The organism is Rhizobium sp. NFR07 (assembly GCF_900111905.1).
Lineage (GTDB): Bacteria > Pseudomonadota > Alphaproteobacteria > Rhizobiales > Rhizobiaceae > Neorhizobium.
Genome location: NZ_FOKM01000007.1, coordinates 1 through 55,777 on the forward strand (window position 1 = coordinate 1; position 55,777 = coordinate 55,777).

General features: G+C 62.1%; 57 protein-coding genes and 1 tRNA gene (1 of these 58 cut by a window edge). 28 read left to right on the top strand and 30 right to left on the bottom strand.

The window, feature by feature from the left end:
- Window positions 1-152: 152 nt before the first annotated feature.
- The 8 genes from BM216_RS15610 to BM216_RS15645 form a co-directional block, all read right to left on the bottom strand.
- Window positions 153-611 carry a DUF4437 domain-containing protein gene (locus BM216_RS15610; RefSeq protein ID WP_093000135.1) on the bottom strand — a complete coding sequence of 153 codons (459 nt, stop codon included), beginning with the start codon at window positions 609-611 and terminating at the stop codon, window positions 153-155.
- A 268-nt stretch (window positions 612-879) separates the two neighbouring features.
- Complete coding sequence (locus BM216_RS15615; protein WP_093000136.1) at window positions 880-1,710, bottom strand: MBL fold metallo-hydrolase; 831 nt, start codon at window positions 1,708-1,710, stop codon at window positions 880-882.
- A gap of 2 nt (window positions 1,711-1,712) precedes the next feature.
- A complete protein-coding gene (locus BM216_RS15620; RefSeq protein WP_093000137.1) occupies window positions 1,713-2,495 on the bottom strand; it encodes a TatD family hydrolase in 783 nt (260 codons plus the stop codon).
- Between the two features lie 85 nt (window positions 2,496-2,580).
- Window positions 2,581-4,140: a methionine--tRNA ligase gene (metG, locus tag BM216_RS15625; RefSeq protein ID WP_093000138.1), complete on the bottom strand. Its 1,560-nt coding sequence runs from the start codon at window positions 4,138-4,140 to the stop codon at window positions 2,581-2,583.
- Window positions 4,141-4,245: 105 nt separating this feature from the next.
- Window positions 4,246-5,277, bottom strand: coding sequence for a DNA polymerase III subunit delta' (locus BM216_RS15630; RefSeq protein ID WP_093000139.1), 1,032 nt, complete (start codon window positions 5,275-5,277; stop codon window positions 4,246-4,248).
- Window positions 5,274-5,939 carry a dTMP kinase gene (gene tmk / locus BM216_RS15635; protein WP_093000140.1) on the bottom strand — a complete coding sequence of 222 codons (666 nt, stop codon included), beginning with the start codon at window positions 5,937-5,939 and terminating at the stop codon, window positions 5,274-5,276. Before tmk ends, BM216_RS15630 begins: the two co-directional genes overlap by 4 nt.
- Before the next feature lie 67 nt (window positions 5,940-6,006).
- Window positions 6,007-7,173, bottom strand: coding sequence for a D-alanyl-D-alanine carboxypeptidase family protein (locus tag BM216_RS15640; protein WP_093000449.1), 1,167 nt, complete (start codon window positions 7,171-7,173; stop codon window positions 6,007-6,009).
- A 170-nt stretch (window positions 7,174-7,343) separates the two neighbouring features.
- Window positions 7,344-8,357, bottom strand: a complete 1,014-nt coding sequence (locus tag BM216_RS15645; protein ID WP_093000141.1) for a septal ring lytic transglycosylase RlpA family protein — start codon at window positions 8,355-8,357, stop codon at window positions 7,344-7,346.
- A 490-nt stretch (window positions 8,358-8,847) separates the two neighbouring features.
- On the opposite strand from BM216_RS15645, the gene BM216_RS15650 reads away from it, so the two are divergent.
- Window positions 8,848-8,937, top strand: a tRNA-Ser gene (locus BM216_RS15650).
- 84 nt (window positions 8,938-9,021) lie between these two features.
- On the opposite strand, the gene BM216_RS15655 is transcribed toward BM216_RS15650, so the two are convergent.
- Window positions 9,022-9,546 (bottom strand): hypothetical protein, encoded by a 525-nt coding sequence (locus BM216_RS15655; RefSeq protein ID WP_143102777.1) that lies wholly within the window; start codon window positions 9,544-9,546, stop codon window positions 9,022-9,024.
- 57 nt (window positions 9,547-9,603) lie between these two features.
- Between BM216_RS15655 and BM216_RS15660 the strand changes: the two genes are divergently transcribed.
- Window positions 9,604-9,984 carry a hypothetical protein gene (locus BM216_RS15660; RefSeq protein ID WP_093000143.1) on the top strand — a complete coding sequence of 127 codons (381 nt, stop codon included), beginning with the start codon at window positions 9,604-9,606 and terminating at the stop codon, window positions 9,982-9,984.
- Window positions 9,985-10,273: 289 nt separating this feature from the next.
- Here BM216_RS15660 and BM216_RS15665 read toward each other — a convergent pair whose 3' ends face one another.
- A complete protein-coding gene (locus BM216_RS15665) occupies window positions 10,274-10,522 on the bottom strand; it encodes a DUF6074 family protein (protein ID WP_093000144.1) in 249 nt (82 codons plus the stop codon).
- Window positions 10,523-10,826: 304 nt separating this feature from the next.
- On the opposite strand from BM216_RS15665, the gene BM216_RS34040 reads away from it, so the two are divergent.
- The 9 genes from BM216_RS34040 to BM216_RS15710 all read left to right on the top strand — a co-directional run bounded on the left by BM216_RS34040 (window position 10,827) and on the right by BM216_RS15710 (window position 20,050).
- Window positions 10,827-10,988: a hypothetical protein gene (locus tag BM216_RS34040; protein ID WP_093000145.1), complete on the top strand. Its 162-nt coding sequence runs from the start codon at window positions 10,827-10,829 to the stop codon at window positions 10,986-10,988.
- A 155-nt stretch (window positions 10,989-11,143) separates the two neighbouring features.
- Window positions 11,144-11,491 (top strand): DMT family protein, encoded by a 348-nt coding sequence (locus BM216_RS15675; RefSeq protein WP_093000146.1) that lies wholly within the window; start codon window positions 11,144-11,146, stop codon window positions 11,489-11,491.
- Window positions 11,492-12,034: 543 nt separating this feature from the next.
- Complete coding sequence (locus tag BM216_RS15680) at window positions 12,035-13,924, top strand: peptidylprolyl isomerase (RefSeq protein ID WP_093000147.1); 1,890 nt, start codon at window positions 12,035-12,037, stop codon at window positions 13,922-13,924.
- Between the two features lie 18 nt (window positions 13,925-13,942).
- Complete coding sequence (trpD, locus tag BM216_RS15685; protein WP_093000148.1) at window positions 13,943-14,959, top strand: anthranilate phosphoribosyltransferase; 1,017 nt, start codon at window positions 13,943-13,945, stop codon at window positions 14,957-14,959.
- Between the two features lie 3 nt (window positions 14,960-14,962).
- Complete coding sequence (trpC, locus tag BM216_RS15690; RefSeq protein ID WP_093000149.1) at window positions 14,963-15,778, top strand: indole-3-glycerol phosphate synthase TrpC; 816 nt, start codon at window positions 14,963-14,965, stop codon at window positions 15,776-15,778.
- Window positions 15,779-16,258: a cyclic pyranopterin monophosphate synthase MoaC gene (gene moaC / locus BM216_RS15695; RefSeq protein WP_093000150.1), complete on the top strand. Its 480-nt coding sequence runs from the start codon at window positions 15,779-15,781 to the stop codon at window positions 16,256-16,258.
- Window positions 16,259-16,269: 11 nt separating this feature from the next.
- Window positions 16,270-17,502, top strand: coding sequence for a molybdopterin molybdotransferase MoeA (gene glp / locus BM216_RS15700; RefSeq protein WP_093000151.1), 1,233 nt, complete (start codon window positions 16,270-16,272; stop codon window positions 17,500-17,502).
- 61 nt (window positions 17,503-17,563) lie between these two features.
- Window positions 17,564-19,027, top strand: a complete 1,464-nt coding sequence (locus BM216_RS15705; protein WP_244530199.1) for a cryptochrome/photolyase family protein — start codon at window positions 17,564-17,566, stop codon at window positions 19,025-19,027.
- A gap of 99 nt (window positions 19,028-19,126) precedes the next feature.
- Window positions 19,127-20,050, top strand: coding sequence for a 2-dehydropantoate 2-reductase (locus tag BM216_RS15710; RefSeq protein ID WP_244530200.1), 924 nt, complete (start codon window positions 19,127-19,129; stop codon window positions 20,048-20,050).
- A gap of 15 nt (window positions 20,051-20,065) precedes the next feature.
- Here BM216_RS15710 and BM216_RS15715 read toward each other — a convergent pair whose 3' ends face one another.
- Window positions 20,066-21,202: a citrate synthase gene (locus BM216_RS15715; RefSeq protein ID WP_093000154.1), complete on the bottom strand. Its 1,137-nt coding sequence runs from the start codon at window positions 21,200-21,202 to the stop codon at window positions 20,066-20,068.
- 73 nt (window positions 21,203-21,275) lie between these two features.
- Between BM216_RS15715 and BM216_RS15720 the strand changes: the two genes are divergently transcribed.
- Window positions 21,276-22,364: a citrate synthase/methylcitrate synthase gene (locus BM216_RS15720; RefSeq protein ID WP_093000155.1), complete on the top strand. Its 1,089-nt coding sequence runs from the start codon at window positions 21,276-21,278 to the stop codon at window positions 22,362-22,364.
- Between the two features lie 65 nt (window positions 22,365-22,429).
- Here the strand turns inward: BM216_RS15720 and BM216_RS15725 are convergent, their stop codons facing one another.
- From BM216_RS15725 to BM216_RS15740, 4 genes are all read right to left on the bottom strand, one after another.
- Window positions 22,430-24,058 (bottom strand): CTP synthase, encoded by a 1,629-nt coding sequence (locus BM216_RS15725; RefSeq protein WP_177230806.1) that lies wholly within the window; start codon window positions 24,056-24,058, stop codon window positions 22,430-22,432.
- Between the two features lie 136 nt (window positions 24,059-24,194).
- Entirely contained in the window at window positions 24,195-24,704 is a 510-nt protein-coding gene (secG, locus tag BM216_RS15730; RefSeq protein ID WP_093000156.1) for a preprotein translocase subunit SecG, read from the bottom strand.
- 84 nt (window positions 24,705-24,788) lie between these two features.
- Window positions 24,789-25,568 carry a triose-phosphate isomerase gene (gene tpiA / locus BM216_RS15735; protein ID WP_093000157.1) on the bottom strand — a complete coding sequence of 260 codons (780 nt, stop codon included), beginning with the start codon at window positions 25,566-25,568 and terminating at the stop codon, window positions 24,789-24,791.
- Window positions 25,569-25,815: 247 nt separating this feature from the next.
- Entirely contained in the window at window positions 25,816-26,703 is an 888-nt protein-coding gene (locus BM216_RS15740) for an alpha/beta hydrolase (protein ID WP_093000158.1), read from the bottom strand.
- A 196-nt stretch (window positions 26,704-26,899) separates the two neighbouring features.
- Here BM216_RS15740 and parE point away from each other — a divergent pair, with 196 nt between their 5' ends.
- A complete protein-coding gene (gene parE / locus BM216_RS15745) occupies window positions 26,900-28,975 on the top strand; it encodes a DNA topoisomerase IV subunit B (protein ID WP_093000159.1) in 2,076 nt (691 codons plus the stop codon).
- Between the two features lie 81 nt (window positions 28,976-29,056).
- Window positions 29,057-29,905, top strand: a complete 849-nt coding sequence (pdxY, locus tag BM216_RS15750) for a pyridoxal kinase PdxY (protein WP_093000160.1) — start codon at window positions 29,057-29,059, stop codon at window positions 29,903-29,905.
- Here the strand turns inward: pdxY and BM216_RS15755 are convergent.
- Window positions 29,902-32,451 (bottom strand): HWE histidine kinase domain-containing protein, encoded by a 2,550-nt coding sequence (locus tag BM216_RS15755; RefSeq protein WP_093000161.1) that lies wholly within the window; start codon window positions 32,449-32,451, stop codon window positions 29,902-29,904. The two genes, pdxY and BM216_RS15755, sit on opposite strands and share 4 nt — an antisense overlap.
- Before the next feature lie 252 nt (window positions 32,452-32,703).
- Here BM216_RS15755 and BM216_RS15760 point away from each other — a divergent pair, with 252 nt between their 5' ends.
- Entirely contained in the window at window positions 32,704-33,921 is a 1,218-nt protein-coding gene (locus BM216_RS15760; RefSeq protein ID WP_093000162.1) for an AI-2E family transporter, read from the top strand.
- 98 nt (window positions 33,922-34,019) lie between these two features.
- Window positions 34,020-34,484: a hypothetical protein gene (locus BM216_RS15765; protein ID WP_093000163.1), complete on the top strand. Its 465-nt coding sequence runs from the start codon at window positions 34,020-34,022 to the stop codon at window positions 34,482-34,484.
- An 18-nt stretch (window positions 34,485-34,502) separates the two neighbouring features.
- Here the strand turns inward: BM216_RS15765 and BM216_RS15770 are convergent, their stop codons facing one another.
- The 3 genes from BM216_RS15770 to BM216_RS15780 form a co-directional block, all read right to left on the bottom strand.
- On the bottom strand, window positions 34,503-35,627 hold the full coding sequence (locus tag BM216_RS15770) for a DUF2336 domain-containing protein (RefSeq protein ID WP_093000164.1): 1,125 nt from the start codon (window positions 35,625-35,627) through the stop codon (window positions 34,503-34,505).
- A gap of 112 nt (window positions 35,628-35,739) precedes the next feature.
- A complete protein-coding gene (locus BM216_RS15775; protein ID WP_093000165.1) occupies window positions 35,740-36,354 on the bottom strand; it encodes a flavin reductase family protein in 615 nt (204 codons plus the stop codon).
- A gap of 12 nt (window positions 36,355-36,366) precedes the next feature.
- On the bottom strand, window positions 36,367-36,939 hold the full coding sequence (locus tag BM216_RS15780) for a nitroreductase family protein (RefSeq protein WP_093000166.1): 573 nt from the start codon (window positions 36,937-36,939) through the stop codon (window positions 36,367-36,369).
- Window positions 36,940-37,046: 107 nt separating this feature from the next.
- Between BM216_RS15780 and BM216_RS15785 the strand changes: the two genes are divergently transcribed.
- Window positions 37,047-38,039, top strand: a complete 993-nt coding sequence (locus BM216_RS15785; protein ID WP_093000167.1) for a hypothetical protein — start codon at window positions 37,047-37,049, stop codon at window positions 38,037-38,039.
- A 438-nt stretch (window positions 38,040-38,477) separates the two neighbouring features.
- Window positions 38,478-38,867 (top strand): cupin domain-containing protein, encoded by a 390-nt coding sequence (locus BM216_RS15790; RefSeq protein ID WP_093000168.1) that lies wholly within the window; start codon window positions 38,478-38,480, stop codon window positions 38,865-38,867.
- A 3-nt stretch (window positions 38,868-38,870) separates the two neighbouring features.
- Here BM216_RS15790 and BM216_RS15795 read toward each other — a convergent pair whose 3' ends face one another.
- The 6 genes from BM216_RS15795 to BM216_RS15820 all read right to left on the bottom strand — a co-directional run bounded on the left by BM216_RS15795 (window position 38,871) and on the right by BM216_RS15820 (window position 44,687).
- Window positions 38,871-39,755, bottom strand: a complete 885-nt coding sequence (locus BM216_RS15795; RefSeq protein ID WP_093000169.1) for a lysophospholipid acyltransferase family protein — start codon at window positions 39,753-39,755, stop codon at window positions 38,871-38,873.
- Between the two features lie 111 nt (window positions 39,756-39,866).
- On the bottom strand, window positions 39,867-41,891 hold the full coding sequence (gene thrS / locus BM216_RS15800) for a threonine--tRNA ligase (protein WP_093000170.1): 2,025 nt from the start codon (window positions 41,889-41,891) through the stop codon (window positions 39,867-39,869).
- A gap of 130 nt (window positions 41,892-42,021) precedes the next feature.
- On the bottom strand, window positions 42,022-43,227 hold the full coding sequence (arsK, locus tag BM216_RS15805) for an arsenite efflux MFS transporter ArsK (RefSeq protein ID WP_093000171.1): 1,206 nt from the start codon (window positions 43,225-43,227) through the stop codon (window positions 42,022-42,024).
- Complete coding sequence (gene arsC, locus BM216_RS15810) at window positions 43,202-43,630, bottom strand: arsenate reductase (glutaredoxin) (RefSeq protein ID WP_093000172.1); 429 nt, start codon at window positions 43,628-43,630, stop codon at window positions 43,202-43,204. The genes arsK and arsC overlap by 26 nt, the downstream gene beginning before the upstream one ends.
- Window positions 43,627-44,337, bottom strand: a complete 711-nt coding sequence (locus BM216_RS15815; RefSeq protein WP_093000173.1) for an aquaporin — start codon at window positions 44,335-44,337, stop codon at window positions 43,627-43,629. The genes arsC and BM216_RS15815 overlap by 4 nt, the downstream gene beginning before the upstream one ends.
- Window positions 44,334-44,687: an ArsR/SmtB family transcription factor gene (locus BM216_RS15820; RefSeq protein WP_093000174.1), complete on the bottom strand. Its 354-nt coding sequence runs from the start codon at window positions 44,685-44,687 to the stop codon at window positions 44,334-44,336. Before BM216_RS15820 ends, BM216_RS15815 begins: the two co-directional genes overlap by 4 nt.
- 42 nt (window positions 44,688-44,729) lie before the next feature.
- On the opposite strand from BM216_RS15820, the gene BM216_RS15825 reads away from it, so the two are divergent.
- Window positions 44,730-45,248, top strand: coding sequence for a DUF6428 family protein (locus tag BM216_RS15825; protein WP_093000175.1), 519 nt, complete (start codon window positions 44,730-44,732; stop codon window positions 45,246-45,248).
- A gap of 2 nt (window positions 45,249-45,250) precedes the next feature.
- Here BM216_RS15825 and yidD read toward each other — a convergent pair whose 3' ends face one another.
- Together yidD and BM216_RS15835 are read right to left on the bottom strand one after the other, a co-directional pair.
- A complete protein-coding gene (gene yidD / locus BM216_RS15830) occupies window positions 45,251-45,622 on the bottom strand; it encodes a membrane protein insertion efficiency factor YidD (protein WP_093000176.1) in 372 nt (123 codons plus the stop codon).
- 3 nt (window positions 45,623-45,625) lie between these two features.
- Complete coding sequence (locus BM216_RS15835) at window positions 45,626-46,075, bottom strand: iron-sulfur cluster assembly scaffold protein (protein ID WP_093000177.1); 450 nt, start codon at window positions 46,073-46,075, stop codon at window positions 45,626-45,628.
- A 298-nt stretch (window positions 46,076-46,373) separates the two neighbouring features.
- Here BM216_RS15835 and folE point away from each other — a divergent pair, with 298 nt between their 5' ends.
- The 3 genes from folE (at window position 46,374) to BM216_RS15850 (ending at window position 48,542) form a co-directional block, all read left to right on the top strand.
- Window positions 46,374-46,988, top strand: coding sequence for a GTP cyclohydrolase I FolE (gene folE / locus BM216_RS15840; RefSeq protein WP_093000178.1), 615 nt, complete (start codon window positions 46,374-46,376; stop codon window positions 46,986-46,988).
- Window positions 46,989-46,997: 9 nt separating this feature from the next.
- Window positions 46,998-47,462, top strand: a complete 465-nt coding sequence (hisI, locus tag BM216_RS15845) for a phosphoribosyl-AMP cyclohydrolase (protein WP_093000179.1) — start codon at window positions 46,998-47,000, stop codon at window positions 47,460-47,462.
- Between the two features lie 120 nt (window positions 47,463-47,582).
- Window positions 47,583-48,542, top strand: coding sequence for a patatin-like phospholipase family protein (locus tag BM216_RS15850; protein ID WP_093000180.1), 960 nt, complete (start codon window positions 47,583-47,585; stop codon window positions 48,540-48,542).
- Window positions 48,543-48,589: 47 nt separating this feature from the next.
- Here the strand turns inward: BM216_RS15850 and BM216_RS15855 are convergent, their stop codons facing one another.
- Together BM216_RS15855 and BM216_RS15860 are read right to left on the bottom strand one after the other, a co-directional pair.
- Window positions 48,590-49,024 carry a CBS domain-containing protein gene (locus BM216_RS15855; RefSeq protein ID WP_093000181.1) on the bottom strand — a complete coding sequence of 145 codons (435 nt, stop codon included), beginning with the start codon at window positions 49,022-49,024 and terminating at the stop codon, window positions 48,590-48,592.
- Window positions 49,025-49,141: 117 nt separating this feature from the next.
- Window positions 49,142-49,867: a rhomboid family intramembrane serine protease gene (locus tag BM216_RS15860; protein WP_244530217.1), complete on the bottom strand. Its 726-nt coding sequence runs from the start codon at window positions 49,865-49,867 to the stop codon at window positions 49,142-49,144.
- Between the two features lie 228 nt (window positions 49,868-50,095).
- Between BM216_RS15860 and BM216_RS15865 the strand changes: the two genes are divergently transcribed.
- From BM216_RS15865 to BM216_RS15890, 6 genes are all read left to right on the top strand, one after another.
- Window positions 50,096-50,689: a PAS domain-containing protein gene (locus BM216_RS15865; protein ID WP_093000182.1), complete on the top strand. Its 594-nt coding sequence runs from the start codon at window positions 50,096-50,098 to the stop codon at window positions 50,687-50,689.
- Between the two features lie 97 nt (window positions 50,690-50,786).
- Window positions 50,787-51,401, top strand: coding sequence for a PilZ domain-containing protein (locus tag BM216_RS15870; RefSeq protein WP_093000183.1), 615 nt, complete (start codon window positions 50,787-50,789; stop codon window positions 51,399-51,401).
- Window positions 51,402-51,905: 504 nt separating this feature from the next.
- Window positions 51,906-52,514 (top strand): transglutaminase-like cysteine peptidase, encoded by a 609-nt coding sequence (locus tag BM216_RS15875; RefSeq protein WP_093000184.1) that lies wholly within the window; start codon window positions 51,906-51,908, stop codon window positions 52,512-52,514.
- A gap of 208 nt (window positions 52,515-52,722) precedes the next feature.
- On the top strand, window positions 52,723-53,487 hold the full coding sequence (locus tag BM216_RS15880) for a hypothetical protein (protein WP_093000185.1): 765 nt from the start codon (window positions 52,723-52,725) through the stop codon (window positions 53,485-53,487).
- Window positions 53,488-53,612: 125 nt separating this feature from the next.
- Window positions 53,613-55,136, top strand: coding sequence for a D-alanyl-D-alanine carboxypeptidase (locus BM216_RS15885; RefSeq protein ID WP_244530218.1), 1,524 nt, complete (start codon window positions 53,613-53,615; stop codon window positions 55,134-55,136).
- Between the two features lie 90 nt (window positions 55,137-55,226).
- Window positions 55,227-55,502, top strand: coding sequence for a hypothetical protein (locus BM216_RS15890; RefSeq protein ID WP_093000187.1), 276 nt, complete (start codon window positions 55,227-55,229; stop codon window positions 55,500-55,502).
- On the opposite strand, the gene BM216_RS15895 is transcribed toward BM216_RS15890, so the two are convergent.
- Window positions 55,503-55,777 carry the 3' portion of a DUF1489 family protein gene (locus tag BM216_RS15895; RefSeq protein ID WP_093000188.1) on the bottom strand. 163 nt of this gene lie beyond the right edge of the window, so only the last 275 of its 438 coding nucleotides appear in the window; the start codon falls outside the window, past its right edge; it ends in the stop codon at window positions 55,503-55,505.

A 55,777-nucleotide genomic window follows, 5' to 3' on the forward strand; every position in this document is an offset into this window, starting at 1 on the left:
TCAATCCCATCTGCAATCTCCCACACGTCATTCAGACCCGGGGAGTGTGACATTCCAACTTTGCAGAAACAGGACATTCTAACTTTGCGGCTACATACAAAGATCGCATAAGATAGATTATGGAACTATCGCGCAATTGGGTGAATGTCGGTTTATTGTGCCGGCAGATAGTCGAATGGTCCCTTCGCAGTCACGAAGAACAGGCATTCGGTCTGCGAAATGCATTTGGTGACATGTCGCTCGTCTGCTTTCTGGTACCAGTAAGAACCTGCTGGCAATGGATGATCCTGTGTCGAGCCCGGAGGTTCATTGGCGACGACGCCGGCAACGACAACGCCATAATAGGAAAACGAGTGAGTATGGATCGTGCTTGCCGTTCCGCCGGCCATCTTGATGTAATTGCTATGGGCGCCGTTGGCCGGGTCTCCCCAGCCGTTGGCTACCGTAAGACCTTGCTTGTTCTGGTAGAACTTGAGTTCGGTCACAGGCCGGATCGTCGATTTGTCGGCATAAGGATCGGAGGTTTCTTCGGCGATTGCCGTAAGCGACACTGTGGTGACAAGCATCGCGACCGTCAGCGCAACGCGTGGGATTGATCTCAAAATATACATAATATCTTTCCGTGGTGCTCATGGCGACCTGCAATAGGCGTCGCCCGCATTCAAAGCCCAAGAGTGATCGATTTTCGGCGCAGCGTGAATATCGATTGGGTGAAACACACCATTGCGCCTACCGGAATGATTGGACCCAGCGGATGCGACGGCATTGTCGACGACGGTATGCGACCGCGCGCTCGTCGCCAAATGCAAGCATGAGATACTGATAATTACATATATTTATCAGTGTAATGCGGGACGTTTCTCACCTGAATTTTGGAAATTACACCGCGTCCTGCGCGAGGTCGATCTCGAAGCTCATCCCGTCATAGGCCGGCTCAATGTGATCCGGCGTCTCTGCCAGGACCGTCTCGTAGTCCAGCGGAATGTGCATATGCGTGAGAATGGCGCGCTTGGCGCCGAGCCGCGCAATCCAGTCCAGCGCCTGTTCGATCGACAGATGGCTTGGATGGTATGTGTATTGCAGCGCGTCGATGATCAGCATGTCGAGGCCTGCAAGCCTGCCGATGCTGTCGGCCGGAAAGTCGCTGACATCGGTGCAGTAAGCTACGTCGCCGATCCTGAAGCCCAGCGAATGGATGTCGCCATGGGCCTGCCTGTGCGGCTTGAAGCGGATCGGCCCGCCGGGCCCGTCGATGACGATGTCTTCATCGAGATCCTCGATCAGCACCGGCTTGACGATCGGCGGATAATTTCCGCCCGGCGGCGTTTCCATGCAGTAGCCGAAACCCTGACGGATGCGATCCATGGTGAACGGGTCGGCATGGATCGGAATGCGATGCCGCTGCAGGATGAAATAGCCGCGCAGGTCGTCTATGCCGTGCAGGTGGTCGGCATGGGCATGGGTATAGAGCACGGCGTCCATGCGCTGCACTTTTGCAGCAATCATCTGCTCGCGGAAGTCAGGCCCGGTATCGATTGCCACGACGGTGCGGCCACCGTCCGGCGCGATCTGCTCGACTAGAAAGGCCGCGCGCGTGCGTCGGTTCTTCGGGTTTGCCGGATCGCAGGCGCCCCAGTCACCGTTCAGCCGCGGCACGCCGGGAGACGACGAGCAGCCGAGAATGGTGAAGCGACGCCTGTAGCCCTGCACCGTCAGAGCCTCGGCATTTTCGTAAAGCAGCGGAAGGCATTGTCCGTCGTGATCCTGGCGATCTCGGCATAGCTCACGTCATGCACCTCGGCCAGAACCTCGGCCGTGTTGACCACATAGGACGGCTCGTTGCGCTTGCCGCGCCAGCGCTTCGGCGCGAGAAACGGCGCGTCGGTCTCGACCAGCAGCCGGTCCATCGGCACGGTTTTGGCGAGGTCGCGGATATCCTGCGACTTCGGGAAGGTCAGGATGCCGGAAAACGAGATATAGCCGCCGAGTTCCACGCCGACGCGGGCGAGGTCGGGGCCTGCCGAAAAGCAATGGAGAATGAAGGGGAAGGCCCCCTTCCCGCTTTCCGTCGTCAGGATCTCGATCATGTCCTCGTCGGCGCTGCGGCTGTGAATGACGAGCGGCAGCTTCGTCGCGCGCGCCGCCTCGATATGGCGGATGAAGCCGGTTTTCTGGTCGGCCGGCGTCTGCGTATCGTAGAAATAGTCGAGCCCGGCCTCGCCGATCGCCACCACCTTTTCATGCGCGTTGGCGAGCCTGATCAGGTCTTCCGCCTGTATGTCGAGCTCTTCGCCGGCATGGTTGGGATGGGTGCCGACGGAGCAGAAGACCGACGGGTATTTCTCGGTGATCGCCAGAAGCCGGTCGAGCTTGCGGACCTCGGTGGAGATCGTCACCAGTTGCTTGACGCCCGCCTGATGCGCACGCGTGACGATCTCGTCGCGCTCCGCATCGAAATCGGCATAGTCCAGATGGCAATGGGTATCGATCAGCATGGCTTGGGTCATTCAAAAGGCTTGAGGCGGAATTGGCATGGCCCGGGTCAAGGATACCGGGCCATGCCTTAAAGGTCTTGTCAGATCAGGCCGTTGCTTCCGGTGCCACATAGCGTGGGAAGACCGGCTTCGGCGCTTCCAGCACCATGCCGGGCTTCAGGCGGCCCGCCTCGCCGAGTGCGGCAAAGTCGCGGGCATCCGGGCCGGCGGCCACGAGATCGAGCAGCTTGGCGGCGGAATCCGGTATGAACGGCTGCAGCAGGATGGCGATCTGACGCACCACTTCGGCGGTCACGTAAAGCACCGTGCCCATGCGCTCGACATCCGTCTTCTTCAGCGCCCACGGCTCCTGGCTTGCGAAATAGCGGTCGGTCTCGGAAACGACGGCAATGATCGCGGCCAGCGCCTTGTGAATCAGCAGCTTGTCCATCTCCTCGCGGCAGGTGGCGATCAGCGCGTCGGCGGATGCCAGCATTTCGCGGTCGGCATCGGTGAGTTCGCCCGGCGTCGGGATCTGGCCGTCGCAATTCTTGACGATCATCGACAGCGAGCGGCTGGCAAGGTTGCCGATGCCGTTGGCGAGGTCCGCATTGATGCGGATGCCGATCCCTTCCTCGCTGCAATAGCCGTCCTGGCCGAAGGAGATTTCGCGCATCAGGTAGTAGCGGATCTGGTCGAGGCCGAAATGCTCGATCAGCTCGAACGGGTCGAGCACGTTGCCGAGCGACTTCGACATCTTCTCGCCGCCCTTGGCCAGAACGAAGCCATGGGCATAGACGCGCTTCGGCAGCGGCAGCTTGGCCGACATCAGGAAAGCCGGCCAGTAGACCGCATGGAAGCGAATGATGTCCTTGCCGATGATATGCGCATCCGCCGGCCAATATTTTGCGCGCGGGCCGTTCTCGTCGGTCAGATAGCCGGTGGCCGTCAGGTAGTTGGTCAGCGCGTCGACCCAGACATACATCACATGTTCCGGATCGTTCGGAACCTCGACGCCCCAGTCGAAGGTTGTGCGCGAGATCGACAGGTCGCGCAGGCCCGACTTGACGAAGGAGATGATCTCGTTGCGGCGCTCGGCCGGGCCAATAAAGTCCGGCTGCTCCTCATAGAGTGCCAGAAGCCTGTCCTGGTACTCGGACAGCTTGAAGAAGTAGCTGGACTCCTCCACCCACTCGACCGGCGTGCCCTGCGGCCCGTAGCGAACGCCGTCGGCGCGCTCCTCGGTCTCGTCCTCGGCGTAATAGGCCTCGTCGCGCACCGAATACCAGCCGGCATAGCTGTCCTTGTAGATATCGCCGGCATCGGCCATCCGGTTCCAGATCACCTGGCAGGCCTCGTGGTGGCGCGGCTCGGTGGTGCGGATGAAATCGTCGTTGGAGGCGTTGAGCAGCTTGCCCATCTGGCGGAACTCGGCGGAATTGCGCTCGGCCAGCTCTTCCGGCGAAATGCCTTCCTTGCGCGCCGTCTGCTGCATCTTCTGGCCGTGCTCGTCCGTGCCCGTCAGGAAGAACACGTCGCGACCGTCGAGGCGCTGGAAGCGCGCCATCGCATCGGTCGCGATCAGTTCGTAGGCATGGCCGATATGCGGCTTGCCGTTCGGATAGGAAATCGCGGTCGTGATGTAGAAAGGCGTCTTGTCGGACATCGAAACACTCGGGAACTTTGGTTTTCGCGCGCAATCGCGCTGGTCATGCCGCTCTTAGCGCATGTTTCGCATCTGCGAAACCCAAAGTTCAACGGCGCAATGGGGTTAAGCCGCCCTCGCCGCCTCGAGGATCGAGAGCAGCGTCTGCTTCTTGTCGAGATTATAGGCAGTGGAGATGGTGATCTTCTCGCCGATCTCGCTCACCATCCGCGCGCGCTTTTCGGCCAGCGGCAACTGTCCGTCCAGCGCCGCCGTACGCGCCTGTTCGGCCAGATATTCGGTCAGGTGCTCAAGGAAGAAGGTGAAGATGACTTCGCTGTCCTTGCCGGAAAGCACATCGGCCAGCCGGTGCATGGCGCGCCGCGCCGAAGGGCCTTCAGAGCGCACAACCTCGTCGAAGGCGGCCATGATGTCGAGCCCGCCATAATTCATCAGCTTCAGCGCCCTGGCGACGCTGCCCTTGGCGAGCGAAAGCACAGTCTCTTCCGTCTGGCCGCCGTCAAGACGCTGCCCTAGCATGGAAAGCGCCTGCTTGAGTTCCGCGTCGCCGAGCGGTGACAGTTTCAGCGTCTGGCAGCGTGAGCGGATCGTCGGCAGCAGTTTGCCGGGCGCATGCGAAAGAACGAGGAACATCGCCCCGCGCGGCGGTTCCTCCAAAATCTTCAGGATCGCATTGGCCGCATTGCGGTTCAGGTCGTCGGCGGGATCGATGACGACGATGCGCCGGTTGCCGGTACCGGATGTCTGCGAGAAGAAATGCCCTGCCCGCCTCACCTCGTCCACCGTGATCGCGCTCTTCACCTTGCCGGTCTTGTCGTCGACAGGCCGTGTCAGGTGCAGCAGGTTATGGGAGGCGCCGGAGAGGATCTGTCGGCTGATCGGCGTCGTCGGGTCCGGATCGGGGATCTCCACCGGTGCGAGCCCGGGCTCTGGATTGGACAGAACGTAATTGGCAAAGCGGAATGCCAGCGTCGCCTTGCCGATGCCTTCCGGCCCCTCGATCAGGATCGCGTGATGCGACTTGCCGGTCCGGTAGCTGCGCGCGAGAAATTCTTGCGCCTGCTCGTGCCCGAGAAGCCGCGTGTTGGCGGCTGGCGCAATGGCGCCGTCCAGGAGCTGCGGGTCCTGCTCGCTCATGCGACCGGCTCGGCCGGCACGCGCGCGCCGATTGCGGCTTCCACCAGGGTGAAGATCTGTTCGGCGATATCGTCTTCCGGCTGCTCCGCCTCGATCACCCGGCAGCGATCAGGTTCTGCCGCGGCGATATCGAGATAGGCCTGTCGGCGCTTCTCGTGGGTGTCGATCTCTTCGCGCTCGAACCGGTCGGGCGCCGCGTTGCCGCCCCGCTTGCGGGCACGGCCGAGGCCGATCTCGGCGGGCAGGTCGAGGATGAAGGTCAGGTCCGGCATCACGCCGTTCGTCGCGATCCGCTGGAGTGCCTCGATATAGTCGGGCTCCAGATTGCCGGTGACGCCCTGGTAGACGCGCGAGGAATCGACGAACCGGTCGCAGAGCACGATGGCGCCGCTTTCGAGCGCCGGGCGTATCACTTCTTCGACATGGTCGTTGCGGGCGGCGGCAAACAGGATCGCCTCCATGCGCACGCCGAAACTCTCCGCCATGCCGCTCAGAAGCACGTAGCGCACTGCTTCGGCGCCGGGCGAGCCGCCGGGCTCGCGGGTCACGAGCACGTCATGGCCGCGGCGGCGCAGGCGATCGGCAAGCCGGCGGATCTGGGTCGATTTGCCGGCCCCCTCCCCGCCTTCGAAAGTGATGAATATGCCTGAACGGTCTGCCACGCGTATCTTGGTACCTGTTGTCGTCAGAGCGGCATATAGTGCATCCGCTGCCTGCGCGAAACAATCGTCACAGCCAGAAGAACATTAATTCCATCAGCGCATCGCTGGCCTGCGCCCGCAATCCACCCACCTCGACGGCGCTGGCGGCGACCAGCGGCACTTCCTGGATGACCTTGTCACCGGAGGATATTTTCAACGTGGCAATCTGGCTGCCTTCCGCGACGGGCGCGCGCAGCGGCCACTGATAGACGATTCTCCCCGACAACCGCTCGGCATCGCTCTTTGGCACATAGACCTCGACCGATTCACGGGCGACGAGATCGACGCGACCATCGGTCCCGCCATAGACGCTCGCCTGGCCGATCACTTCGCCCGGCTTGAACAGCATCTTGGTCTGGAAGGAGGAAAGCGCCCAGTCGAGGATGCGTTTCGCCTCCTCGGTGCGCTCCTTGTCGGTGGCAAGGCCGCCGAGCGCCAGGAACAACCGCGTCCCGTCGCGCTCGATCGAGGCCGCCAGCGCATAACCGCTGCCCTCGGCAAAGCCGGCGCCGAGCCCGTCGACGCCCATGTTGAGGCCGAGCAGCGGGTTCTTGTTGCGCTGAAAGATCTTATTCCACTGGAAATCCGGCTGCGCGTAGAGCGGATAGTATTCCGGATAGTCGCGGTAGAGGTGCCGGGAAAGCTCGACGAGATCGTGCGCCGTCGTCCAGCTCTCGGCATAGGGAAGTCCGGTCGCATTGCCGAATCTCGATCGCGTCAGCCCGAGGTCCCTCGCCCGCGCCGTCATCCGTGCGGCGAACTCCGCTTCCGTCCGGCTGATGCCTTCGGCGAGGATGATGCAGGCATCGTTGGCATTCTGCACGACCACGCCGCGCATCAGGTCACCGACCGGCACCTGCGATTTCAGGGCCGCGAACATGGTCGTGGTGCCGGATGGCGCCCCACCGGTGCGCCAGGCATATTCGCTGACCGGATAAAGCGTCTCGGGCGTGATCGCGCCGGTCTTCAGCGCGTTGAACACGACATCCATCGTCATCAGCTTTGCGAGCGACGCGGCCGGGAAGGACTGGTTCTCGTTGACGGCGAGCAGGACGGTGCCGCTCTCCTCCTCGACCAGATAGGCCTGTTTCGCCTTGGTGGTGAAGGATGGCGCCGGTTCCTGGGCGAAAGCGGATCCGGCAGGCTGCTGGGCGACGAAGGCCAGCAGGATCCCCACAAGCATGAAACGTCGCATCATTCCCCCGCAGTCCCGTCAGTCACTCTTGTCTAGCGCATCGATACGCAAAATCGGAATCGATTTTCCGAGAGTATGATACGCAGATCCTAAAATAGTTTAGCGCCGTGCATCGCAGGACGCACGGCGCTTCAAAAAATATGCCGCCGGAGCGGCAATATTCCTGCTAATCAGTATTTCTGGCCAGGCTTCGGCGGCTCGAGCAGCATGTTGCCGAACATGACGCGTGGTGCGGACGGCTCGGCGGCATAGGCCGTCTGCGTGGTCTGCACCTGAACAGGCTGTGCCTGGAACTGCTGCTTGGCCGGCTGTACGCGCTGCGGCTGGACAGGGCGGGCCTGAACCGGCTGGATGGTCGCGACTTCAACCCGCTGCTTGGCAGGCTGCACTTTTGCTGCCTGAACCCGCGGTTCGGCCGGGGCCGAAGGATAGGCAGCAGCGACAGTCCGCTGCTTTGCCGGACGGGCCGATGATGCGCCCCAGCGCTCGCCGGGAATCGGAGCGGTCTGCGGCAGCGACGAGCCGTAGCTCTGCAACTGGTCGCCGAGCGGCTGGTTGGAGGCCACCATGACGCCGGTTGCGATCTGGCCGCCCGGGTTGATCGACGGAATGCGGTCGCCCTTGCGGATATAGGATGCCATCAGGAACGGCATGTCCTCGCCGTCCATGCGGGCGCGACCGACATACTGCACGTTCACCTTGGCAGTGCCGGTGCGCTTCATGTCGAGCATTTCCGCGGTCTTGTCGGAAACGTCGATGATGCGGCCCGGGTGATAAGGCCCGCGGTCGTTGACGCGAACGATGACGGACGTGCCGGTCTCGGTATTGGTGACGCGGGCATAGCTCGGCAGCGGGAATGTCGGATGGGCCGCGGAAAGATGCGAGCTGTCATAGACTTCGCCATTGGCGGTCAGCCGGCCGTGGAAGGCCGAGCCGTACCAGGATGCGAGGCCCGACTTGTTGTAGTCGGGGTCTTCCTTCGGGACGTAGGTCTTGCCCTTTACCTCGTAAGGCTGGCCGACCATGAAGCGTCCGCCGCCCTTCGGCACGGGCTTGCCGTCCGCCACGACGCGCGGGCTTGCCTTCACGCCGTATTCTTTCTCGGAAAAATATTCCTTGCTGCGGCTCTTGGCCGTCTTCGGTGTGTCGTTCGTCGTGGCACAGGATGCCATCGTCGCGCACATTACGCTGATCCCAAGCCACTTAGACCAGAGGAAAAGTCTGCCGCCATTCAAACTCAAAACTCGCCCGTCCCATGCCGCATTCGCGAGGTGGATCGGGGTTCTCGTTCTCCCGGTCGGCTCGCCGCCAATGATTTGCCCGCGTGAAATGACGCGGTCATGTGCTGTGTCACTTTTGCTTCGTTCGTGGCAAAAATGCGAATGAAAACTGTGGAATGGTTAAAATTCGACCTTTTATGGTTAATGGATCGTAAATATTGATGAGAGATTAACTGTATAAATTCAGCGCGAAGGCCTGTCTATTCTTGCGCTCGACTGTGCAGAAATGGAGTATACGCACGGATATGGCACAGCGGCTGAAAATGTGGCGAAAATGCGCTCTGGCCTGCTCCGGAAAACGTGTCCAAAACAAGAATGCACCCCTCCCCGCCACGCAACGGCGCGTGTGCGCCCGTTGACGGAATGAGCGATGGGCGATAAAGCCCAACTGTCCGGATGGGTGGCCGAGTGGTTTAAGGCAACGGTCTTGAAAACCGTCGTGCGGGGAACCGTACCGTGGGTTCGAATCCCACCCCATCCGCCAGCCGCCTTCGAGATGGCCTGAAATTCAGGGAAATTGGAGGGTGATTGCAAGCCGGTCCTACTTTCGGTCCCACTTGCAGCCTCTCTAAGAGACGGTAGGCGTCGCGGGCTTCACACGGTATTGAAACTGGCGGAAACTTTTCCCAAAATGGCCATGAGCGTGATCAACGAAGTTTTGAACCGTTCGTTCGGGCAGGTCTGAAAGACGGTCCAATAAAAACCGAATCTGGGCCAAAAGATCTCGCATCTGAATTTCCAGAATGTGAGTTTCACCCGGCATACGCTCTACCAAGATCGATTTTCCTTCGACCGTCGGTTTGCCGTCAGACATCTTTACCAGGATTTCGCCAAACTGCATGTTTCGAACAGTGAACTCGCTGACAGCGTCCGTCAGTGTAATAGCTGACTCCTCCAAGTCATTCATGTCGTTTATCAGATCCTCGTTGCCCGGTAGAAATAGAAATGCATAGTCGGCGACACTCAACTTATCCGGGGCGCTGGGTGTGCCTGAAAGGCCACCCATCATCCTCATGTATTGGTCTTCCGACAAACCGTGTTCTTTTGCTCGCGCAACGCCACTAGTCACGTACGCACGAATATAGGCAACCATTTGAGCGTAACGTCTAAGCTTGGTGAATACTACCAACGCTTTCGCGGCATCTAATAAGTGCGTTTTAAGTTTCTGCCAGTTGTTTTGCTTTTATCGAGCTGTGTGACTCAAGAACAAGTCAACAAGATCATGGCGTCCCAGACGCCGCCGACGGCCGCGGAAAAGGCCGCTATCGTCAAATACATCAAGGAAACCTTCTACGACCCGTATTCAATTCGAGACGCAAGCATCTCGAATGCTTTGACCCTTCTCGACACCGGTTACCGAGCAATCTGCGTTCGTTTCAATGCGAAGAACCGGATGGGTGGATACGTTGGGATGACGCCGACGTCTGTCCGGTTCAAAGGTGGCAAGGTAGAGAGTGCGCTTCAGGATGCACCTGGTTGCAACCGGCCAGGCTTAAGATACGCCCCTTTCCCCGCGCTCGAAAATCTTTGATAACGCGAAAAGGGCGGTCGGCGGCCGCCCTTCTCTTCGTTTACCAGAAAAAAACATCCATTTCGAAAATAGGCGATCTTTCAATGCTATATCTCGGTGGTCCGCGGACCACGAAAGTTAGTTCTGATTGCTGCGATTGCTCCCCGCCAGTGTAAGGTGGGTGGCCTACCTGGCGCGGAATGGCTCGTAAGTGCTTTCGATGCACTCGTCGTTGTTGCTGCTAGGCAGCGCGTTGACTGGCCCGTCGATGATCCACTTGCCGCCAGATAATGACGGAAGTCGATGCACCTCAAGCCGAGGCGTCGATGCTCTCAAAGAAGCTTGCCTGCAGTTCCATCTGGACGGCATGCATGAACAGCGCCGCCTGGTAACGGATCTCATCCTCGTCTACCCCGCGTGCGCGAAAACCTTCGGCGAAGGTTGCCATTTCCGACCGCCAGAAGCGATTTGCCTCTTCACCGTGAATGTTCTGAAGGGCTTCAGCGCACCGTCTGATATCGGCGGTGCGTCGATCTGCGGGGAACTGCAACAGGGTCATGCCATCTCCGTCTAGGCTGGGCGAATCGCCCGGGGAATGACGGCACGATGGCCGCTAGACCTTCACAAAGAGTGAACTGCCCATCTTCGATCCGGTTCCGTCGTTCGTGTGAGCCGGCGATCACTGCTCGTTGATTGCATTGTTATTTCGCGTCTTGCCCTATCGGGCCTCCGCTCCATTTGCGTCGTGGTACCACAGGCCGGCACGTCGATCTTCTGCTCGCGTACAGTCGTTCCAGCCCCGGGCAAGGAAACGCGCGCATGCTCTTTCCTGCTCGTCATGAGGACGATAGAGAGGGACATGAATGTCGAACAATTTTGATGCCAATATGCAACCATCCGACCAGTCGATCGCGCTCTTCCTGCAGGAGAACGAGCCTGACGCGCTCACGGATATCCTGGTCGAGGCGCTGACCGAGGCGCTGCGCATTCTCGAAGACGATCTGCGCGCCGAAACGGTGCATTAAAGACGACCCATGGGGCTTGCCGGAAGTGTCGTGGGACGCGATATACCGGCAGGCCCGATCAGCGGGGCGGCGAGAGAGGTTCGATCGACCTTTCGCGACGCTCCGTTTCCGCTTCTGGCCTAACTTTCGCAATCTCAACGCTCGGATCCCCGGACATGGCTTTCTCGGTCACGCCGCTTGCCACAATCGGCCTTCTCATCCTGTCGAACATCTTCATGACCTTCGCCTGGTATGGGCATCTCAAGTTCGAGAACAAGCCGCTCTACATCGTGATCCTGGCGAGCTGGGCCATCGCCTTTTTCGAATACTGCGCGCAGGTGCCGGCCAACCGCATCGGCTACGGCTATTTCAATGCCGCGCAGCTGAAGACGATTCAGGAAATCATCACGCTGACGGTCTTCGTCATCTTCTCCGTCTTCTATCTCGGCGAATCCTTCCACTGGAAACAGGCGATCGGCTTCGGCTTCATCGCGCTCGGCGCCTTCTTCATCTTCACCAAGTAGATCGCCTGCAAGGCCCGTGAAGACGGGGATGATCCCGGCATGCGCACGAAATAATGTCGTAGCTTTGCAATGGCTTGTGCATTTGCATCGCCGCGTTTCGTCCCCGCTCCCAGAAGACTGCATCACAATCATCCCGTCATCGGATGGGAAACCGGGTTCGCGAACCGAGCTTCCTCGTTCATCGGGTCGCTTCTCTTTGCAAAAAGAGGGCCTGGTTTCCGGTGATGGTCGACGAATGCGATCTGACGGGAACTGACAAGTCTCTGAGGATCGGATGAAACGGCCGGGGCAGGCAGACAAAACCTACCTCACTACACTCGATATCACTGCCTGCCCCTTCCCACTCGAACACGCGGCAAAACCGGCGTGGACGGACGTGTTTCTAATGGGCGGTTCAATCCCGTTCGCCATGTTCACGACAGCGTTTTTGGCCCGCACGCGGTTTTCATGGCGGATGCCTTCTATTCCGTCGCGGTTTGTTCTAGAGACAGTGCTTCATCCGCCGGGATTTAGGCGGCAGACTGTCTCTAGGTATGTTGATCGATGCTTGATTCTCTCAGAAACGCCGCCCGCTCGTGGGTCGCGAAGTCCTTGCTTCTGCTCCTCGTCGCTTCCTTCGCGATCTGGGGAGGAAGCCAGTCGCTTATCGCGTCGAATGCAAACACCGTGATGACGGTCGGCGACCAGGAGGTTTCATCCGAGCAGTTCCGCCTCGCCTACCAGCGGCAGATCGCCAATCTGAGCCGCCAGTTCGGCACCCAGCTGACGGCCCAGCAGGCCCGTGCCTTCGGCCTCGAAAACGATGTGCTGGCGCAGCTTGCCGCCGGTGCCGCTCTCGACCAGCTGTCGGACGATATGAATCTCGGCGTCTCGGAGGACCGCCTGGCGACGCTGATCAGCGAAGACCCCGCCTTCCACGGCACCAACGGCCAGTTCAGCCGCGACCTGTTCACCTCGCGCCTGCGCAATGCCGGCCTGCGCGAGAACGATTATATCGCCGAGCGCAGCAAGGTTGCCGTGCGCAGCCAGGTCGTCGAGGCCGTATCCGACGGCTTCAAGCCGCCGCAGGTTCTGGTCGACGCGCTGAAGCAGTATCGTGACGAAAGCCGCACGGTCGATTACCTGCTGCTCTCCAACGCCAATATCGATCCGGTCAAGGCGCCTGCCGATGACGTGCTGACCAAATGGTTCGAAGGCGCCAAGGCCCGTTATCAGGCGCCTGAACTGCGCACCTTCGCCTATGTGAAGCTTGAGCCGAAGGACATTGCCGACGGCGCCTCGATCACCGACGACGAGCTGCGCGCCGAATACGAGAAGCGCAAGGACGGCTACAAGACCCACGAGACGCGCACGATCGAGCAGCTGACCTTCCCGAACAAAGAAATGGCCGATGCTGCTGCGACCCAGCTGCGTGACGGCACCACCACCTACGACCAGATCATCAAGGATCAGGGCAAGACCGTAGACGACGTGCGTCTCGGCGATTTCACCCGCGAAAACATGCCCGATGCCGCCTGGACGGACCCGGCCTTCAAGGTCTCGGCCGACGGTGGCACGACGCCGGTCATCCAGGGCGCCTTCGCCCCGGTCATCCTGCGCGTCAGCAACATCCGCCCGGAAACCACCCGCTCCTTCGACGAGGTGAAAGAAGAGCTGCGCCAGCAGATGGCAGTTGCCGCCGCCTCGCGCGAAATCTCCACCGCCCACGACCGCTTCGACGAAATCCGCGGCGGCGGCGCGACGCTGGAGGATGCGGCCAAGGAATTGAACCTCAAGGTCGTCACCGTCACCGCCGATGCCTCGGGCAAGGACGAGAAGGAACAGCAGGTCGCCGACCTGCCGGCCGCCAACAATCTCCTGACGGAAGTCTTCCGCACCGAGCCCGGCCAGGAAACCCTGCCCGTCAATCTCGGCAATACCGGCTATGTCTGGTTCGAAGTCCGCAACATCACGCCGGAACGCGAACGCGCGCTTGGCGAAGTTCGTGACCGCGCCGTTGCCGACTGGACCGCCGAACAGCAGAAGGAAGCCCTGACCGCCAAGGCCAACGAGCTGAAGGGCCGCGTCGACAAGGGCGAGACGCTCGCCGCGATCGCCGAGGATCTCGGCATTGCCGTCGAGACCAAGACCGGCCTGCGCCGCAATGCCGAAGATCCGATCTTCGGACCGGAAGCAACCGGCATCGCCTTCTCCGGCCCTGCCGATCTGACCGGTACGGCACTTGCCGCCGACGGTGAAAGCCGCCTGCTGCTCAAGGTCACGGCGATCGAACAGGCGCCCTCGACAGCCCCTGAAAATGACGAGCAGCTCAACCGCCTGGCCGATTCCGCCGGCGACGACATGCTCGACCAGATGGTCAACAGCCTGAAGAACCGCTACGGCGTTTCCATCAACCAGACTGCCCTGGAGCAGTCCACCTCCACTGTCCAGTAACGGCCGGGATAAGCGCCTATGCCTGAGTTGAAGCCGTTACTTGCAAAGGTCGCCAATGGCGAGAGCCTGGATCGGCAGGAGGCCCGCGAGGCCTTCGAGATCCTGATGTCGGGTGAAGCGACGCCCTCGCAGATCGGCGGCTTCCTGATGGCGCTGCGTGTGCGCGGCGAAACCGTGTCGGAGATCATCGGCGCGGTCTCGACCATGCGCTCCAAGATGCTGCCGGTCCAGGCGCCGGCCGATGCCGTCGATATCGTCGGCACAGGTGGTGACGGCGCCGGCACCTACAACATCTCCACCCTCGCCTCGATCATCGTCGCTGGCGCAGGCGTGCCCGTCGCCAAGCACGGCAACCGCGCGCTGAGCTCGAAATCCGGTACGGCCGATGCGCTTTCGGCGCTGGGCGTCAATCTGGAGATAGGCCCGGACAAGATCGGCCGCTGCATCCGCGAAGCCGGCATCGGCTTCATGTTCGCCTCGATGCACCACGCCGCCATGCGCCATGTCGGCCCGAGCCGGGTCGAACTCGGCACTAGGACGATCTTCAATCTGCTCGGCCCGCTCTCAAACCCCGCCGGCGCCAAGCGCCAGCTCCTCGGCGTCTACTCGCCGCAATGGTTGACCCCGATCGCCGAAGTGCTGCGCGACATGGGCTCGGAAACCGTCTGGGTCGTCCATGGCGAAGGTCTCGACGAGATCACCACGACCGGCGTCACTCACGTCTGCGCGCTGGAAGACGGCAAGATCCGCTCCTTCGAGCTGACGCCCGCCGATTTCGGCGTCCCGACCGCTGCGCTCTCGGACATCAAGGGCGGTGACGGCCTTGTGAATGCGGCTGCGTTGCGTGCCGTCCTCGGCGGTGCGAAAAATGCCTATCGCGACATCTCTCTCTGCAATGCAGCAGCCGCCCTCGTCGTTGCCGGAAAGGCCGGGACGCTGAAGGACGGCATGACGCTCGCCGCCCGTTCGCTCGACGACGGCGCCGCCGCTGCGGCCCTCGACAGGCTGGTCGCGGTTTCCAACGAGAAGGATTAGACGATGGCTGACATTCTTCGAAAGATCGAAGCCTACAAGCGCGAAGAGATCGCCGCCGCCAAGGCCGCGACCCCGCTTGCCGACCTTAAGGCGCAGGCAGCCGACCAGTCCGCCCCGCGCGGCTTCCTCAAGGCGCTGCAGGCGAAAAAGAGCGAAGGTCGTTTCGGCCTGATCGCCGAGATCAAGAAGGCAAGCCCCTCCAAGGGCCTGATCCGCCCGGATTTCGACCCGCCGGCCCTTGCCGCCGCCTACGAAGCGGGCGGTGCCGCCTGTCTCTCCGTGCTCACCGACACCCCGAGCTTCCAGGGCGCACCGGAATTCCTCGTCGCCGCCCGCAACGCCTGCGCGCTGCCGGCGCTGCGCAAGGATTTCATGTTCGAGCCCTATCAGGTCCATGAAGCCCGTGCCTGGGGTGCCGACTGCATCCTGATCATCATGGCGTCGCTGACCGATGACGAGGCACTGGCGCTCTACGAGACCGCGACCGAACTCGGCATGGACAGCCTGATCGAGGTGCATGACGAGGAAGAGACGGAACGGGCGCTGAAGCTGCCCTCCCCGCTGATCGGCGTCAACAACCGCAACCTGCGCACCTTCGAGGTGAGCCTTGCCACCAGCGAGCGCCTTGCCGCCATGGTGCCTGACGACCGGCTGCTGGTTGGTGAAAGCGGCATCTTCACCCACGAAGACTGCCTGCGCCTGCAGAAGGTTAATATCGACACCTTCCTCGTCGGCGAAAGCCTGATGCGCAAGGATGATGTTGCTGCCGCGACCCGCCTGCTGCTGACCGGCGAGGCCGGCACGATGGCGGCCGAATAAATGTCGGGCCTGACCCACATCGACAACGCCGGCGAAGCCCATATGGTCGATGTCGGCGACAAGGCCGAGACCAGCCGCTCGGCCACGGCTGAAGGTTATGTACGCATGCTGCCGCAGACGCTGACGCTGATCCGCGAGGGCAATGCCAAGAAGGGCGACGTGATCGGCACCGCGAGGCTCGCCGGTATCATGGCCGCCAAGAAGACCAGCGACCTGATCCCGCTCTGCCATCCGCTGATGCTGACCAAGGTGTCGGTCGAGATCACCGAGGATGCCGCCCTGCCCGGCCTGCGCGTTACGGCGACCGCAAAACTCACCGGCAAGACCGGCGTCGAGATGGAGGCGCTGACGGCCGTCTCCGTCACCTGCCTGACGATCTACGACATGGCCAAGGCGGCCGACAAGGGTATGGAAATCGGCGGCGTGAGACTGCTCGAAAAGACCGGCGGCAAGTCCGGCGCCTATCACGCCGAATCCTGAGGAGAGCTTTCATGTCGCTGCTGCCCGTGTCGGACGCGAAGGCCCGCCTGCTGGCCAGTGCCACGGAGATCGGACAGATCGAAAAGGTGCCGCTGGCGCAGGCCGCCGGCCGTGTCTTGGCCCGCGATGTGCTCGCCCGCCTGACCCAGCCCCCCTTCGACGCTTCCGCCATGGACGGCTATGCGCTGGCCGCCGCCGATGCACCATCCATCGGCTCGGAACTCACGGTCGTCGGCAGCGCTGCCGCGGGCCATGCCTTCGACGGCACATTGGGCCGCGGAGAAGCCATCCGCATCTTCACCGGCGCACCGGTGCCGGAGGGCGCCGATGCGATCCTCATCCAGGAGGATGCCGAAAAGCTCGACGGCAACCGCATCCGCACAAAGTTCGAGGTGGTCAAGGGTCGCCATATCCGTCCGCGCGGCCAGGATTTTGCCGAGGGCGAGGCGGTGCTGAAGGCCGGCACCCTTCTCGACTTCTCCCACCTCACCGTTGCAGCGGCGATGAACCACGCCGAGCTTTCGGTTTACCGCAAGCCGGTGGTCGCTGTTCTCGCCACGGGCGACGAACTGGTGCCACCGGGAACGCAGCCAGACGCGGCCCAGATCATCGCCTCCAGCACATTCGGCATCAGTGCGCTGGTGCGTGACAATGGCGCCGAGGTTCTCGATCTCGGCATCGTCCGTGATGATCCGGAACGCATCGAGGCCGCGCTCCAGGTCGCGCGTCTCGCCGGTGTCGACGTGCTCGTGACGCTAGGCGGCGCATCTGTCGGCGACCACGATCTCGTCCAGTCGACGCTGAAGTCCCAGGGCATGCAGCTCGATTTCTGGCGCATCGCCATGCGGCCCGGAAAACCGCTGATGGTCGGTTCGCTGGATGGCATCCACGTTCTTGGCCTGCCGGGAAACCCGGTTGCCAGCATGGTCACCGGCATGCTCTTTCTCGAGCCGTTGCTGCGCAGGTTGGCGCATCTGCCGGCGCGCGTTCGCGAAGTGGAGGGTATCACGGCCCGGACGCTGAAGCCGAACGACCAGCGGCAGGATTATTTGCGCGCAACGCTGTCGCGCAACGAGGCTGGCCTTCTCGTGGCGGATTCCTACGACAAGCAGGATTCGTCGATGATGAAGATCTTCGCCCATGCCGACGGCCTGATCGTGCGCGCACCCCATGCACCGGAACTGGCCGAGGGCGCCCCCTGCCCCATATTGCTCATTCGGCCCCTGGGATCGCAGTTCGACTGAACCGAATCGGAATAAAATCCGTAGCTTGGGGCAAAACACTTGCCTCATGACGGAGAATTGCGTGACCGAGAAGAAGACGTCCCAAGCCGCACCAGCCAGCCAAGACGCTCCAGCCATCCTCTGGTTCCGCAAGGATCTCCGCCTCGACGACAACGCGGCGCTACACGCTGCGATCGATGCCGGCGGCCCGGTCATTCCCGTCTATATCCGCGAACCGGAAGCGCTGAATATCGGCCCGCTCGGCGGCGCGCAGGCCTGGTGGCTGCATCATTCGCTGCACAGCCTGAAATCCGCGCTGAAGTCCCTCGGCAGTGACCTGTCGCTCGTCTCCGGCAAGGCCGAGGATGTGCTCGCCGATATGGCGGAAAAGACCGGTGCAAGGACGGTCTATGTCAACCGCGCCTATGAGCGGACCGCGACCGACCGCGACATAGCGATCGCCCTGAAGGAAAGGGGCATCGCCATCCGCGCCTTCCACGGCCAGCTTCTGCACGAGCCGAAGTCGATCCGCACCGGCTCCGGCAACGCCTTCAAGGTGTTCACCCCGTTCTGGAACGCCATGCAGAAGCTCCATGAGCCGCATGAACCGATGGATGCACCGACCTCCATTCCGGCGCCAGAACACTTCCCGCGCTCCGAAAGCCTCGACAGCTGGAACCTGCTGCCAACCAAGCCGAACTGGGCCAAGGACTTTTCCTCGATGTGGACACCGGGAGAAGGCGGTGCCTGCGAGAGGCTGGAAGATTTCGTCGACCGAGAACTGCACGAGTACAAGACAGGCCGCGACATTCCCTCCATCGACGCCACCTCGAACCTCTCCCCGCATCTGGCATTCGGCGAAGTCTCCCCTGCCCGCGTCTGGCATGCCGTCAGAGGCCTGCCGCGCAAGGCAGCCGAAAACGTGTCCCACTTCCGCCGCGAACTCGCCTGGCGCGATTTCTGTCACAGCCTGCTGATCGAATTCCCGGAACTCGACAGCAAGAATTGGGACGATAAGTTCGACCCGTTCGAATGGCACTATGACGCGAAGGAGTTTCGCGCCTGGACGAAGGGCATGACCGGCTATCCTATCGTCGATGCCGGCATGCGGCAGCTGTGGAAATACGGCTTCATGCACAACCGCGTGCGCATGATCACCGCCTCCTTCCTGATCAAGGATCTGATGATCGACTGGCGCAAGGGCGAAAAGTGGTTCCGCGACACGCTGGTCGATGCCGATCCGGCCAACAACTCGGCCAACTGGCAGTGGGTGGCCGGCTCCGGTGCCGATGCCTCGCCCTTCTTCCGCATCTTCAACCCGATCCTGCAGGGCGAGAAATTCGACGCGGACGGCGACTATGTCCGTGAGCATGTGCCGGAGCTGGAAAAGCTGGAGAGGAAATACATCCACAAGCCCTTCGATGCCCCCGCCCACGTGCTGGAAAAGGCGGGTATCGAGCTCGGCAAAACCTATCCCAAGCCGATCATCGACCACGGCTTTGCCCGCGACCGGGCACTCGCGGCCTACAAAGCCCTGAAAAACTGAGCGGATGCCTCGAAGTATGTGATTTGTAGTGACCGCTGCACTTCCAATCCCGCCGGCAGGATCTAAAGTCGTCCGGCAATTATGGAGCGGGGACGGATGATGGGTCGGAGGAAAGTGGCAGTCGTGGGGCTCGGCGGGATAGGTGGTGTCGCTGCCGCCTGCCTCAGCCTGTCGGGGGACAATGACGTCACCGTTTGCGCCCGCCGGCCGATCGATGCCCTCACCTTCGATCACAACGACGACAGTGTCCGCATCGCGCTCAACACGCTCACCGATCCGCAACAGGCCGAGCCGGTCGACTGGGTCGTGCTCTGCACCAAGGCGCAGGATACCGCCTCGGCGGCGCCATGGCTTGAACGCCTCTGCACCCTGCACACGGCCGTCGCCGTGCTGCAGAACGGCATCGGCCACGAGGAGCGCGTGGCACCTCACGCGAAGGGCGCGGCCGTGCTGCCCGCGATCGTCTATTACAACGGCGAGCGCATCGCCCCCGACCATATGCGGCTGCGCCACATCCGCGGTCACGACCTGCTCGTCCCGGCCGGTCCGCGTTCCGATGAATTTGCCGCCCTGTTCGCCGGCACGCCGATCGATGTCGGCGCAAGCGACGCCTTCCTCACCTTCCAGTGGCGCAAGCTCCTGATCAACGTCATCGCCAACCCGATCACTGCGCTGACGCGGCAGAGGCTCGGCGTCTTTCGCCGGGCCGACATCGAGGAGCTTTCCCTCGGTGTCCTGCGCGAAGCCGTCGCCGTCGGTCGTGCCGAAGGTGCCGCGCTGGACGACAACGAGGCCGAGACGATCTTCGCGACCTTCCTCGGTTATCCGCCCGAGGCAGGCACCTCGATGTATTTCGACTGCCTTGCCGAGCGCCCTCTGGAAATCGAGGCGCTGAACGGTGCCGTTGTCGCAGCCGCCCGCCGCCATGGCATTCCGGTGCCGCTCAACACGGCCCTGGTGGCGCTGTTGAGCGCAATCAGCGACACGAATGCGGCGGCTGCCGCAACCGCGACTGCCCCGTAAGGCGGCAATAGTCGATCAGCCGGCCGGCCCCGCATAATGGGCCCGCGGCCGGATCAACTCGCCGCTCTCCACCTGCTCCATCGCATGTGCCAGCCAGCCGACCGTACGCGCCAGGGCGAAGATGACGAGCGGTGAATCCTCCGGCAGCCGGAAACTGTCGGCCAGTGCTGCCAGCGCGAAATCGATGTTCAATGGTTCGCCGAGCAGTTCCTCGCCCGCGGCAGCCAGCTCGCGATAGATCGGCGGCGCTTCGAAACTTGCCATCAGGGCCTTGGCGCGAGGATCTCCGTCCGGATAAAGCCGGTGACCGAAGGCCCTGACGACGCCGTCGGAAGACAATATCCCGCGGATGGCCTCGCGCGCGCCGATGGTGCCTGCGACGGTTTTGAGCGTGATGACGCTCATCCATGCGCATCCGTGCCTCGGGCCGGTCAACGCCGCGAGACCGGAAAGTACTGCAGCCGAGAGTGCCGCGCCGGATGACGCCGTGACCCGTGCGCCGAACGTCGAAACATTGAGTTCGTGCTCCGCCGCAAGCACCAGCGCGGTGCGTGTCGGTTCGGCAGCCTCGGGCCTCTGCCAGCCGCGGGCCAGACGCTCGTGCAAGGGCAAGGCCTCCGCCGAGGGCGCGAGCGCCGATGCGACCGTCGCCAGCACATCTGCAGCCTCCGTCTGGAGCACCGCCGGGTTTCGCCCGAGTGCCGGCAGGTCGGACATCACCCGCGCAGCCAGCGCCGCAAAGGCCGCACTCATGCGTGAGCCGCTATCCACGCCGCCGGCTGGTATTGAAATGCCGTTGGGCGGGCCGTTCCACAGGATCGCGGCGACATCTTCCAGCGCAAGCTCGCGAGCCAGTTCCACCGCATCCCGGCCACGATAGAAAAGCCTTTGCCCGGTGATCGCGGAAATCGCCGTCGGCATGACGGGATCACCCCAGCGGACCGCATCCGCTGCGACTGCCGCGGCCTGACGTCGCCCCGCATGACGCTTGGCCAGTCGTTTTACGTCGTCCACCTGATAGAGGCTTCGCCGGGAATCCGCGGGATCCGGCTTTGCCCTTATCCGCCCGCGGCTGACATTGGCGTAAAGGGTCTGAGGCTTGGTGCCGAGCAGCAAAAGGGCGTCCTCGGCGTTGATCCAGAGTGTCTGCATATTGATCTATTTCATCAAGATTGACGTCAATCAGACTAGATCCGATCTTTTCTCCCGTAAAGGAGAAACACCCATGAACAACGGACTTGAAGATGTCATTGCTGCCGAGACCCGACTTTCGGACGTGGATGGCGAAGGCGGCCGTCTGATCATTCGCGGTCTGTCGCTGGATAAACTCGTTGCGACCGAGACCTACGAAGGAACCGCAGCCCTCCTCCTCGCCGGGTTTTTCGGCGAAGAGACTGAGGTCGCGACGCTGAGAGCACGCCTCGGCCGAGCCAGGACCGAGGTTTTCGAGCACGTTCGGTCGATAGACGAGAACCTTCTGGCACTGCCGCCGGTCGATGCGATGCGCGCCCTGATCGCTAGATTGCCAGATGGCGATGATTTCGAGACGGCGCTTCGGCTCCTTGCCGCGCCCGCCGTCTTTCTGCCGGCGCTTCTCCGGCTTGGACGGAAGGAGGCGCCGGTCGCCCCGGACCCGGCACTGTCCCAAGCCGCGGATATCCTCTGGATGCTGACGGGTGTCAGGCCGAGCAAGGAACAGACCTCGGCGCTCGATATCTATCTCATGACCATTTCCGATCACGGGCTGAACGCCTCGACCTTCGCTTCCCGCGTCGTCGCCTCCACCGGAGCGGGCCTCACCTCGTCGGTGCTCGCAGCACTAAGCGCGCTGAAAGGCCCCCTTCATGGCGGTGCGCCGGGCCCGGTTCTCGACATGCTGGATGCGATCGGATCCGAGACCAATGCGAAGGCCTGGCTCGGTCAAGCTCTGGACCGAAAGGAAAGGCTGATGGGGTTCGGGCACCGCATCTACAGGGTGCGCGATCCACGGGCTGACGCCCTGAAAGGCGCCCTTGGACCGCTGGCCGCAACCGGGCAGGTGGAAGCAGAAAGACAAGGGCTTGCCCAGGTGGTGGAAAGTGCTGCGCTGGCGATCCTGAAGGAGCGCAAGCCGGACCGGCCGCTCGACGTCAATGTCGAGTTCTATACCGCATTGCTTCTCGAAGCGTTGGGCTTCCCCCGCGAATCCTTCACCGGCGTCTTTGCCATCGGGCGCACCGTCGGATGGATCGCCCATGCCCGCGAACAGGCGCAGGAAGGCCGGCTGATCCGTCCCCGCTCGGCCTATATCGGCCCGCTGCCTCAGGCGGCGTAAAGCGCGCCCAAAACGAAAAGACCCGGCCGAGGCCGGGTCCTTGAAGTGCTGTATTCGAAGTGCCCTTAAACGAGGCGGCTCTGTTCGAGTGCCGCTTCGATGAAGCTGGCGAAGAGCGGATGCGGATCGAGCGGACGGCTCTTCAGTTCCGGGTGGTACTGGACGCCGATGAACCACGGATGGTCGGGATACTCGATCGTTTCCGGCAGAACGCCGTCCGGCGACATGCCGGAGAAGACGAGGCCGCAATTTTCCAGCCGATCCTTGTAGTCGATATTGACTTCGTAGCGGTGACGGTGACGCTCCGAGATATCGGTAGAACCGTAGATCTCGGCGATCTTGGTGTCCTTCTTCAGGCTCGCGTCATAGGCGCCGAGGCGCATCGTGCCGCCCATATCGCCGGCTGCCGCGCGCTTCTCCAGCGCATTGCCCTTGACCCATTCGGTCATCAGGCCGACGACCGGCTCCTTGGCCGGGCCGAACTCGGTCGAGGATGCGTTCTCGATGCCGGCGAGATTGCGGGCCGCTTCCACGACCGCCATCTGCATGCCGAAGCAGATGCCGAAATACGGCACTTCGCGCTCGCGGGCGAAACGGGCGGCAAGGATCTTGCCTTCCGAACCACGCTCGCCGAAACCGCCAGGAACGAGAATGCCGTGCACCTTCTCGAGATAGGGGGCCGGGTCTTCCTTCTCGAAGACTTCCGATTCGATCCACTCGAGATTGACCTTGACGTGGTTGGCGATGCCGCCGTGATGCAGCGCCTCGATCAGCGACTTGTAGGCATCCTTGAGGCCCGTATACTTGCCGACGATCGCGATCGTCACTTCGCCTTCCGGCGTGCGGATGCGGTTGGCAACGTCTTCCCAGGCGTCGAGGCGCGGCTTCGGAGCCGGCTCGATGCCGAAGGCGGCCAGAACCTCGTTGTCGAGGCCTTCCTTGTGATAGGCGATCGGAACGTCGTAGATGTTGGCGACGTCGAGCGCCTGGATGACTGCGGACGGGCGCACGTTGCAGAACAGCGACAGCTTGCGGCGTTCCGCTTCCGGGATCTCGCGATCGGCGCGAACGAGCAGGATGTCGGGATGGATGCCGAGCGCCTGCAGTTCCTTGACCGAATGCTGGGTCGGCTTGGTCTTCAGCTCGCCCGCTGCGGCGATGTAGGGCATCAGCGTCAGATGCAGATAGATGGCGGTTCCGCGTGGCAGGTCGTTCTTCACCTGGCGGATCGCCTCCATGAACGGCATCGCCTCGATGTCACCGACCGTACCGCCGACTTCGCAGAGAACGAAGTCGTAGTCGTCATTGCCCTCGGTGACGAAATTCTTGATCTCGTTCGTCACATGCGGAATGACCTGAACGGTTGCGCCGAGATAATCGCCGCGGCGTTCCTTGTCGATGATGTTCTTGTAGATGCGACCGGTGGTGATGTTGTCGGTCTTGGTCGCCGAACGGCCCGTGAACCGCTCGTAGTGACCGAGATCGAGGTCCGTCTCAGCGCCGTCGTCGGTCACGAAGACCTCGCCGTGCTGGGTCGGGCTCATCGTGCCCGGATCAACGTTGAGATAAGGATCGAGCTTCCTCAGCCGAACCCGGTAACCCCTCGCCTGGAGCAGAGCTCCGAGGGCCGCGGCCGCAATTCCTTTTCCGAGGGAGGAAACCACGCCGCCTGTGATGAATACATATCGCGCCATGGGAGTCACCGGATACCTTTTCACTATCGATTCCGCCAGCACAAATTTCGCCATTTGCTAAAACGGCTGTGGAATCTTCACAAAAGAAAACCGGCAGGCTTTTGGCCTGCCGGAGCTAAAAGTCTTGACGCGGCCCTTATTGGCCGGTCGGAACGCTGTTCGACGGCGCTGCCGGAGCGGCAGGTGCAGCCGGGGCCGCGGGTGTCGTCGCAGCAGGAGCTTCGCCTGCGGCCGGCGCAGGTGCTGCTGCCGGAGCCTGGGCGGGAGCGCTGGCGCCGGAATCCGACGGAACGCCGTTGCTGGACTGCGGCTGTGCCGGAGCCTGAGCCGGCGGCGTGGCCGGTGCCGGGCCGAGCTGGTCGAGAATGCCGTTGCCCTGACCCTGCTGGCTCTGCGGAATACGGTTCAGGATGTCCGTCGGCTGCGCGCCGTAGCGGGCCATGATGCCGAGCGCGAGCGAGGTGACGAAGAACAGCGCTGCCAGGATGGCGGTCGTGCGGGTCAGCGCATTGGCCGTGCCGCGGGCCGACATGAAGCCGGAGCCGCCGCCGATGCCGAGGCCGCCGCCTTCGGAACGCTGGATAAGCACAACGCCGACGAGGGCGAGCACGATCATGAGATGAATGACAATCAGTACGGTCTGCATGTATCGGGTCCCTGCCCCGCGCGGGGCATCGAATAAGAGTTTGGCGGGTCTTTACATGAGGCCTTCGCGCTTTCCAAGCCTTGATTACAAGGTTTCGGCAATCAGCCCCTCATAGACGCCGTAGATGGCGAGGAAGTCTTCCGCTTTCAAGCTCGCGCCGCCGATCAGCGCGCCGTCGACATTGTCGATGCTCATCAGCTTGGCGGCATTGTCCGGCTTGACCGATCCGCCATAGAGAAGACGCATCATCTTTCCCTCCTCGCCGAAGCGGCGGATCAGCTCCGAGCGCATGAAGGCATGCGCCACAGCAACGTCCTCGCTCGTCGGCGTGACACCGGAGCCGATCGCCCATACCGGTTCATAGGCGATCACCGTATTTTCAGCCGTCGCCCCTTCCGGCACGGAGCCGAGAAGCTGGCGGCGCAGCACGTCGAGCGTCTCGTAGGCGTCTCGCTGGTTTTCCGTCTCGCCGATGCAGATGATCGCTGTCAGTTCTGCTTCATGCGCAGCGCAAGCCTTGTCGCGGACGATATGGTCCGTCTCGCCGTGGTCGGTGCGCCGCTCAGAATGGCCGACGATGACGTGGGTGCCGAAGCAGTCGGCGATCATCTCCGCCGAGATGTCGCCCGTATGGGCACCACAGGTTTTCTGGTGACAATCCTGCGCCCCTACCATCAGCGGGCTGTCGGTGCAGAGCGCGGTCGCGACATAAAGCAGCGTCATCGGCGGGCAAAGCAGCGTGTCGACTTGTTCCGACAGCGGCCCGAGCACACCTTCCGCCATCGCCTTGATCTCGCCCAGCGACTGGCGCGTGCCGTTCATCTTCCAGTTTCCAGCGACCAGCGGGCGAACATCTGGGGTCATCGGCAGTGTTATCCTCTCCGTCTTGCGATCCAAATGGAGGATCGCCACCTCCGCGTGTAAATGGGCAGCCTCCCGACTGCCCTCTTGATCCTTGGTACGCTGGAAAATGGACTTAAATCAAGCGCTTGCTCGGTCTCTCGCTGCCAATGGACGGTCGGCAGCACGCTCAAAACACAGGTCTGGACACGCCAGCCGATGATTCAATCGTTTTGAGGTGCCACAGAAGCCGAGTTTGCCATTATCTCCCTTATCTGTGGGAAATTATCACGAAATTGAGGACTTCGCGCCAATCCACCATCCTGATCGGGGTTCCATGGCCGCCCGTGTTGAACAGGGTGAAGCGGGTCGGATATCCGCTTCTCTGCAATCCGCGGTAGATTCCGATCTGGTCGTCGGCCTTGTAGACGCTGTCGGCGCTGCCATGAGCAAAATAGATCGGCAGCTTCGCCTTGGCGAGCGGCGTGCCGGCGAGTCCTGCATCGGGAGGTCCGCCGAGCAGGATCATGCCGCCGAGCGCACGCACTGCCTGGGCATCGCGCGCCACGTTCTGGCAGATGATGCCGCCCATCGAGGCGCAGGCGAGAAAGACCGGCTTGCCGCCGGATTGCTCCGAAGCGTAGCGGATCAGTGCGCCGATATCCGCCGCACCATCACCGTCGAAGGACCGAACGCTCGGCGAATAATAGGTGCCGCCACTGGCGGTCACGAGGTTTTTCAGCCGGTTGAAATTGCCGCCGAATGTATAGTCGTTGACGCCGAGCCGCCGGTCGCCGCCGCGTCCATGGATGAAGATCACGGTAAAGGCCGCGCCCCGCGCATCCCCTACCCGCGTGACGTCGACCTTGCGCCCGGACAGGGAGAGCGTCTCGTTCTCCTGCGCCCGGCGCACGCCGAGCGACACATAGGCGCTCTTGACCCGCCGCTCCGGCTCGCTGTCGCGACCGTTGATGTCGCGCATCTCCTGATAGTCGACGACCTTGTAGGCGCCGCCATCGGCGCTCTCCATCACCTTGAAGCGCGAAAACAGCTCGTCCTTGAACGGTTTTACCGGCCCTTCCTGGGCGAAAGCGACGTCACCGATGAATGACATTGAGATGGCAAGAAGCGTGCCGAAAACGAAATGAACTGTGGACATGCGGGGTTTCATTTAGGTCCTTCGCTGTAGAAGCTTGCCATTGCCGGGTTGGCCAAGCATTGCTGGCAAGCAAAGCCGATTGTATACGGCATCGCGAAAAAGCCGGTTTTTTGGCAGAATCGCAAGTGATTCGAAACAACATGAGACGGGTATGGCTTCCTCTTCGGCGCCTCGACAGGCAGCAGTGAAAGACCAGATGGACGACGATAACGACCTTTTCGGCGCGGCGCCGGCCAATTCCGAGCCTGCACCCGCAAAGCCGGTTGCGCAGCAGCCTGCGCCGGCGATCACGGCTGAACCGTCCACACCCCGCCCTGCCCCGGCCGCTCCCTCGCAAGCCGGAGGTGACGACTACGGCGCTTCCTCTATCCGCGTCCTCGAGGGGCTCGAGCCGGTGCGTATGCGTCCCGGCATGTATATCGGCGGCACCGACGAGAAGGCGCTGCACCACCTGTTCGCCGAAGTCATCGACAATTCGATGGACGAAGCGGTTGCCGGCCACGCCAATTTCATCGAGGTCCACCTCGATCTCGAAGGCTTCCTGACCGTCAGCGACAACGGCCGCGGTATCCCGGTCGAAAACCACCCGCAGGTTCCCGGCAAGTCGACCCTCGAAGTCATCATGACCAAGCTCCATGCCGGCGGCAAGTTCGACGGCAAGGCCTACGAGACCTCAGGCGGTCTCCACGGCGTCGGCGTCTCCGTCGTCAACGCATTGTCGGATCTTCTCGAAGTCGAGGTCGCCCGCAATCGTAAGCTCTACCGCCAGACCTTCTCCCGCGGCGTGCCGCAGGGTGGGCTGCAGGAACTGGGCGACGTACATAACCGCCGCGGCACCCGCGTCCGCTTCCATCCCGATCCGCAGATCTTTGGCGAGCATGCGAAATTCGATGCCGGTCGCATCTTCCGTATGGCCCGCTCCAAGGCCTATCTCTTCGGCGGCGTCGAGATCCGCTGGAGCTGCGATCCGGGCGTCGTACCCGAGGGTGGCGAGATTCCTGAAAAGGCCGTCTTCCACTTCCCCGGTGGTCTGAAGGATTACCTGTCGGCCACGCTCGGCAAGGACTTTACCGTCACCCGCGAAATCTTCGCCGGCCGCACCGACAAGACCGGTGGCCATGGCGCGATGGAATGGGCGATCACCTGGTATGGCGGCGATCCGCAGGTCCATTCCTATTGTAACACCATCCCGACGCCCGAAGGCGGTACCCACGAGGCCGGCCTACGCATCGCCCTGACCAAGGGCCTGAAGAACTATGCCGAGCTGACGCAGAACAAGCGCGCCAAGGAAATCACCACGGATGACGTGATGATCTCCGCCGTAGGCATGCTCTCGGTCTTCATCCGCGAACCTGAATTCGTCGGCCAGACCAAGGACAAGCTCGCGACCGTTGAGGCCCAGCGCCTCGTCGAAAACGCGCTGCGCGATCCCTTCGACCACTATCTCGCCGGCAACCCGCACGAAGCGGCCAAGCTGCTTGAATGGGTGATCGAGCGCGCAGAAGAGCGCCTGCGTCGCCGCAAGGAAAAGGAAGTCAACCGCAAGACGGCGGTGCGCAAGCTTCGCCTGCCCGGCAAGCTGGCCGACTGCTCGCAGAATACCGCGGAAGGCGCCGAGCTCTTCATCGTCGAGGGTGACTCGGCAGGTGGCTCGGCCAAGCAGGGCCGCAACCGCCAGAACCAGGCCATTCTTCCATTGCGCGGGAAAATCCTGAACGTCGGTTCGGCCAGCCGCGAAAAGCTCTCCGCCAACCAGCAGATCGCCGATCTGGTGCAGGCGCTGGGCTGCGGCACGCGGACGAAGTACCGCGAGGAAGACCTTCGCTACGAGCGCGTCATCATCATGACCGATGCCGACGTCGACGGCGCCCATATCGCCTCGCTGCTGATCACCTTCTTCTATCAGGAAATGCCGGAACTGATCCGCGGCAACCATCTCTATCTCGCGGTGCCGCCGCTCTATGTCATCCGTCAGGGCGGCAAGACCGTCTATGCCCGCGACGACGCCCACCGTGCCGAACTGATGGAAACCACATTCAAGGGCAAGAAGGTCGAGATCGGCCGCTTCAAAGGCCTGGGCGAGATGATGGCGTCGCAGCTCAAGGAAACCACCATGGATCCGGAAAAGCGCACGCTTCTGCGCGTCGGTATCGACGAGGTGGATTTCGAGGGCACCCGCGAGGCCGTCGACAACCTGATGGGCACCAAGGCCGATGCGCGTTTCCGTTTCATTCAGGAACGCGCAGCCTTCGCCGACAATCTGGACATTTAATCGGAGGAGAGGATTGCAAGGCCCCGCGCGGCGTGCTTCACCGCTGGAAGTGATTTTCCGCAAGCAAAGCATGTCACGGCCATGAAACAGATCCTCTCCATCCAGTCCCATGTCGCCTATGGCTATGTCGGCAACCGTGCCGCCACCCTGCCGCTGCAGCGGCTCGGCCATGAAGTCTCCGTCATCAACACGGTGCAGTTTTCCAACCATACCGGCTACCAGAAATGGACCGGCGAGGTTTTCACCGCAGCGCATATCGAGAACGTCCTCGACGGCCTGGAAAGCGTCGGCGCGCTGGAGAAGATGGATGCGCTTTTGACCGGCTATCTCGGCGACCCGGCGATCGGCGATATCATTCTTTCGGTGCTGGACCGGCTGCCGAAAGGCGTCCGCTGGCTCTGCGATCCGGTCATGGGCGATGTCGGCCGCGGCTTCTTCGTCCGGCCGGGCATTCCCGACTATTTCAGGCAGAAGGCGCTGGCCCGCGCCTCCATCATCACGCCCAACCAGTTCGAACTGGAATATCTCGCCGGCCGCCAGATCCTGACGCTCGACGATGCAAAGGCGGCCTGTCGGATGGCCCACGAGATGGGCCCCGAGATCGTGCTCCTCACCTCGCTGATCCACGACGGCACCCGCGATGACGAGATCCAGATGCTGGCATCGGCGAAATCCGGCGAGCAGTTCCTGGTCACGACCCCGCGGCTGATGATGGATCCGGCTCCTAACGGCGCCGGCGACTGCACCTCGGCGCTTTTCCTCGGTCACATCGTGTCGGGCGCGCCGCTGGGCGAAGCGCTGTCGAAGACCGCATCAAGCGTCTTCGCCCTGTTCGAGAAGACATTGGCCGCCGGCCGGCGCGAACTCAACATGATCGCCGCGCAGGACGATTTCGTGAACCCAGCACCGCTCGACGTGGTCGCGGTTTAACCGCGGCTCTCCAGCAGTTTCGTCAAGGCCGCGATCAGGGTCGCTGCCTCATAGGGCTTGCGGACGATTGGTGCTGCGAGATGCGGCGGAATGATCGAGCGGTCGCTGTAGCCGGTGGCGAAAAGGAAAGGCACGCCGCGGTTTGCAAGTTCCTCGGCGATCGGAAGCGACGTCCCTGCCCCGAGATTGACGTCCAGGATTGCCGCATTCGGCGTGAAAATCTTGAGCCGCCGCATCGCCTCGGCGACGGAGGGCGCGGTCGTCACCTTGGTGATGCCGTGGTCGGCGAGCATCGCCTCGACATCCGCGGCAATCAGCATCTGGTCTTCCACAAAAAGCAATTCCAGCTCGGCAAGCGGCGGCAGGCTTGCGGGCTGCTCGTCGACCGGTTCGACGTCGGAGGTCTGCAACGTCTCGGTTTCCTCCTCCGTATGCAGGTGCTTTGCCGGCACGACGAAGCGGGCCCGGACACCCTCCGCCGGATAGTCGACATTTGCCTCGCCTTCCAGTTCATACGGGATGCTTCGGCTGATCAGGACGCTGCCGAAACCGGTCCGGCTCGGTGCCTTTGCCGGTGGACCGCCGCGTTCCGTCCATGAAAGCTCGCAGGAACCGTCGGCAGTGCGCGTCCAGAGGACATCGAGCCTGCCGCCTGCGACAGAAAGCGGGCCGTATTTGGCGGCATTGGTCGACATTTCATGCAGCACCAGCGCCATGACGGAAAAGGCGCGGCTGTCCAGCCACACCCGTGGTCCGTCCAGTGTCACCGACCGGGTACCCTCCATGTAGGGTCGAAGTTCCGCCTCCAGCAGTTCCTGCAGAAAGCCGCCGTCGCCGCCTCGCACGACCTGGTCGTGGGCAAAGGCGAGCGCCTGGATGCGCCCCTTGAGCGAACCGACATAGTCCGTAATGCTCCGGCCGCTCTCGACCGGGTGGCCGACCAGCGCCTTGATGATGGCGAGGATGTTCTTGACCCGGTGGTTCAGTTCCTCGTTCAGCATCCGCTGGCGCACATCCGCCTTGCCGCGTTCGTCGGCCAGCAATTCGTTGTGGTGCAGCACGATTTCCACCAGCACGGCGCGGATCGCTTCGGCCGTTTCCCGGTCGCCATCGGTCCAGGGTTGCGCCTGGAGCCTGACGGTTTCCTTCCAGATCGCAAAGCTCTTGCGCGGTGTCAGCCGGTCGCCCATCGGGCCGGTCGAATAGGATTTGTCCGGATTGCCGGCCCAGTCCAGCGTCTGCACCACTTCCTTGCGGAAGAAGAAAAGATAGTCGCGCGGGCGTTGCGACAGGGGGATGGCGAGGACGCCACAGGCGTCGTCCGGCGAAACGGCGACCTGCGGCAAAGACTGCGAAAGCTGGAAGGTCGACCAGATGCGGCCGCCATAGACCTGTCCGACCGCCTCCGACAATTCGGCGACGATAGTTGCAGGCGGTGCCGCACCTTCTCCGGTCCAGACCCCGTCGAGCCAGAGGCCGACGCCGTCGCAGGGGACCATCGCTGCAAAATCATGCAGCGAGCTGCGCAAGAGCGCGCTGATATCCCGGTGATGCGAGGCTTCCTGCAGGAAGCGGTCGAGCGAGCGGCGTGCCTGCTTGGCTGTCTCGTGCAGTTCCTTCTGCTTGAGAGCAGACAGATGCAGCGAGAAGAATTCCCCGAATGTCTCGGCGGCCACGCGCTGGGGCATGGAGAGCACCTTGGGCGAATAATGGTGGCAGGAAATCAAGCCCCATAATTCGCCGTCGAGCACGATGGAGATCGACATGGAGGCGCCGACGCCCATGTTGCGGAGATATTCGCAATGGATCGGCGAAACGCTGCGCAGATGCGCGAAGGAGAGGTCTAGCGGCTGCTGGTCCTCGTCCAGTTCCGGGACCATCGGAATGCGCTGGTAGTCCACGTCGCAGATGACCCGGATGGTGTTCTTGATGTAGAGGGCGCGCGCCTGTTTCGGGATGTCGCCGGCCGGGAAATACTGGCCGCGAAAGCTTTCCAGATCGCGGCGCTTGTATTCGCTGATCACCTTGCCGGAGCCGTCCTGCTCGAAACGGTAGACCATGACGCGGTCATAACCGAGCATCGCATACATCAGCCGCGTTGCGCTCTCGACCAGCCGGTCGAGACTGGTGACGTTGCGGATGCGGCTGACCAGCATGCGGGCCACTTCCAGCGGCTGGTCGTTGTCGATCGAGGCTGGTTCGAATTCCATGATGACCTTGGAATCGAATCGGTGCAGGGCGACGTCGACCGTGCGGTCAGACGCGAGTTTCAGGCCATGCCGCAATGCCGGGCGAGCCGGGTCGTCCGATGTCGCCAGCGCATTGCGGAGCGAGTGGGCGATCTGGCCGCCGAGCACCTCTTCCAGCCGCTTGCCGATAACGTCGGTCTCGACGCCGAGTATGTCGGACAGATTTTCCGAGTGCTGCAGGATGACGGAGCCGGAGCCGTCGCAGACCAGAAGGCAGCCATGGGGTTGGATCGCGCCTGGAATGTGGATGGGTTCGCGGTCACAGTTGTTGAGGTCGACCGCTTCTGTCTGGGGCATCAATCCGTCCTTGAAGATCCCCGCCCAACTGGCGCGGACCCTCCCGTTTCCCGCTCGACCGTCCGCCGGCACCGGGAAGTTTAAACTCAGCTCATGTAAATGGAGCGGCCTTGCCGTTTGGCAATTTCATATTTCTATCGCATCTAGCAGTTACCGCAAGCGAGTAAGCCACGCTTTAATGAATCGATGCGACGCTTGTTTCCGGCCCGTCGGAAGGCCATATAACGTCAAGGTTTTGAGCAAGGACTTGAAGTGAGCCGTAGCAGCAACCGCAACAGTACCAATGAACCGCGTTGGCTCGGGCCCGTGACGCCCAGCCGCATAGCGCTTGTGCCCCCGATTTCGGCCGCACGCTGGCTACTCGTCCTTGTCGTTGCCGCAGGCATCTATTTCTTTCACGGCTTCCTCGTGCCGGTCCTCGCCGCGCTGGTGATCGGGTTTGCAAGCTGGCCCCTCTATCGTGAATTGCTGCGCCGTACCGGCGGCAACACCACGATCGGCGCGACGCTCGCCATCATCTTCATCCTGACGTTCCTGATCGTCCCGATCGGTGTTGCGATCAGCTACACCGCCGAGGAGGTCCGCCAGTGGATCGGCTGGGCAGTCGAGGTCAACAAGTTCGGCGCCCCGCCGCCGGCCTGGATTGGCGGCCTGCCCTGGGCAGGTGAATGGCTCGGCACGCAGTGGACGACGCATGTCGGTTCGCCGGGAGCCATCGGTGAGCTGATCCAGCTGGTCAGCGGTGCCAATATCGGCAACATCTACCGCGCCGTGGTCGCCGCCGGCAATGGAGCCTTCCACCTGCTCCTGACCCTGCTCTTCATGCTGATCGCCCTGTTCTTTGTCTATCGCGACGGCGCCTCGTTCAGCAGGCAGATCGATTCGCTCGGCGAACGCATCCTGCCGGGCCGCTGGGAGCGTATCTCCCGCGTCGTCCCTGCCACGATCAGCTCCACCGTAACCGGCATGACCCTCATCGCCATCGGCGAAGGCATCGTGCTCGGCGTCGCCTACTGGATCGCCGGCGTTCCCTCCCCCGTCACGCTCGGCGTGATCACCGGCATTATGGCTTTGATCCCGGGCGGTGCCCCGCTCTCGTTCACGCTCGTATCCGTCTATCTCGTCGCCAACGGTGCCTATGTCGCCGGCATCGGCCTGTTCGTCTGGGGCACGGTTGAACTCTTCATCGTCGACAAGACCTTGCGTCCACGCCTCGTGGGCGGTCCGATCAAGCTGCCTTTCCTGCCGACATTCTTCGGCCTGGTCGGCGGCGTGAAGACGATGGGTTTCCTCGGACTGTTCATCGGCCCGGTGCTGATGGCGCTGCTCGTCTCCATCTGGCGCGAATGGATTCGCGAGGCGAAGGTCGCCGAGCAGTCGGAGCCGCCGCCATCCGAGCAGCTTATCCTGCCGGGCTCGCCAGAGATGACGGACGACCTGCCGGCATCGCGCAAGGTTTCAGCCCCCTGACAGGACCTGCCTCAAGTGTTCATCAAGGCGGGGTGCCGATGGCCTTCATCGGGCCACGATCTTTGCTATAGGCTGCCGTAAACAGAACGGAGAGCCAGATGAACGCCGCCCTCGTCGTCATGACCATACTCGGCTGCAATGACAGCGGTACCGATTGCCACTATATCGCGACCGCAAGCGAGCGCTGGCCGACCGTTGCCATGTGCGATGCGGTTTCGGAAGACCATCTGCCCACCTATGCCAACCAGCCCTACCCCGTGCTGATTTCCGTCTGCCAGAACCCGCAGGCGGCAGGCATTAAGGAGGCCACGGCTCAGGCAACAACTGTGCCCGAAATCCGACCGCAGGAAACGACGACGGAATCAGCGAGTGCGGAGCAGGCAACCCCCGCCCCCATCACCGAGCAGGTAAGCCCCGAGGAAGCCGAGACGTTGGCAGGTCGCGCCATCCAGCGCGTCCGCAACGTGCTGCCGACGACGGAAGGCGTGAAAACCTTGATGGTGAAGCCCGTGCGCCTCGTGGAAGACGGTTATTCCTGGGTGGCCCGCAGGTTCGAGCGATAGAAGCCCGTCAGCCGTCAGTCAGGCGACCAGCGAAATATCGCTGGCATAGGAGCGGGCATGGCGGCGCAACTCGCTGCGATGCAACTGCTCGATCATCTCGATCAGCTCGCCGATCGGCGTTCCGCTTTCCCGGCTGCCGAAGGCTTCGATCAGCGCGAGGTAGCAGGTCTCAGGTCCGCCATGGGCCGCCATCCGTCGCCACTGGAAGACCGCCTCGACGAAAACCGCGACGATATCCCGGCCGATGCCGGCGGCTTCGAAAAGCGCCCGCACAGCATGGATCCTGCCGGTCGCCAGTATCGCCCTAACGCGTCGCTCGTCGAGATTGACGAGGGAAACGATGGCGCAGGCGAAGAAATCCACCTTGCCGCCGCACAGCGCATGGATGAGGAGCGCCGGCGTCAGCCGGTTGGTGACGCGCAGATGCTCGACCAACGGCTCGATCTCGTCATGGGAAACCGATCCTGCAATTGCAATCGCGGCTTCGTCGCCGGCCTCACGCGTCAGGACCTCTATCCGGCCACGGCTGATCGTCGCCTGGATGAGGCCGGAACCGGCCAGCGCAGCGCTGATCTGTGCCACCAGGATATGCCGCGCGTCGCCGGGCAGTGACCCGTTCTGCAGCAGCAGGTGGCGAATGCCCGCGACATGGCCGAACCGTTCCGCCATGCGGCGAAGCGACAGCCGGCTGATCGAGGCCGTTTCATTTTCAAGAAGCAGTCCGATCTCCGCCTCCTCGCCGATCTCGGCGATGGCGGCGGCGGCACTGCGGCCGAGGCCCGGCCGTGCGGCGATCAGTCCGCGGGTGAAGGCATGGCCGCGACCGGCCAGATCGACGAGATCGGCATCACGCAGAACCGGCGACATGGCAATCACCGTGCAGGCGATTTCCGGCTGGTCTTCCGCCAGTGCCAGCACGATTGCGCGCGGCGCTTCGGGCGACAAGGCAAGCGCCTCGGCCAGCGCAAGCCTGACCTTCGGCGACGGGTCATCGAGCAGATAGGTCATCGCCATGCCGGCGGCGCGGTGCTCCTCCGAACCCATGTCGGATTGGAGATAGGCGCGTGCGAGCGCGCCCGCAGCCCGCGACCGGTCACTGGTTCGTGCCGTCTCTGCCCAACGTAGGAATGCCTGTACGATCACAATGCGCCTCTGAACCCTTGGCCGGTCTAATCTCGACCGGTTGAGGGGAACATTAGGCAGCAAAGGTTAAAATTGGTTCACCATGTTCTTTAACCTTGTGATCCGGCTCGTTTTACTGCCGCTTGACGCCCGGGCGATCCAGTTCGAAGACGTTTTCACCACCATCGGTATAGTCGCGATAGCCCATTCGACCCATGGGGCGAGCGAGTTCCATGGCGATTCGCCCGTCGCGGATGATCTCCTCGCTAATGTGGATTCCGACCACCTGGCCGAAGACCATGTAGGATTCGGCGCCCTCGCCATCGAGACCCTTCGGCTGGATAATCTCGGTCAGCCGGCATTCGAGCGCCGTATAGGCCTCCGCCACATAGGGGGCGTCGACGATTTCGCCCATTTTCGCCGTCAGTTCGGCAAGGTCGAACTCGTTGACGCCGTAGTCGACCGGCGCCGAGGAGGCGTTCATCCGGTCGGCCAGATGACGGCTTGCGAGGCTCGCAGTGAAGACGCCGGTCTCCTCCGCGTTCCGCAGGCTGTGCTTGCGTCCGGAGGACGAGAACATCACCAGTTTCGGCTTGTCCGACACGATGTTGAAGAAGGAATAGGGAGACAGATTGAGCGAACCGTCCCTGCCCTTCGTGCCGATCCAGCCGATCGGGCGCGGCGCCACGATCGCCTTGAAGGGATCATGCGCCATGCCGTGATCATTCGTGTCCGTCCGGTAGAACATGCGGATGAGCCCTTACGCGTAGGTCAGGATGTCGGAAAGCTGCGGACGCGGCCGGTCGGGCGTCGGAAAATCGCTGGATCCGATATGGACGAACCCGGCGACCTTCTCGCCTTCCTTCACGCCGAGGGCGGCGAGCGCCTTAGTATCGTAGGCAACCCATTCGGTGCGCCAGTTGGCGACATAACCGCGCGCTTCGCAGGCCATCAGCATGTTGAGGCACACCGCGCCGGACGACAGAACCTGTTCCCATTCCGGGATCTTCGCATGCGGAGCGGCGGTGCTGATGACGCCGACGACGATCGGCGCGCGGGTGAAGCGGGCGAGTTCCGCCGCCTTCGCCGCATCCGTCATGTCGGGGTTCTGCTCGAGCGCCAGCTCCAAAAATTTTTCACCCAGCGTTCTGCACACGTCGCCGCGATAGACGACCAGGCGCCAGGGGGCGATCTTGCCATGGTCAGGTACGCGCACGGCTGATGTGAGAATCTCTTCGAGTTCCGCCTCTTCCGGACCAGGACCCTTGATCTGCGCGACGGGGGTAGAGTGGCGTTCACGCAGGTAATCGATCAGCTTTACGTCCTTATTCATGTCGGAAGCTTTCATTCGGTGGGGTGTGGTAGGATGAGGCCTTGAAATTGCCTTTGCCATGCGTTTCAAGTGACCAGTCGTAAAACAAGAGTCAACCGGTTCATAGAATGTCAGGCATCTCTCTCGCCCGCCGCATGCTCTCCGCAAAGGCAATCCTGCTTCTCCTGGCCGCTACCGGTCATGCGCAGGACGGCGACGCGTTCAAGAGTTTCCGACAGCTCGACAGCACCACGAAAATGCCGAAGCTCAACGCCTTTTCGCCGACGGCGATCCTTCCCAAGGCGGCCGTGGCAAAGGATGTCCGCTTTGCCGCCAAGCTGACCAGCGACGGCGATCCGATGCAGGACGGGCTTGCCTGGCGGGTGTTCAGCCCGATCGCGGGCGAAGACGGCAAGCTGCCGCTCGTGGCAAGCTCCGACGGCGGCTCTGCGGATTTCCAGCTGGCGCCCGGTGACTATTTCGTCAACGTCGCCTTCGGTCGTGCGGGCATCACCAAGAAGGTGACCGTTCCGGAAAGTGGCGACGTCAAGGAACAGACGCTTGTTCTCGATGCCGGCGGCTTCCTGCTCAATGCCGTGGCCGGAACCGACCAGCGTATTCCCGCAGGCCAGCTGAGCTTCTCGATCTATTCGTCCGACATGCGTGAAAACGGCGACCGGGCGCTGGTGATGGCCGATGTGAAGCCGAACACGATCGTCCGCCTCAACGCCGGCACCTATCACGTCGTGTCCGAATACGGCGATATCAACGCCGTCGTGCGCGCCGACATCCAGGTCGAGGCCGGCAAGCTCACCCAGGCGGTGCTGCAGCACAAGGCCGCCCAGATCACCCTCAAGCTCGTCTCCCAGCCCGGCGGCGAAGCGATTGCCGATACTGCATGGTCGGTTCTGACCGAAGCCGGCGACGTGGTCAACGAAAGCGTCAGCGCTTTCTCCACCATGGTCCTGTCCGAAGGCAATTACCTCGCGGTCGCCCGCAACAAGGACAAGATCTACCAGCGCGAATTCAGCGTGAAGGCCGGCCGCAATTCGGATGTCGAGGTGCTGATGCGCAACCCGCGCAATTCCGGCGAAACCGCAGCGGTGGCACCGCAGGATTGAAACTTCCGACCTTCATGCCCGTCCTCAGGCTTGTAAGCGGTGTGAAATGCTCATTTTCGGTATCGCGATCGCAATCGCTGAAATATTCAATCCTCTAAGAATACTCGCGACAGCGGTTTGTGTGTGGCTTGTTTATCGCTGGACTGATCCACTTCGGCGAGCAGCTGCCATTGTGGCAGTGTTGGCGGCTCTTGCGCTGATCTTAAGCGGATTATTCAAGCTGGTTCGTTCTATCCCTTCTGGAGCCGTTGAATTTTGCGTTGTTACTCTTTCGGGATTTTTCGCTAATTGCGTCATTTTCCTACTGATATTTGGAGTCATGCGCACTTGGTCGTTCGCACGGAGACATCCCTCGTAGGGTGTCGTCTGCCGCTGGGCGTGAGTAGTAAGAGAGACGCAAGATTGAAGTAAGTTATGACCTTGGAGGGAGGGACGCCTGTGACCCGGAGAGACTTCGACCCCGAAACCGTGACGCCCGACGGACGCCCCGCCGCCAAAGGCATGGTCTTCGATCCCGAGAAGCAAGGCGCCTGGCGCGGGTCGCTCTTCGGCGAGGTCATCAACGGGCCGGTCACGGTGCTCGCCTATGGCAATGACACGCCGGGGCAAGGTCCGAAACTGCATGTCCATCCCTATGACGAGACATTCGTCGTCATCGCGGGCAGAGCGCGGTTCTTCGTTGGTGACGACGTGATCGAGGCTGGCGTCGGCGAAGCGGTCTTAGGTCCTGCCGGCGTACCGCACCGGTTCGAGAACCTCGGACCCGGACGGCTGCAGACGATCGATATCCATCACTCGACGCGCTGGATACAGACGGACTTGGACTGAAGATCAGGCTGCCTCTCTGCGCAGAGCCTCTTTCGCGGCCTGCCGCCGCTCCTGGAACTCGGCGAGCTTCGAGCGCTTGACCGGACGCATCGAAAAGACCGCTTCATGCAGCACGGTCAGCAGGTCCTTGCGGTCCTTGATGGCCGACAGTTCTTCCCAGCGCATCATTGCGCCGGCCCGCGCCCGGATGGTCGAGCCCGACAGCCGCTTGAACTCGCGGATCAGCAGCGACAGGCGCAGCGTCAGCGACAGGCGGCTGGCGATGTGGAAGAGCGGTCCGTTCTGGCCCTCGAAATAGACCGGCACGACATCGGCCTTGGCCGATTGCACGAGCTTGGCCGGAAAGATCTTCCACGGCAGGTCCTGTGCCGCGCCAAAACCCTTCTTCGCCGTGGCGACACCGCCGGCCGGAAAGATGATGATCGTCACGCCTTCCTGCAGAAGACGCAGCGCCTCGTGGCGGGTCTTCATGTTGATCGCCAGCGCCTCCTTAGTTTCCTCGAAGGAGACGGGCAGCGAGTAAGGCGCCATTTCCGGCACCTTGAGCAATTCGTCGTTGATCAGAACGCGGAATGGCCGGCCCAGCTGCTCGGCCATGGCCAGAACCGCGATGCCATCGCCGATGCCGAAGGGATGGTTGGCGACGATGACCAGAGGACGCCCCTCCTCCATCGGCGGAAGCCAGGCGCCCTGCACATCGAGCTCGACATCGATCAGGTCGAGCATCTTGCCGAACACGCGATCGGTTTTGCCGACGATATCGCTGCGCCAGATATCGTAGAGGCGGGCGTAGCGGTCACGGCCCGAAAGGCCTTCGATGGAACGGATGAACCAGCGTTTCAGCTTGGGATCCCGCTCATTGGCGTAGGAAAGTTCCTTGAAGCGCAAATCAGTCTCCGCGGAATATCCGCCATTGATGAGGGGGATAGAATATTTCGGATCGGTGACAGAATTCTGACAGCGCCCGTGAATGACGGGCGCTGTCGGCATTTTTAAGGCTCAGGCCGCTGCGATGCGGGCCGCCTTGCGACGCTTGACGTCCGGCGGCGTCGCTTCGTCGACCAGCGAAGCAAGCGCCTCGTCGAGCGATATCGCCGTCTGCGCCTGGGATCCGAGGCGGCGGATGTTGACCGAACGCTGTTCGGCTTCCTGCCTGCCGCAGACGATGATCACCGGCACCTTGGCGACCGAATGCTCGCGGACCTTGTAGTTGATCTTCTCGTTGCGGAAGTCGGTCTCCACCTGCAGGCCTGCCTCGCGCAGCTGCTCGGCGACCTCGCGGCCGTAATCGTCCGCATCCGAGGTGATCGTTGCGACAACGACCTGGGTCGGTGCGAACCACAGCGGCATGTGGCCTGCAAAATTCTCGATCAGGATGCCGAGGAAACGCTCCATCGAGCCGCAGATGGCGCGGTGGATCATCACCGGCTGCGTCTTTTCCGAGTTCTGGTCGATATAGAAGGCGCCGAACCGTTCCGGCAGGTTGAAGTCGACCTGCGTCGTGCCGCACTGCCATTCACGGCCGATCGCGTCCTTCAGCGTGTATTCGAACTTCGGACCATAGAACGCGCCCTCGCCCGGCAGAATGCCGGTCTTGATGCGGCCGCCCGACTGTTCCTCGATCGTCTTCAGCACTTCCATCATGACGTTTTCGGCGCGATCCCAGAGATCGTCGGTACCGACGCGCTTTTCAGGACGCGTGGACAGTTTGACGACGACTTCCTGGAAGCCGAAATCCTCGTAGACGGAGAGGATCAGCTCGTTGATACGCAGGCATTCCATCGCCAGCTGCTCGTCGGTGCAGAAGACGTGCGCGTCGTCCTGCGTGAAGCCGCGCACGCGCATCAGGCCGTGCAGCGCGCCGGATGCTTCATAGCGATGCACGAGACCGAATTCGGCAAGGCGGATCGGCAGTTCGCGGTAGGACTTCAAACCATGCTTGAAGATCTGCACGTGACCCGGGCAGTTCATCGGCTTCAGCGCGAAGACGCGGTTGTCCGCTTCCTCGTCCTTCGGATGGGTGAAGGCATAGGCGGATTTCACCGCGAACATGTTTTCCTGGTACCAGCCCCAGTGACCGGACGTCTCCCACAGCGAGGCGTCGAGCACCTGCGGTGCGTTGACCTCTTCATAGGTGCCGGCCAGACGACGACGCATGTAAGCCGTCAGAGTCTGGAACATGCGCCAGCCCTTGCCGTGCCAGAACACCACGCCCGGACCTTCTTCCTGGAAATGGAAGAGATCCATCTCGCGGCCGAGCTTGCGGTGGTCGCGCTTTTCGGCCTCGGCCAGAACGTGCAGGTACTGGTCGAGCTCTTCCTGGGTCGCCCAGGCCGTGCCGTAGATGCGCGTCAGCATCGGCTTCGTCGAATCGCCACGCCAGTATGCGCCGGCGACCTTCATCAGCTTGAAGGCCGTGCCGATCTGGCCCGTCGAGGCCATATGCGGACCACGGCAGAGGTCGAACCAGCCGCCCTGGTTGTAGATCTTCAGCTCCTGGCCCTCCGGGATCATGTCGACCAGCTCGACCTTGTAGGCCTCGCCCTTGTCGGCGAACACGTCCTTGGCCTTTTCGCGAGACCAGATTTCCTTGGTGAAGGCGGCGTTCTTCTGGATGATCTCCTTCATCTTCTTTTCGATCTTCGGCAGATCTTCGGGCGTGAAGGGCCAGTCTTCTCTGCTGTCCGGATGGACGCGCTTGAAGTCGTAATAGAAGCCGTTTTCGATGACCGGGCCGATCGTCACCTGCGTGCCGGGCCACAGGTCCTGCACGGCCTCGGCCATGACATGGGCGGCGTCGTGACGGATCAGTTCGAGCGCGCGCGGATCGGTGCGGGTGACGATCTCGATCTTACCATCGGTGACGGGATCGGAGAGATCGCGCACTTCGCCGTCGAGCGCGATGGCCACGGCCTTCTTGGCCAGCGACTTGGAAATGGATTCGGCGACGGCAAGACCCGTCGTGCCGGCGTCGAACGCGCGGACGGAGCCATCGGGAAATGTAAGGGAAACAGCCTGGGACATGTCTTATCTCCTGTCCAGTCCCGCCAACGAATGCGGGTGGTCAAATAGGGCCGGCCAAGGGGTAACGAGCGGCCGGCAACGAACGGCCGCGTGATACTGGGTTTCTTGGGTTTAGTAAAGCTGGAGAACGCTATTTCGCCGTGCGGGCAAGCCGCCCAATGACGAGGAAGCTCACCGCCGCGATGGCGCCGAGAACCGTGATCACGACGAGCGATGGCGCGACGCCGATCCCGGTCATCGAGACGGCGAAGACGAAGGGCGCGACGGCCGACAGAACCAGCCGTGCCGACATCATCTTTCCCTGCAGTTTCCCATAGCCGCGGCTGCCGAAAAGCTGCAGCGGCAGGTTGCCGGTGGCGATGCTGAGCAGGCCGTTACCCATGCCGAACAGGATGGCGAAAGCCATGGCGCCGATGGCCGATGGCGCGGTGAGCGGAAGCACGAGAATGCCGACGGCGATCAGGAGCGCGGACAGCATGGCGAGCCCGAGCGCCGGAAAGTTCTTTCCCGCAACCATGTTGATCACCCGGCTCGCCACCTGCGCCGGACCGAACAGCGCGCCGACAAGTGCTGCCGAGCTTCCGAGCCCGAGCCCTGTCAGCAGCGGCACCATGTGGACGAGCACCGCCGAGCAGCAGACCGCGATCAGCGAAAACCCGGCGACCATCAGGATGAAGCCGAGACGGCGGCGCCCTTCAGGCAGGGATGGCTCGACCTCCGGCGTGGCGGCATGGCTGGCGACACGCCCCTTGCGGGCGCCCTGGGCCAGCCACGCATGGAGCGGCAGGCAGATGATGAGGTTCATCGCGGCGAAGACGAGATAGATGCTCTGCCATGACAGATGGGCATGCAGCCAGGCGGTGATCGGCCAGAATATGGTCGAAGCGAAACCGGCGATCAGCGTCAGGTAGGTGATGCTGCGGGCCGCGACTTGAGGCTTGAGCTGGACGAGCAGCGCGAAGGCCGCGCCATATTGTACGAGGTTGGCGGCGATCTGCAGCACCGTCAGCGAGACTGTGTAGATGATGGCATTCGGCGAAAGCGCGCAGGCGGCGAGTGCTGTGGCCGCGATCGCCGAGCCGATCGTCATAACCGGCCCTGCCCCGATCCGGTCGAACATCACGCCGAGCCACGGCGCCGTCAGCCCACCGATCAGCAGTGCTGCCGAAAGCGCGCCAAAGATCCATTCGACGGGCCAGGAGAAATGCGCCGCCACGTCGCCCGCAAGAATGCTGAAACTGTAATAGAGCGTGCCGTAGCCGATGATCTGGGTGGCGCCGAGCGCCACGATGGGGGCGATCGGCAATCGATCAGACAATGCGCTTGCCCTCTGCATCGAGAACCTGCTCGCCGTCTTCCTTGGCGAATGCGCCCTTACGGGTGTCCGGCAGGATGTCGAGCACAAGTTCCGACGGACGCGCCAGCCGCGTGCCGAGCGATGTCACCACGAAGGGACGGTTGATCAGGATCGGATGCGCCAGCATCGCATCGAGCAGCTCATCGTCGGTGAGAGCGGGATTGTCGAGGCCGATTTCCGCATAGGGCGTGCCCTTCTCGCGGATGGCCTGCCGTACGGTCAGGCCCGCATCGGCGATCATCGTTATCAGTTGCTCGCGGCTCGGCGGTGTCTTCAGATATTCGATCACGGTCGGCTCGATGCCGGCATTGCGGATCATCGCGAGCGTGTTACGCGACGTGCCGCATTGCGGGTTGTGGTAGATGGTGGCGTCCATTGTCATGGGGTTTGTTCCGCTTGGGTTGGAGAATTTGACGGCCGGATATCGGCAAGCAGCCATGTGGCGAATACGGACGCAAGCAGAGCCCCGAGTATTTCCGCCAGGATGAAGCCGGACAGGTCGTGTGGCCTGATACCGGCGAACGTATCGGTGAAGGCGCGCGCGACCGCGACCGCCGGATTGGCAAAGGATGTCGAGGCGGTGAACCAGTAGGCCGAGACTATATAAAGACTCACCAATCCCGCGATGACTTGTGGCCGGGCTCGGGCACCGATCAGGATGACGAATACCAGTCCGAACGCGGCGACAGCCTCCGCCAGCCACTGCCCTGGCCCGGTGCGGACGGTGGTGGATATCTGCAGTAACGGAAGCTCGAACATCGCATGAGCGAGCGCCGTTCCTGCGAGGCCGCCGACAATTTGCGCCGCGCCATAGCCGGCGGCTCGGGCCCAGCGAAGTTCGCCGCGGATTGCAAGAATCAGCGACACGACCGGATTGAAATGCGCGCCGGAGACCGGTCCAAATATGGTGATGAGGACGAACAGGATCGCGCCTGTCGCCAATGTGTTTCCCGCCAGCGTCACCGCGGTGTCGTCGGTAAGTCGGTCCGCCATGATCCCGGAGCCGATAACGGCTGCAACCAGCAGCGAAGTGCCCAAAGCTTCCGCTGCAAGCTGCCTTGAAAGCGGGAAGCTCACATTCGCGCTCATTGAGGCCGCTCCGTGCCGGGAGGGCAGCATATCGCCTGCTCGATGGCGGGCCCGCGGACTTCGGGGTGACCGGCGCAACAATCCTCCAGAAGGAAGCGGACGAGCGAAGCCAGTGCATCGTAGTTTGCGGAATAAACGATCGAGCGGGATTCCCGTTGCTGGCCGATGAGGCCGGAACGCTCGAGTTCCTTCAGATGAAAGGAAATGTTTGACGCCGAGACACCTGCCCTTTCTGCGATCGCGCCCGCCGCAAGCCCTTCTGGGCCGGCAACCACCAGCATCCGGACGATGTTGAGCCGCGTCTCCTGGGAGAGCGCGGAAAAGGATACCAGGGCTTGACGCTCATCCATATTTCTACAATCCTTGAAATGTTGAAATAAGGAGTAGCGCGGATGACGGCTTTTGACAAGCAGCTCGCCGGGGATGTCGATCTGGATCAATTTGTCGAGGTACTCGGGGCGGAAGCGGGATTGCCGCTCGTTTTCCACTATGACGGCAAGCCGGTGAAACCGGGCTATCATGTGACCGAGGTCAAAGTGGGCAAATTCTCAGGACTCGACTGCGGTGCAAACCCGGAAGCATGGACGGAGATATTCGTTCAGCTGTGGGACATCGACGAGGGTGACCGCAGCCACATGCAGGCGGGGAAATTCTGCTCGATCATCCGCAAGGTCTCCGACCATGTCCGGCTGGACGAGCCCGCCCGGCTGACATTCGAGGTGAGCGACGGGATAATGCCCATGCAGCTTTATCGCGCGGAGACTCCATCTCCGGCCGATGGCATCTTCAATGTGACTCTGCATCCGCTCGCTGCCAGCTGCAAGCCACGGGATCGCTGGCTCGAACAGCAATCAGCGGCAAAGGCCGCAGGGTGTTGCTCGGCGCCGGCGGCAAAACAAGCCTGCTGCTGACGCTATTTGCCAGCGCGTCCGCGGCTCGTCCAATAGCGCCAGGGCGTCCACCAGTGCTGTCTTGCCGCAAGAGCATCAGGCACCGGATCGAGCCCGCCGGTGCCGCCCGGGCCGCAGCGGGCGACGCGAAACAGCGTCATCCAGCCGCCCGGCCAGAAGCCGTGGCGGGCGATCGCCTCATAGCCATATTCGGAACAGGTCGGAATATGGCGGCAGGAATTGCCGATGAAGCCTGAGAGGGTCAGTTGGTAGAGACGGATAAAACCCATGCCGAGCAAACGCCCCGGCGTCCTGACAAATGGCCCTTGCCAGTTGCGGGAACGTCCTGGCCGAACGATGCCGGGTTTATGGTCGCAATCCGGAGAGCCGCACATGGTTCAGCCGTTGACGGCCTTGGCCGTCGCGCCGGCCTCGATCTGATCGATGGCGTCGACCACGGCGTCGAAGGTCAGCATGGTGGAAGGGTGGCGGGCCTTGTAGTCCTTGACCGGCTTCAGATAGCGCATCTCCTCGAAACGGCCGTCCGGCCCCTCTCCGCCTTCCTTCAACATGGCCAGCATATCGAGCCGCGCCTGGCGAAGTTCGTCTGCGGTCGCGCCGATCACATGGCGTGCCATGATCGAGGACGAGGCCTGGCCAAGCGCGCAGGCACGCACCTCGTGGGAGAAGTCGGAGACGCGGTCGCCGTCCATCTTGAGATAGACCTTCACCTTCGACCCGCAGAGTTTCGAATGCTTTTCCGAGGTCGCGTCGGCATCGCCGAGCACCCCGGCATGGGTGATGTTGCCGGCGAATTCGAGGATCTTCGTGTTGTAGATATCGTCCATTGCCTTCGCCTGCCCTGATCACATTCCCCGCAATCATCGTGATCCATTGAACGGATCGTAACGTAACATGACCTATCGACGGGGTTCCGTTGGTTTTATATGTGATGGCGCGCGTTGGCGATCAAGAACTCGGGTTTTTGCTAAATTCGATCCTTGTTAAGAAGAGAATGCCTTGTCAAAAGGCATCTCAGAGATCAGATAACGCCCGAGAAGACAAACTTTGTTCGGCATTTTACGCTGAGACGTATTTGCCGAGTGTAGGTCGGATGCGGCCTTGAACCGCATCAGGAGACAACAGATGGATGCAATTGTGAAGAATTTTCCGGCCTCGAGCCCGGCATCTGCGCGGCCCAGCCAGCAGGAAGCCGAGGAAGCCGTTCGTGTTCTCCTGCGCTGGGCGGGCGATGATCCGGCTCGCGAAGGCCTGCTGGACACGCCGAAGCGCGTCGCCAAGGCCTATCGCGAACTGTTCAGCGGTTATGAATTGTCGGCGGAAGAAGTTCTCGGACGCACCTTCGAGGAAGTCTCAGGTTATGACGACATGGTTCTCGTCCGGGATATTCCGTTCTTCTCCCATTGTGAGCATCACATGCTGCCGATCATCGGCAAGGCGACCGTCGCCTATCTGCCGAGCGGCCGCGTCCTCGGCCTGTCGAAGATCGCCCGCGTCGTCGAGATCTTCGGCCGTCGCCTGCAGACCCAGGAAAACCTGACGGCCCAGATCGCCAAGGCGATCGAGGAAACCCTGAAGCCGCGCGGCGTTGCCGTGCTGATCGAGGCCGAACACATGTGCATGGAAATGCGCGGTGTCGAAAAGCAGGGTTCGCATACGTTGACCACTACCTTCACCGGCGAGTTCAAGACGAACGCCGCCGAGCAGGCACGCTTTTTCACCCTCGCCCGCAACCGGTAGAAACCAGGCATGTGCGACAATCATTTCCCGGCGCCTTCGGCCAATAAGGCCGAACTCGAGGGCGCCGGCGATTTCACGCCCCGTTTCGATTCCAACGGTCTGGTGACCGCCGTCGTGACCGATATTCGTGATGGCGAACTGCTGATGGTCGCCCATATGAATGCCGAGGCTTTGCGCCTGACGGTCGAGACCGGCATTGCGCATTATTACAGCCGCTCCCGGGCATCGCTTTGGAAGAAGGGCGAGACATCCGGCAATCTCCAGACCGTCCATGAGATCCGCACGGATTGTGATCAGGACGTCGTCTGGCTGAAGATCTCCATGGCCGGGCATGACGCGGCCTGCCATACCGGCCGCCGCTCCTGTTTCTATCGCTCGGTAAGAAAAGTTGACGGTGGGATCATCCTTGAAATCGAGGATGATGCGCGTCATTTTGATCCTGAAGCCGTCTATTCCAGCAAGGAAACGAACTAGGCATTCGTCTCGTTCTGATCCGCTCCCAGCCTGAGTAAACGATTTCGCAACCACGCGGTGCGTTAATAGCGGATCGCGGGTCGTCAAGCCGTCGAAATTGGCCGTGGAGGTGATGGAGCGATGCTGAACTGGAACTGGAACCGTCAGGCACGACAGGCTGCTTCGCAGGATGTCGACCTTGCGCGGTCCGAACCGCCAGTCCCGACGGTCGCGACCCCTCCCCGCAAGGCCAAGCTTTCCCTCGCTCTTGGTGGCGGCGCTGCTCGCGGCTGGGCGCATATAGGCGTGCTCCGCGCGCTGGATGAGGCCGGCATCGAAGTCGGCATGATTGCCGGCACCTCGATCGGTGCGCTTGTCGGAGGATGTTATCTGGCCGGCAAGCTGGACGAACTCGAATCTTTCGCCCGCTCGCTCACCATGCGCCGCATCGCGGCTTTGCTCGATCTCACCATCGGCGGCGGCGGCCTGCTCGGCGGCATGCGGCTGACCAAGCGCATGCAGGAACATCTCGAAGGCCTGTCGATCGAGGATCTCGACCGTCCGTTCGTCGCGGTGGCGACCGAGCTGCTGACCGGCCATGAAGTGTGGATCTCCAGCGGCTCGCTGATCACGGGCCTGAGGGCTTCCTATGCCCTGCCCGGCATTTTCGAGCCGGTCAAATGCAACAATCGCACGCTGATGGATGGCGCGCTGGTCAATCCGGTGCCGACGTCCGTCTGCCGCGCCTACGAGCAGCCGCTCGTCGTCGCAGTCAACCTCAACTACGACATCTTCGGCCGCTCCGCCGTGATCAAGCACAATGCGAGCTTCCAGACGGTCGACGAGGCCATCCGCGAGAAATCGGATGAAGTACGCGTCAGCGTCACCGGCACCATGGTGCAGGCCTTCAACATCATCCAGGAACGTATCTCGCGCGCGCGGCTTGCCGGCGATCCGCCGGATCTGGCGCTGCATCCGCGCCTGAGCGATATCGGCCTGTCCGAATTCCATCGCGCCGGCGAGGCGATCGAGCGCGGCTATGAGGAAACCATGGCGCAGATCTCGGCGCTCAAGCGCATGCAGGAAGTGTTCGCCCGCTGAGTTCTTCGCGGGCGTCACCATCTTCTTTCTTGGAGAGCGGCCGGGCGTCAGCCGGCGATATAGGCCTTCATCTGTTCGGCCTCGATCTCGACCTCGCGCATGCGCGCCTTCACCACGTCACCGATCGAAATGATGCCCGCAAGCCGGCTCTGAGCTTCAACAGGTACGTGACGGAAGCGGCCGGATGTCATCATGCCCATGACCTCGTCGACCGTCTGCTCCTCGCGACAGCGCTGGACGTTCGTCGTCATCATCGCCTTCACGGGCTGGTCGAGCGCCTCGACGCCCTTGGTCGCGATGGTGCGGACCAGGTCACGTTCCGTGAAAATGCCGGCAATGCGGCCTTCCATTCCGGCAACCACGACGGCGCCGATCTTCCTGTCGTTGAGGATGCCTGCGACTTCGAGCAGCGTGATTTCGGGCTCGACGGTCACCACGTCGCGGCCCTTCGCTTCGAGCATCATTCTTACGGTAGTCGACATGGCTTCCTCCCTGCCTGATCAACGTACCCGCGGGCCCTCCTGAAAACTCTCTCCCGGGGCACTTTTCGTATAGCTCAGATTGTAGAGCGGCCCGATTTTGAGATCAAGCGGAAGAGATCACAGCTCCCGGTAGCGGATCGGATCGAAGAGCGAAAACAGCAGGAAGCCGAACAGGAAGCCGCCGATATGGGCGTCCCAGGCAATCTCGCCCACATCGCTGCCGATCAGCGGCAGGCCGACGGCAATCAGCACGTTACCGGCCAGCCACATCCCCGTGAACATCAGGACGGTGCGGTTGGAAAGCGCCCGGGCGATCGACAGGCGCGGATGGAGATGGCCGAAATTGCGGTCGTATCCGCCGCCCGATGGAAAGGCGAAACGGCAGGCCGCGCCCATCAGCGCAGAGACAACGCCCGAGGCGCCGATCAGCAGCGTCTCCTCGCCCCAATGGACGGCGGCATGGAAGAACGCCGATGCGGCGGCCGAGAACACCCAGAACAGAAGGTAACGGACGGTGCCGATCCGCCGCACGACAGGCGCGCCGAAAGCGGCAAGCCACAGGCCGTTGAAGGCGATGTGCTCGACCCCGCCATGCAACAGCGAATAGGTCACCGGCGTCCACAGCCATTCATAACTCTGGTCAGCCAGCGGATAGGCGTAGCGGATCGGGGTGAAGGCGAGTTCGACTATGAAGGCCAGGCGCTGGTCGCCGGTCAGGACATATTCCTGCACGACATAAAGGCCGACGAGCAGCGCAAGGCTCGCCAAAAGGATGCCAGGCAGGTTGAAGGCAGGCGGTGAAGGACGCCTCTCCTTCTCTTCGAAAGCATCGTCGGGAGCCATGTCGGGCCTATCGTCCATGGCCATTCCTTTCTGCGCCTGTGCCCAAGCCATACAACAGCAATCCGGCAACGGCAATGCACGCCGGGAAGGCCTGACCATGCGTCGCATTCACCATTTCATGAGCTGACTTCAGCCTGTCCGCCGCAACTGGCACGATTTTCGCTAATCCTAATATATCCAAGGGGTCATAAGGGGCGATCTGGATCATAATTGAACAGGACAGACTGAATGCGGACGAGAGCAACAGAAGAAATCCTTAACTATTGGAACGGCTTGAGAGGCTTGGCGCCTGCCCCGCTGCGCTCGGATCTCGATCCGTCGGCCCTGCGCCATTTCCTGCCAAACCTGTTCATCGTGGCAGGGTCCGCGCCCGCCACCCTGTCCTTCGCTCTGGCCGGCACGCGGATCTGCGAACTGTTCGACCGCGAGCTCCGCGGTGTCGATTATCAGACGATATGGGGAGAAGATGCTGGACCGCGCCCGAAGGAAATCATCGACAACGTGCTGCTCTACGAACGGGCCGCACTTCTGGAAGTCAGACTGTCACCGGATGGTGAGGATCGCCCCTACGACCTGCTCCTGATGCCGTTGCGCACCGTCGGTCACGTGAGCGACCGGGTCCTCGGTGCGCTGATACCGCGCGTGCCGGTGGCAACGCCGCGTCTCGTGCCCGTCGAAACGCTCTCCCTCGAAAATTGGGCCTTTGTCGAGGCCGGCGGTGCGCTGCCTCGCCTGCGTCACGGCGAGCCAGTGTCCGAATCTCCCGTCTCGCTGCTTCAGAGATTGATCGCCAACAGCCCGTTCGCGCAGGCCGGCCGGTAACGGATGGACGCTGCATTCGGGCGTGCCCGGAAAACCATCTGTTAACTGGCCAATGATATCTCTATAGTTGAAGGTCAGACCCAGAGCAGATTGCTAAATGTATTCATTTCAGCCGGCCCAGACACAACCGAGCCAGCCGATCGCTGCCCAGCAGCGATCGTTTCAGCGAGTCACGGTCAATGTCGAGGGGCGCCTGATGCTGGCAAGCCACGAGGAATACGCCTGCTCTGCCATCGATATGTCGCCGGGTGACGTCAGGTTTACCTGCGTTGGCCGTCCGCGCGTCAACGAACGCGTCATCGCCTATCTCGATCATCTCGGCCGCCTCGAAGGCAATGTCATCAGCCTTTCGGACGATGGTTTCGTCATGTCGGTCAACGCGACCGAGCGCAAGCGTGAGAAGCTGGCGGCCCAGCTGACCTGGATTGCCAACAAGCACGAACTCGGCCTGCCGGAAGATCGCCGTCACGACCGCCTGACGCCGCGCGACACCCTCTCCGAGCTGGAACTCGAGGACGGCACGCGCTACGCTTGCCGCATCATGGACCTTTCGCTGTCCGGCGCTGCGGTCGACCTCGAAGTGCGCCCAGCACTCGGTATGCCGGTCAGGCTCGGCAACATGCGCGGCCGCGTCGTCCGCCACTTCATGGAAGGCGTGGCGATCGAGTTCAACTCGGTCCAGTCCCGCGAAGCGCTTACGGCCTTCCTCTGAGCAGCCAGGCTGCGCCTTAATATCCGGCTTTAACGATTAAACGCCTCTTCCTCTGTCCGTTTGCGGCACACCGGAAGAGGCGTTTTCGTATCTGGTTGTCCGAAAATCGGACCCTTTCGAAAAAAATGTGCCTTTTCGGGATTTTTTTTGAGCGCGTTTTCCGCGCAATTCAGGTCCCTTGGCGGCTCGATTTCCCGCAGGGCTCCGACCCTTCCGCCGTTCCCGCGCCCACCTGACATGCCTCCGGCCTCGTCTTCGGCCGTCTCAACGTCACCCGAGAATGCCGGATTCCCAATGGCTTGCGGTCCGACGGATCGAATTTGATTAGCATTTGAATCAAATTTATCGCGAATTTGATCGGCATTTGAATCAAATATGCCGCGTGTTTTATGCGAATTTGTCTCAAGTTCGATTACAATAAGCGATTGATTTTATGACGCTATTTTCCGCTCTGGAAAATGCCGTCTGGCACTGTCCTCCCAACGAACGGGGAGACAGCAGATCATGCTTCCGAAGACACTGGTACGGGTAGTTCTGACAGCAGCCATCGCACTTGCAGCAGCAGCGCCTTCCCTGGCGATGCCGTCCGGCGCCATGCGGATCATCGGCAAGGCAAACCCGCCGATCGGTCACTACGAATTCTGCCAGACCTATGCCAGCGAGTGCCAGCCGCTGGGCCGCGATGCGGGCCCGGCCAAGCTGACGGAAGACAAGTGGAAGACGCTTCTCGACGTCAACTACACCGTCAACACCTCGATCACACCGATGACCGATCAGGAAATCTACGGCGTCGAAGAACGCTGGGCCTACCCGCGCACCGTCGGCGACTGCGAGGACTTCGTTCTTCTGAAGCGCAAGATGCTGATGGCCAAGGGTTTCGATGCGTCGGCCCTGCTGATCACCGTCGTGCTACAGCCGAGCGGCGAAGGTCATGCCGTCCTGACCGTGCGCACCGATCGCGGCGACTACATTCTCGACAACATGCGCAACAAGGTCATGATCTGGACGGATACCGAATACACCTACCTCAAGCGCCAGGACTCGAGCGATCCGTCGCGCTGGGTGAAGCTCCAGGACGGCCGCGCAGTCGCCGTCGGCAGCGTAAGCCAGTAAACAGCTTCAAGGCCGGGCAAGCGCCCGGCCCATCCCAAGCGTCATGTCCGTTCCACGCCGGGGCCGATCACATCGGCTCCGGCGTTACGCGTTGAGGGTCTTTACGATGCGTTAACGCTGTCGGGTGGAGTATCGCAAGCGAAAGCGACTGGGCCCCGGTATCCTGTTTCGGTCCCCCGCATGAGTGCTGAAGGACACAGGATATATTATGTCGAACCGGACATCCGCGCCCGTCGAGGACGAACTTCCGCTTATCTCCGAACGATTCCTTTTCCGGCTTGCGATCGTCGTGGCCTTTCTGGTCGCCGCCACTGTCGCGATCAGTGTCGGCGGCCACTGGCTCGGGCAGCGGATCGCGCTCGGCGGCCATTCCGAGAGCCGGGACGTCATGACGGTCTCGATCGGCGAGGATACGCTGCGTGCGCCCGCCAACATGATCCGTTTCGCCGACCAGCGCAGGTCCGGCGTTGCGGAGCGCCTCGATGTCTACCTGACCTGGCCAGGCCTCGAAGGGTATAGCGAGGCGCTGCGCAAGAGCTTCGACACGGTCGAGCGGCCGGATCTGCTGATCTTCCTGCAATTGTCGCAAAGCACGATGTCGAAGGAAATGTCGGGGCGACTCGAGCCGGTCTACGCGCAGCTTTTCGACGGAGCACCCGAGCCATATGCCAACGGGTTGATGCTGCACCACTTGCGCGCCGACAGCGGCTATGGCGAGGAAGTCGTCCTGACCGCCAACCGACCCGGTAGCGCACTCCCCTATGTGGTTCGCTGCCTGATTCCTGCCCCGGGCGGAAAGGCGACCGGCGCCGACTGCCAGCGTGACATACACATCGGAAACGACCTGACGGTGCTTTATCGATTCTCCAGCGCCCTTCTGAAGGACTGGGACCATATTGATGCCGCAGTTGGCTCATTTGTCCGATCCAGGCTGGTACAGCCGGATGGCACATCCGCCGCCGGGATGAACTGAGAAAACGAACTAAAATGCGTCAGATCGAAGAAACCAGCAGTTCATCATAAACCACTTGGTAACGCTGATCTCCTACATTGACCGACAGCGGTCTGGCGGGGGCGCGTCCGGATCTGATGAGAATGATTAAAGCGATGAGTGCGGCAGTGTTGAAAACCATGTTCTCCGCATCCTCTCCCAAGGGTGCAGCGAAGGCAAAGCGTCTCGGATATTTCTTCGTCTTGGCAATGGCCCTGTCTGCTCTGGCGCAGACTGCGGAAGCTGAAGCGGCTCCGAAATATGCGGGTATTGTTGTGGATGCGAAATCGGGCAAGGTCCTGTACGGCGAAGATCCGGATGGCCTGCGTTACCCGGCGTCGCTGACCAAGATGATGACCCTGTATTTGACGTTCGAGGCTCTCGAATCCGGGCGCATCAGTCTCGACTCGAAGGTTCCGGTTTCGGCCAATGCCGCCAAGGAGCCGCCGTCCAAGCTCGGCGTTCGCGCCGGCGGCAGCGTAACCGTCGATCAGGCGATTCGCGCTCTTGTGACCCGCTCGGCAAACGACATCGCGACCGCTCTCGGCGAATATGTCGGCGGTTCGGAAACCCGCTTCGCTCAGCTGATGACGAGCAAGGCCCGTGCACTGGGCATGACCCGCACGACTTATCGCAACGCCCACGGCCTGCCCAATACGGCGCAGATGACGACTGCCCGCGACCAGGCTCGTCTCGGAATCGCGCTTCGGCAGCACTTCCCGCAGTATTATCCCTATTTCGGTATCCGTTCTTTCCAGTTCGGCAAGCAGGTTATCGGCAACCACAACCGTCTCGTCGGCAACGTCAAGGGCGTCGACGGCATCAAGACCGGTTACACCCGCGCTGCAGGCAGCAACCTTGCGACCTCCGCGGAACTCGACGGTCGTTCGATCGTCGCCGTTGTTCTCGGCGGCCGCTCCAGCGCTGCCCGCGATGCGACGATGCGCAAGCTGGTTGCCGAATATCTGCCGAAGGCTACCCGTGGCGGTCGTTCCAACCTGATTGCCCAGACGGCTCCGGCTGCAGTCGCTACCCCGGTTGCGCGTACCCCGGCCGTTTCCGCCCAGGCATCCGAAGGCCGCCAGGTGGCTGCATTCGATCTGCCCGACAGCGGTCCGCTTCCGGATGCTCGCTACACCCAGCGCCAGGCTCCGGCTGCAGTCGAGACCGCATCGGCCTCCGCCTATGCCGGCCAGTCCTCGCAGAGCCGGTCCGTCGACCAGGCCATGAGTGCTGCCATGTCTCCGCCGGCAGCCATTCCGTCGCCGGCACCCGAATACATGCCGAAGCGCGAGCAGGCTTCCCTGAAGCGTGATCTGCCCGAGGCTTCGGTCGATGAAGTCACCACGGCTTCCACCCGCGCGGCTGCCAAGTCAGTGGCCATGTCCGGCTGGGTCATCCAGATTGGCGTCTCTCCGAGCGAGAAGATGGCCAATGATCTCCTGCAGAGTGCGCAGGATAAAGGCGGCAAGGTATTGCGTTCCGCCAAACCTTTCACGGTCGCCTTCGAGAATGGCGGCCAGCAGATCTACCGCGCCCGGTTCGGTGGCTTCGGCGACCAGAAGGATGCGGTGAATGCCTGCAATGCTTTGAAGAAGAAGGGCGTAGGCTGCTGGGCATCCCTGCAGTAACGGCGGCGGGCGAAAGCCCGCCTGTCTCACCGCCGGGCCGGTGACGGTCCGGAGAAATCTCGAGTTTGTAATGTGTAAACGGGGTTTCCTATGGGAATGAATGAAAACAGCATCGACTTTGGATCGGTGCAGATGTCGCGGGCACGGGGCGTAGCGCTCAATCCGCTTCATGAGGTGGCCATGCGGCTTGCCGGCCTCGGCCTCAATCGGTCGAAGGAAAAGACCAAGGACCTGGTCTCCATGCTGCTCAGCCACGGCGCGCGCGCCTGGCGTCATGGGCAGCCGGTGGCCGGTATCCACCTCCACGTTGCCGCCCATTCCGGGCGTGCACCGGTCAGGATGACGCTGCCGAAGGCGGCTGAGTAATCAGAGAAGGCCGAGATCGGCCAGTTCGCGGCGCAGGTCTTCGGGCAGCGCCGCGACATCCTCGCCAAGGGCTCCGAGATCCCGTGGCACTTCCTCGTCCTTCAGATAACGCCAGCCCTGGAACGGTCGCTTCGGCTGCGAAGCGGTCTCTATGACTTCGGGCCCAAGCACCAGCTCGCAACGCTGGATGCCGTCGCCGCCCGTGAAGGTCCGGATATCCAGAAGCTTCTGGCGCGCTGCGACCTGTCCCTTGATCACCCAATAGAGCGAGCCGT

What these genes read in the sequence shown, in the direction of transcription:
- BM216_RS15610 (WP_093000135.1), bottom strand. Translation starts at nt 611, where the DNA reads ATGTATATTTTGAGATCAATCCCACGCGTTGCGCTGACGGTCGCGATG.
- BM216_RS15620 (WP_093000137.1), bottom strand. Translation starts at nt 2,495, where the DNA reads ATGCTGATCGATACCCATTGCCATCTGGACTATGCCGATTTCGATGCG.
- metG (WP_093000138.1), bottom strand. Translation starts at nt 4,140, where the DNA reads ATGTCCGACAAGACGCCTTTCTACATCACGACCGCGATTTCCTATCCG.
- BM216_RS15630 (WP_093000139.1), bottom strand. Translation starts at nt 5,277, where the DNA reads ATGAGCGAGCAGGACCCGCAGCTCCTGGACGGCGCCATTGCGCCAGCC.
- BM216_RS15640 (WP_093000449.1), bottom strand. Translation starts at nt 7,173, where the DNA reads ATGCGACGTTTCATGCTTGTGGGGATCCTGCTGGCCTTCGTCGCCCAG.
- BM216_RS15645 (WP_093000141.1), bottom strand. Translation starts at nt 8,357, where the DNA reads ATGTGCGCGACGATGGCATCCTGTGCCACGACGAACGACACACCGAAG.
- BM216_RS15655 (WP_143102777.1), bottom strand. Translation starts at nt 9,546, where the DNA reads ATGGTTGCCTATATTCGTGCGTACGTGACTAGTGGCGTTGCGCGAGCA.
- BM216_RS15665 (WP_093000144.1), bottom strand. Translation starts at nt 10,522, where the DNA reads ATGACCCTGTTGCAGTTCCCCGCAGATCGACGCACCGCCGATATCAGA.
- BM216_RS34040 (WP_093000145.1), top strand. Translation starts at nt 10,827, where the DNA reads ATGTCGAACAATTTTGATGCCAATATGCAACCATCCGACCAGTCGATC.
- BM216_RS15675 (WP_093000146.1), top strand. Translation starts at nt 11,144, where the DNA reads ATGGCTTTCTCGGTCACGCCGCTTGCCACAATCGGCCTTCTCATCCTG.
- BM216_RS15680 (WP_093000147.1), top strand. Translation starts at nt 12,035, where the DNA reads ATGCTTGATTCTCTCAGAAACGCCGCCCGCTCGTGGGTCGCGAAGTCC.
- trpD (WP_093000148.1), top strand. Translation starts at nt 13,943, where the DNA reads ATGCCTGAGTTGAAGCCGTTACTTGCAAAGGTCGCCAATGGCGAGAGC.
- trpC (WP_093000149.1), top strand. Translation starts at nt 14,963, where the DNA reads ATGGCTGACATTCTTCGAAAGATCGAAGCCTACAAGCGCGAAGAGATC.
- moaC (WP_093000150.1), top strand. Translation starts at nt 15,779, where the DNA reads ATGTCGGGCCTGACCCACATCGACAACGCCGGCGAAGCCCATATGGTC.
- glp (WP_093000151.1), top strand. Translation starts at nt 16,270, where the DNA reads ATGTCGCTGCTGCCCGTGTCGGACGCGAAGGCCCGCCTGCTGGCCAGT.
- BM216_RS15710 (WP_244530200.1), top strand. Translation starts at nt 19,127, where the DNA reads ATGGGTCGGAGGAAAGTGGCAGTCGTGGGGCTCGGCGGGATAGGTGGT.
- BM216_RS15715 (WP_093000154.1), bottom strand. Translation starts at nt 21,202, where the DNA reads ATGCAGACACTCTGGATCAACGCCGAGGACGCCCTTTTGCTGCTCGGC.
- BM216_RS15720 (WP_093000155.1), top strand. Translation starts at nt 21,276, where the DNA reads ATGAACAACGGACTTGAAGATGTCATTGCTGCCGAGACCCGACTTTCG.
- BM216_RS15725 (WP_177230806.1), bottom strand. Translation starts at nt 24,058, where the DNA reads ATGGCGCGATATGTATTCATCACAGGCGGCGTGGTTTCCTCCCTCGGA.
- secG (WP_093000156.1), bottom strand. Translation starts at nt 24,704, where the DNA reads ATGCAGACCGTACTGATTGTCATTCATCTCATGATCGTGCTCGCCCTC.
- tpiA (WP_093000157.1), bottom strand. Translation starts at nt 25,568, where the DNA reads ATGACCCCAGATGTTCGCCCGCTGGTCGCTGGAAACTGGAAGATGAAC.
- BM216_RS15740 (WP_093000158.1), bottom strand. Translation starts at nt 26,703, where the DNA reads ATGTCCACAGTTCATTTCGTTTTCGGCACGCTTCTTGCCATCTCAATG.
- parE (WP_093000159.1), top strand. Translation starts at nt 26,900, where the DNA reads ATGGACGACGATAACGACCTTTTCGGCGCGGCGCCGGCCAATTCCGAG.
- pdxY (WP_093000160.1), top strand. Translation starts at nt 29,057, where the DNA reads ATGAAACAGATCCTCTCCATCCAGTCCCATGTCGCCTATGGCTATGTC.
- BM216_RS15755 (WP_093000161.1), bottom strand. Translation starts at nt 32,451, where the DNA reads ATGCCCCAGACAGAAGCGGTCGACCTCAACAACTGTGACCGCGAACCC.
- BM216_RS15765 (WP_093000163.1), top strand. Translation starts at nt 34,020, where the DNA reads ATGAACGCCGCCCTCGTCGTCATGACCATACTCGGCTGCAATGACAGC.
- BM216_RS15775 (WP_093000165.1), bottom strand. Translation starts at nt 36,354, where the DNA reads ATGTTCTACCGGACGGACACGAATGATCACGGCATGGCGCATGATCCC.
- BM216_RS15780 (WP_093000166.1), bottom strand. Translation starts at nt 36,939, where the DNA reads ATGAATAAGGACGTAAAGCTGATCGATTACCTGCGTGAACGCCACTCT.
- BM216_RS15785 (WP_093000167.1), top strand. Translation starts at nt 37,047, where the DNA reads ATGTCAGGCATCTCTCTCGCCCGCCGCATGCTCTCCGCAAAGGCAATC.
- thrS (WP_093000170.1), bottom strand. Translation starts at nt 41,891, where the DNA reads ATGTCCCAGGCTGTTTCCCTTACATTTCCCGATGGCTCCGTCCGCGCG.
- arsK (WP_093000171.1), bottom strand. Translation starts at nt 43,227, where the DNA reads ATGCAGAGGGCAAGCGCATTGTCTGATCGATTGCCGATCGCCCCCATC.
- arsC (WP_093000172.1), bottom strand. Translation starts at nt 43,630, where the DNA reads ATGACAATGGACGCCACCATCTACCACAACCCGCAATGCGGCACGTCG.
- BM216_RS15815 (WP_093000173.1), bottom strand. Translation starts at nt 44,337, where the DNA reads ATGAGCGCGAATGTGAGCTTCCCGCTTTCAAGGCAGCTTGCAGCGGAA.
- BM216_RS15820 (WP_093000174.1), bottom strand. Translation starts at nt 44,687, where the DNA reads ATGGATGAGCGTCAAGCCCTGGTATCCTTTTCCGCGCTCTCCCAGGAG.
- BM216_RS15825 (WP_093000175.1), top strand. Translation starts at nt 44,730, where the DNA reads ATGACGGCTTTTGACAAGCAGCTCGCCGGGGATGTCGATCTGGATCAA.
- yidD (WP_093000176.1), bottom strand. Translation starts at nt 45,622, where the DNA reads ATGTGCGGCTCTCCGGATTGCGACCATAAACCCGGCATCGTTCGGCCA.
- BM216_RS15835 (WP_093000177.1), bottom strand. Translation starts at nt 46,075, where the DNA reads ATGGACGATATCTACAACACGAAGATCCTCGAATTCGCCGGCAACATC.
- folE (WP_093000178.1), top strand. Translation starts at nt 46,374, where the DNA reads ATGGATGCAATTGTGAAGAATTTTCCGGCCTCGAGCCCGGCATCTGCG.
- hisI (WP_093000179.1), top strand. Translation starts at nt 46,998, where the DNA reads ATGTGCGACAATCATTTCCCGGCGCCTTCGGCCAATAAGGCCGAACTC.
- BM216_RS15850 (WP_093000180.1), top strand. Translation starts at nt 47,583, where the DNA reads ATGCTGAACTGGAACTGGAACCGTCAGGCACGACAGGCTGCTTCGCAG.
- BM216_RS15855 (WP_093000181.1), bottom strand. Translation starts at nt 49,024, where the DNA reads ATGTCGACTACCGTAAGAATGATGCTCGAAGCGAAGGGCCGCGACGTG.
- BM216_RS15860 (WP_244530217.1), bottom strand. Translation starts at nt 49,867, where the DNA reads ATGGCTCCCGACGATGCTTTCGAAGAGAAGGAGAGGCGTCCTTCACCG.
- BM216_RS15865 (WP_093000182.1), top strand. Translation starts at nt 50,096, where the DNA reads ATGCGGACGAGAGCAACAGAAGAAATCCTTAACTATTGGAACGGCTTG.
- BM216_RS15870 (WP_093000183.1), top strand. Translation starts at nt 50,787, where the DNA reads ATGTATTCATTTCAGCCGGCCCAGACACAACCGAGCCAGCCGATCGCT.
- BM216_RS15875 (WP_093000184.1), top strand. Translation starts at nt 51,906, where the DNA reads ATGCTTCCGAAGACACTGGTACGGGTAGTTCTGACAGCAGCCATCGCA.
- BM216_RS15880 (WP_093000185.1), top strand. Translation starts at nt 52,723, where the DNA reads ATGTCGAACCGGACATCCGCGCCCGTCGAGGACGAACTTCCGCTTATC.
- BM216_RS15890 (WP_093000187.1), top strand. Translation starts at nt 55,227, where the DNA reads ATGGGAATGAATGAAAACAGCATCGACTTTGGATCGGTGCAGATGTCG.